The organism is Paenibacillus jamilae (genome assembly GCF_050482105.1).
GTDB lineage: Bacteria > Bacillota > Bacilli > Paenibacillales > Paenibacillaceae > Paenibacillus > Paenibacillus jamilae_B.
In genome coordinates, this window is the sequence record NZ_JBCNHI010000020.1 from 518265 (window position 1) to 575935 (window position 57671).

The 57671-nt window shown below is 46.2% G+C and carries 59 protein-coding genes (2 of these 59 cut by a window edge); 56 read left to right on the top strand and 3 right to left on the bottom strand.

Annotated features, from left to right (window positions below; translation table 11 throughout):
• The 8 genes from ABEW32_RS21300 to coaD form a co-directional block, all read left to right on the top strand.
• Positions 1-501, top strand: the 3' portion of a protein-coding gene (locus ABEW32_RS21300; RefSeq protein WP_430191540.1) for an AraC family ligand binding domain-containing protein. 336 nt of this gene lie to the left of the window's left edge; only the last 501 of its 837 coding nucleotides appear in the window; its start codon lies off the left edge, out of view; it ends in the stop codon at positions 499-501.
• 193 nt (positions 502-694) lie between these two features.
• Positions 695-2512, top strand: coding sequence for an APC family permease (locus tag ABEW32_RS21305; protein WP_430191542.1), 1818 nt, complete (start codon positions 695-697; stop codon positions 2510-2512).
• Positions 2513-2721: 209 nt separating this feature from the next.
• Positions 2722-3840: an acyltransferase family protein gene (locus ABEW32_RS21310; protein ID WP_430192018.1), complete on the top strand. Its 1119-nt coding sequence runs from the start codon at positions 2722-2724 to the stop codon at positions 3838-3840.
• Positions 3841-4010: 170 nt separating this feature from the next.
• The gene (locus tag ABEW32_RS21315; RefSeq protein WP_430191544.1) at positions 4011-4643 is read left to right on the top strand and encodes a hypothetical protein; all 633 of its coding nucleotides are present in this window, start codon (positions 4011-4013) and stop codon (positions 4641-4643) included.
• Positions 4636-5151 carry an accessory gene regulator ArgB-like protein gene (locus ABEW32_RS21320; RefSeq protein ID WP_430191546.1) on the top strand — a complete coding sequence of 172 codons (516 nt, stop codon included), beginning with the start codon at positions 4636-4638 and terminating at the stop codon, positions 5149-5151. The genes ABEW32_RS21315 and ABEW32_RS21320 overlap by 8 nt, the downstream gene beginning before the upstream one ends.
• A 5-nt stretch (positions 5152-5156) precedes the next feature.
• On the top strand, positions 5157-5279 hold the full coding sequence (locus ABEW32_RS21325) for a cyclic lactone autoinducer peptide (protein WP_430191548.1): 123 nt from the start codon (positions 5157-5159) through the stop codon (positions 5277-5279).
• A 315-nt stretch (positions 5280-5594) separates the two neighbouring features.
• Positions 5595-6236 carry a 16S rRNA (guanine(966)-N(2))-methyltransferase RsmD gene (rsmD, locus tag ABEW32_RS21330; protein ID WP_430191550.1) on the top strand — a complete coding sequence of 214 codons (642 nt, stop codon included), beginning with the start codon at positions 5595-5597 and terminating at the stop codon, positions 6234-6236.
• The gene (coaD, locus tag ABEW32_RS21335; protein WP_016819264.1) at positions 6229-6750 is read left to right on the top strand and encodes a pantetheine-phosphate adenylyltransferase; all 522 of its coding nucleotides are present in this window, start codon (positions 6229-6231) and stop codon (positions 6748-6750) included. The genes rsmD and coaD overlap by 8 nt, the downstream gene beginning before the upstream one ends.
• On the opposite strand, the gene ABEW32_RS21340 is transcribed toward coaD, so the two are convergent.
• A complete protein-coding gene (locus tag ABEW32_RS21340; RefSeq protein WP_430191552.1) occupies positions 6713-7996 on the bottom strand; it encodes a nucleoside recognition domain-containing protein in 1284 nt (427 codons plus the stop codon). The two genes, coaD and ABEW32_RS21340, sit on opposite strands and share 38 nt — an antisense overlap.
• A gap of 196 nt (positions 7997-8192) precedes the next feature.
• On the opposite strand from ABEW32_RS21340, the gene ABEW32_RS21345 reads away from it, so the two are divergent.
• The gene (locus tag ABEW32_RS21345) at positions 8193-9224 is read left to right on the top strand and encodes a SepM family pheromone-processing serine protease (protein WP_430191554.1); all 1032 of its coding nucleotides are present in this window, start codon (positions 8193-8195) and stop codon (positions 9222-9224) included.
• On the opposite strand, the gene ABEW32_RS21350 is transcribed toward ABEW32_RS21345, so the two are convergent.
• Positions 9214-10449 carry a nucleotidyltransferase gene (locus tag ABEW32_RS21350; protein ID WP_430191556.1) on the bottom strand — a complete coding sequence of 412 codons (1236 nt, stop codon included), beginning with the start codon at positions 10447-10449 and terminating at the stop codon, positions 9214-9216. The two genes, ABEW32_RS21345 and ABEW32_RS21350, sit on opposite strands and share 11 nt — an antisense overlap.
• Positions 10450-10808: 359 nt before the next feature.
• Here ABEW32_RS21350 and ABEW32_RS21355 point away from each other — a divergent pair, with 359 nt between their 5' ends.
• The 29 genes from ABEW32_RS21355 (at position 10809) to ABEW32_RS21495 (ending at position 37682) form a co-directional block, all read left to right on the top strand.
• Entirely contained in the window at positions 10809-11330 is a 522-nt protein-coding gene (locus ABEW32_RS21355) for a YceD family protein (protein WP_430191558.1), read from the top strand.
• Positions 11331-11519: 189 nt separating this feature from the next.
• On the top strand, positions 11520-11693 hold the full coding sequence (gene rpmF / locus ABEW32_RS21360; RefSeq protein ID WP_013370634.1) for a 50S ribosomal protein L32: 174 nt from the start codon (positions 11520-11522) through the stop codon (positions 11691-11693).
• A 277-nt stretch (positions 11694-11970) separates the two neighbouring features.
• Positions 11971-12567, top strand: coding sequence for a transcription factor FapR (gene fapR, locus ABEW32_RS21365; RefSeq protein WP_014599659.1), 597 nt, complete (start codon positions 11971-11973; stop codon positions 12565-12567).
• A complete protein-coding gene (gene plsX / locus ABEW32_RS21370) occupies positions 12551-13543 on the top strand; it encodes a phosphate acyltransferase PlsX (RefSeq protein WP_430191561.1) in 993 nt (330 codons plus the stop codon). The genes fapR and plsX overlap by 17 nt, the downstream gene beginning before the upstream one ends.
• Before the next feature lie 8 nt (positions 13544-13551).
• Positions 13552-14541 carry a beta-ketoacyl-ACP synthase III gene (locus tag ABEW32_RS21375; protein ID WP_430191563.1) on the top strand — a complete coding sequence of 330 codons (990 nt, stop codon included), beginning with the start codon at positions 13552-13554 and terminating at the stop codon, positions 14539-14541.
• 81 nt (positions 14542-14622) lie between these two features.
• Positions 14623-15564 carry an ACP S-malonyltransferase gene (fabD, locus tag ABEW32_RS21380; RefSeq protein WP_430191565.1) on the top strand — a complete coding sequence of 314 codons (942 nt, stop codon included), beginning with the start codon at positions 14623-14625 and terminating at the stop codon, positions 15562-15564.
• A gap of 51 nt (positions 15565-15615) precedes the next feature.
• Positions 15616-16365, top strand: coding sequence for a 3-oxoacyl-[acyl-carrier-protein] reductase (fabG, locus tag ABEW32_RS21385; RefSeq protein WP_430191567.1), 750 nt, complete (start codon positions 15616-15618; stop codon positions 16363-16365).
• Positions 16366-16473: 108 nt separating this feature from the next.
• Entirely contained in the window at positions 16474-16707 is a 234-nt protein-coding gene (locus ABEW32_RS21390; RefSeq protein ID WP_007429985.1) for an acyl carrier protein, read from the top strand.
• Positions 16708-16943: 236 nt separating this feature from the next.
• The gene (gene fabF / locus ABEW32_RS21395) at positions 16944-18182 is read left to right on the top strand and encodes a beta-ketoacyl-ACP synthase II (protein WP_430191569.1); all 1239 of its coding nucleotides are present in this window, start codon (positions 16944-16946) and stop codon (positions 18180-18182) included.
• 12 nt (positions 18183-18194) lie between these two features.
• Positions 18195-18893: a ribonuclease III gene (gene rnc / locus ABEW32_RS21400; protein ID WP_013309856.1), complete on the top strand. Its 699-nt coding sequence runs from the start codon at positions 18195-18197 to the stop codon at positions 18891-18893.
• Between the two features lie 255 nt (positions 18894-19148).
• Positions 19149-22718, top strand: coding sequence for a chromosome segregation protein SMC (smc, locus tag ABEW32_RS21405; protein WP_430191571.1), 3570 nt, complete (start codon positions 19149-19151; stop codon positions 22716-22718).
• Between the two features lie 38 nt (positions 22719-22756).
• Positions 22757-23773, top strand: a complete 1017-nt coding sequence (gene ftsY / locus ABEW32_RS21410; RefSeq protein WP_430191573.1) for a signal recognition particle-docking protein FtsY — start codon at positions 22757-22759, stop codon at positions 23771-23773.
• 156 nt (positions 23774-23929) lie between these two features.
• Complete coding sequence (gene trhA, locus ABEW32_RS21415; protein ID WP_430191575.1) at positions 23930-24580, top strand: PAQR family membrane homeostasis protein TrhA; 651 nt, start codon at positions 23930-23932, stop codon at positions 24578-24580.
• A gap of 165 nt (positions 24581-24745) precedes the next feature.
• Positions 24746-25114 carry a YlxM family DNA-binding protein gene (gene ylxM / locus ABEW32_RS21420; RefSeq protein WP_430191577.1) on the top strand — a complete coding sequence of 123 codons (369 nt, stop codon included), beginning with the start codon at positions 24746-24748 and terminating at the stop codon, positions 25112-25114.
• 51 nt (positions 25115-25165) lie between these two features.
• The gene (gene ffh / locus ABEW32_RS21425) at positions 25166-26542 is read left to right on the top strand and encodes a signal recognition particle protein (RefSeq protein WP_430191579.1); all 1377 of its coding nucleotides are present in this window, start codon (positions 25166-25168) and stop codon (positions 26540-26542) included.
• Between the two features lie 67 nt (positions 26543-26609).
• A complete protein-coding gene (gene rpsP / locus ABEW32_RS21430; protein WP_007429994.1) occupies positions 26610-26882 on the top strand; it encodes a 30S ribosomal protein S16 in 273 nt (90 codons plus the stop codon).
• Positions 26883-26905: 23 nt separating this feature from the next.
• Positions 26906-27136 (top strand): KH domain-containing protein, encoded by a 231-nt coding sequence (locus ABEW32_RS21435; protein WP_013309863.1) that lies wholly within the window; start codon positions 26906-26908, stop codon positions 27134-27136.
• A 97-nt stretch (positions 27137-27233) separates the two neighbouring features.
• Positions 27234-27749: a ribosome maturation factor RimM gene (gene rimM, locus ABEW32_RS21440; RefSeq protein ID WP_430191581.1), complete on the top strand. Its 516-nt coding sequence runs from the start codon at positions 27234-27236 to the stop codon at positions 27747-27749.
• Positions 27749-28567 carry a tRNA (guanosine(37)-N1)-methyltransferase TrmD gene (gene trmD, locus ABEW32_RS21445; protein WP_430191583.1) on the top strand — a complete coding sequence of 273 codons (819 nt, stop codon included), beginning with the start codon at positions 27749-27751 and terminating at the stop codon, positions 28565-28567. The genes rimM and trmD overlap by 1 nt, the downstream gene beginning before the upstream one ends.
• Positions 28568-28791: 224 nt before the next feature.
• Entirely contained in the window at positions 28792-29136 is a 345-nt protein-coding gene (gene rplS, locus ABEW32_RS21450; protein WP_007429998.1) for a 50S ribosomal protein L19, read from the top strand.
• Between the two features lie 101 nt (positions 29137-29237).
• A complete protein-coding gene (gene lepB, locus ABEW32_RS21455) occupies positions 29238-29864 on the top strand; it encodes a signal peptidase I (RefSeq protein WP_430191585.1) in 627 nt (208 codons plus the stop codon).
• Between the two features lie 87 nt (positions 29865-29951).
• A complete protein-coding gene (gene ylqF, locus ABEW32_RS21460) occupies positions 29952-30812 on the top strand; it encodes a ribosome biogenesis GTPase YlqF (protein ID WP_430192020.1) in 861 nt (286 codons plus the stop codon).
• 206 nt (positions 30813-31018) lie between these two features.
• Entirely contained in the window at positions 31019-31666 is a 648-nt protein-coding gene (gene rnhB, locus ABEW32_RS21465) for a ribonuclease HII (RefSeq protein WP_430191587.1), read from the top strand.
• A 90-nt stretch (positions 31667-31756) separates the two neighbouring features.
• Positions 31757-33889: a DNA ligase gene (locus ABEW32_RS21470; RefSeq protein WP_430191589.1), complete on the top strand. Its 2133-nt coding sequence runs from the start codon at positions 31757-31759 to the stop codon at positions 33887-33889.
• Positions 33886-34185 carry an EscU/YscU/HrcU family type III secretion system export apparatus switch protein gene (locus ABEW32_RS21475; RefSeq protein ID WP_430191591.1) on the top strand — a complete coding sequence of 100 codons (300 nt, stop codon included), beginning with the start codon at positions 33886-33888 and terminating at the stop codon, positions 34183-34185. Before ABEW32_RS21470 ends, ABEW32_RS21475 begins: the two co-directional genes overlap by 4 nt.
• The gene (locus tag ABEW32_RS21480; RefSeq protein WP_430191593.1) at positions 34185-34568 is read left to right on the top strand and encodes a YraN family protein; all 384 of its coding nucleotides are present in this window, start codon (positions 34185-34187) and stop codon (positions 34566-34568) included. The genes ABEW32_RS21475 and ABEW32_RS21480 overlap by 1 nt, the downstream gene beginning before the upstream one ends.
• 155 nt (positions 34569-34723) lie before the next feature.
• Positions 34724-35275, top strand: a complete 552-nt coding sequence (locus tag ABEW32_RS21485) for a nitroreductase family protein (protein ID WP_430191595.1) — start codon at positions 34724-34726, stop codon at positions 35273-35275.
• 160 nt (positions 35276-35435) lie between these two features.
• Positions 35436-37055, top strand: a complete 1620-nt coding sequence (locus ABEW32_RS21490) for a YifB family Mg chelatase-like AAA ATPase (RefSeq protein WP_430191597.1) — start codon at positions 35436-35438, stop codon at positions 37053-37055.
• A gap of 243 nt (positions 37056-37298) precedes the next feature.
• On the top strand, positions 37299-37682 hold the full coding sequence (locus tag ABEW32_RS21495) for a nuclear transport factor 2 family protein (RefSeq protein ID WP_430192022.1): 384 nt from the start codon (positions 37299-37301) through the stop codon (positions 37680-37682).
• A gap of 373 nt (positions 37683-38055) precedes the next feature.
• Here ABEW32_RS21495 and ABEW32_RS21500 read toward each other — a convergent pair whose 3' ends face one another.
• A complete protein-coding gene (locus ABEW32_RS21500; protein WP_430191599.1) occupies positions 38056-38484 on the bottom strand; it encodes an organic hydroperoxide resistance protein in 429 nt (142 codons plus the stop codon).
• Positions 38485-38631: 147 nt separating this feature from the next.
• On the opposite strand from ABEW32_RS21500, the gene ABEW32_RS21505 reads away from it, so the two are divergent.
• From ABEW32_RS21505 to ABEW32_RS21590, 18 genes are all read left to right on the top strand, one after another.
• Positions 38632-39102 carry a MarR family winged helix-turn-helix transcriptional regulator gene (locus ABEW32_RS21505; protein WP_430191601.1) on the top strand — a complete coding sequence of 157 codons (471 nt, stop codon included), beginning with the start codon at positions 38632-38634 and terminating at the stop codon, positions 39100-39102.
• A gap of 337 nt (positions 39103-39439) precedes the next feature.
• Positions 39440-40600, top strand: coding sequence for an ADP-forming succinate--CoA ligase subunit beta (sucC, locus tag ABEW32_RS21510; protein ID WP_430191603.1), 1161 nt, complete (start codon positions 39440-39442; stop codon positions 40598-40600).
• A 49-nt stretch (positions 40601-40649) separates the two neighbouring features.
• A complete protein-coding gene (gene sucD, locus ABEW32_RS21515) occupies positions 40650-41579 on the top strand; it encodes a succinate--CoA ligase subunit alpha (protein ID WP_013370665.1) in 930 nt (309 codons plus the stop codon).
• A gap of 187 nt (positions 41580-41766) precedes the next feature.
• Positions 41767-42801 (top strand): DNA-processing protein DprA, encoded by a 1035-nt coding sequence (dprA, locus tag ABEW32_RS21520; RefSeq protein WP_430191605.1) that lies wholly within the window; start codon positions 41767-41769, stop codon positions 42799-42801.
• Between the two features lie 88 nt (positions 42802-42889).
• A complete protein-coding gene (topA, locus tag ABEW32_RS21525) occupies positions 42890-44992 on the top strand; it encodes a type I DNA topoisomerase (RefSeq protein ID WP_430191607.1) in 2103 nt (700 codons plus the stop codon).
• A 27-nt stretch (positions 44993-45019) separates the two neighbouring features.
• A complete protein-coding gene (gene trmFO / locus ABEW32_RS21530; protein ID WP_430191609.1) occupies positions 45020-46360 on the top strand; it encodes an FADH(2)-oxidizing methylenetetrahydrofolate--tRNA-(uracil(54)-C(5))-methyltransferase TrmFO in 1341 nt (446 codons plus the stop codon).
• A 26-nt stretch (positions 46361-46386) separates the two neighbouring features.
• Positions 46387-46929 (top strand): ATP-dependent protease subunit HslV, encoded by a 543-nt coding sequence (gene hslV / locus ABEW32_RS21535; protein WP_430191611.1) that lies wholly within the window; start codon positions 46387-46389, stop codon positions 46927-46929.
• A 36-nt stretch (positions 46930-46965) separates the two neighbouring features.
• A complete protein-coding gene (gene hslU / locus ABEW32_RS21540; RefSeq protein ID WP_064963109.1) occupies positions 46966-48366 on the top strand; it encodes an ATP-dependent protease ATPase subunit HslU in 1401 nt (466 codons plus the stop codon).
• 407 nt (positions 48367-48773) lie between these two features.
• On the top strand, positions 48774-49181 hold the full coding sequence (gene flgB, locus ABEW32_RS21545) for a flagellar basal body rod protein FlgB (RefSeq protein WP_430191613.1): 408 nt from the start codon (positions 48774-48776) through the stop codon (positions 49179-49181).
• Between the two features lie 6 nt (positions 49182-49187).
• Positions 49188-49640: a flagellar basal body rod protein FlgC gene (gene flgC, locus ABEW32_RS21550; RefSeq protein WP_430191615.1), complete on the top strand. Its 453-nt coding sequence runs from the start codon at positions 49188-49190 to the stop codon at positions 49638-49640.
• Between the two features lie 39 nt (positions 49641-49679).
• On the top strand, positions 49680-49994 hold the full coding sequence (fliE, locus tag ABEW32_RS21555) for a flagellar hook-basal body complex protein FliE (protein WP_007430020.1): 315 nt from the start codon (positions 49680-49682) through the stop codon (positions 49992-49994).
• Between the two features lie 36 nt (positions 49995-50030).
• A complete protein-coding gene (gene fliF / locus ABEW32_RS21560) occupies positions 50031-51614 on the top strand; it encodes a flagellar basal-body MS-ring/collar protein FliF (RefSeq protein WP_430191617.1) in 1584 nt (527 codons plus the stop codon).
• An 11-nt stretch (positions 51615-51625) separates the two neighbouring features.
• A complete protein-coding gene (gene fliG, locus ABEW32_RS21565) occupies positions 51626-52642 on the top strand; it encodes a flagellar motor switch protein FliG (RefSeq protein WP_013370674.1) in 1017 nt (338 codons plus the stop codon).
• Positions 52635-53471, top strand: coding sequence for a FliH/SctL family protein (locus ABEW32_RS21570; RefSeq protein WP_430191619.1), 837 nt, complete (start codon positions 52635-52637; stop codon positions 53469-53471). Before fliG ends, ABEW32_RS21570 begins: the two co-directional genes overlap by 8 nt.
• The gene (fliI, locus tag ABEW32_RS21575) at positions 53458-54777 is read left to right on the top strand and encodes a flagellar protein export ATPase FliI (protein WP_430191621.1); all 1320 of its coding nucleotides are present in this window, start codon (positions 53458-53460) and stop codon (positions 54775-54777) included. The genes ABEW32_RS21570 and fliI overlap by 14 nt, the downstream gene beginning before the upstream one ends.
• Positions 54778-54787: 10 nt before the next feature.
• The gene (fliJ, locus tag ABEW32_RS21580) at positions 54788-55231 is read left to right on the top strand and encodes a flagellar export protein FliJ (protein WP_149032767.1); all 444 of its coding nucleotides are present in this window, start codon (positions 54788-54790) and stop codon (positions 55229-55231) included.
• Between the two features lie 47 nt (positions 55232-55278).
• On the top strand, positions 55279-56280 hold the full coding sequence (locus ABEW32_RS21585) for a MotE family protein (protein WP_430191623.1): 1002 nt from the start codon (positions 55279-55281) through the stop codon (positions 56278-56280).
• Between the two features lie 27 nt (positions 56281-56307).
• Positions 56308-57671 carry the 5' portion of a flagellar hook-length control protein FliK gene (locus ABEW32_RS21590; RefSeq protein ID WP_430191625.1) on the top strand. It continues 91 nt past the right edge of the window, so only the first 1364 of its 1455 coding nucleotides appear in the window; its start codon is at positions 56308-56310; its stop codon lies off the right edge, out of view.

A 57671-nucleotide genomic window follows, 5' to 3' on the forward strand; every position in this document is an offset into this window, starting at 1 on the left:
CGAGGGTATCATTGGGACCCGGATAACGAGCTGCACAGCTTTGGTGAAAACATGTTACACTCCATGGTTAGTGAACGTGATTTGTCTGGATTAGATGCTTCGGCCAATATGTACCGTTTTCTGACTCTGCTGCGTAAACATGGACAACATAGCTCGATGCCTTCCCTATCTCATAATGTCGAACGATTAACTCCTGTACTGACCTTTATGGAGCAAAATTATGCCAGTCCAGATGTGGGCTTAAGGGACATGGCCGTGATGATGAATGTCAGCGCTCGTCATCTAAATACATTGTTTAAGCAAGCGTTCGGTGTGACTTCTTATGCTTATCTGATTGTAATTCGGTTGCGGAAGGCGAAGGAAATGATGACGGAATACCCGCAGTTAACGGTGAAAGAGATTTCAGAGCGTGTAGGCTTCCGAGATGTCAGCCATTTTGTGGCAACTTTCCGCCGTGCAGAAGGAATTACGCCTGAAAGGTTCAAAATACTGTATACATAAGGGTATTTTATCGAAATACTCTTTCTTACTCGGGAATGCTCTTTTTAGGGAGCATTCCTTATTGTTTTTTTCTGGATGAGGGAGTATAAAATAATAGTTCATTTGTTTCATCAATCTGGTGTGCAGGTGACATAATAAATAAACGATTCATAGTTCTTTTGCAAAACCCTCATCCAAAGAAGGAGTCAACGAAATGCTAAGTAAAGTCAAAAGGTTATTAATCGGTCGTCCGCGAAAATCGACGGCACTTGAAGATGAGAAACTGAATAAGCTCAAGGCACTGGCCATTCTGTCCTCAGATGCATTGTCCTCTGTAGCTTACGGAACGGAGCAAATTCTGCTGGTATTAATTACAGCGGGCTTCGCTGCTCTATGGTATTCCATCCCTATATCCATTGCGGTATTGGGTTTGCTAATTATTCTGATCCTGTCGTATAGACAGACCATTTTTTCTTATCCCGGTGGTGGGGGAGCGTACATTGTCGCGCAGGACAATTTAGGAAAAAGTTCGAGTCTGATTGCAGGCGGCTCTCTGCTGGTCGATTATATTCTAACGGTAGCTGTTAGCTCATCGGCAGGTACAGATGCCATTACCTCAGCGTTCCCTTCGTTACATGATCATCGGATCGCAATTGCTTTGGTCATGATTATCTTTTTGACTATTATGAACTTGCGCGGAGTGACGGAATCTGCCTCGGTGCTGGCTATACCGATTTACTTATTTGTTGTTGCCATTTTTGTCTTGATTATTAGTGGTGTCATTCATTATTTGGCAGGAGGGGCCCACGCAGCCGCGCCGCAATTTGGAGCTACGGTATCCAACGTCAGTCTGTTTCTCTTATTGAAAGCATTCAGCTCGGGCTGTTCAGCGCTAACCGGTGTGGAAGCTGTTTCGAATGCCATTCCGAATTTCCGCAAGCCTGCTGCCAAAAATGCGGCAACTACATTGATGATGATGGGCTTGATTCTTGGCTGTATGTTTATCGGAATTAGTTTGCTGGCTTATTGGTACGGGGTTCGTCCTAATCCGCAAGAAACAGTTATTTCGCAAATTGCAAATGCCACCTTTGGGCGCGGTATCATATATTACATCATTCAAGGCGTGACGGCGCTTATCTTGTTTTTGGCGGCCAACACAGCCTACTCAGCCTTTCCGTTGCTCGCTTTTATGCTCGCAAAGGACAAATACATGCCGCATATGTTCATGGTTCGTGGAGATCGACTCGGCTATTCTAACGGTATCCTGTTTCTGAGTGTCTTCTCGGCATTGTTGGTTATCGTTTTTGGTGGCAACACAGAAAATCTCATTCCGCTTTATGCCGTAGGGGTATTTATCCCGTTTACCCTGTCGCAGCTCGGGATGATGATTCGATGGATTCGGCTCAAACCTGCTGGTTGGGTTGTCAAATTGGCTATTAATACAATTGGGATGCTAACGACGCTGTCGATTACGCTTATCTTTATTTTTACAAAGTTTAGCCAGGTGTGGGTAGTCTTTATCTTCCTGCCTTTGGTATTGTATTTCTTTATGAAGATCAACAGACATTACAAAAATACGGCAGAACAACTGCGCATTGATATCACGAAGGACAAACCTATGGTGAAAGGCAACACGATTATTATACCGGTGGCAGGCATTACTCGAGTCGTTATGAATACTATCAGCTATGCCAAAACCTTGTCGGACAATGTGGTTGCCGTATATGTGGGTGTGGATGATGAAGCGATTCAAAAAATGGAACAGAAGTGGGAAGAGTGGGATGTGGGCATACGTTTAGTAGTGCTGAGATCCCGTTATCGCAGCATCATCAATCCGCTCCGCAAATTCATTGATACCGTAGAGTGGAAAAAAGCAGATGAGGATCATATTACAGTTCTCATTCCGCAATTTATCACTAAACATTGGTGGGAAAATATTCTGCACAATCAGACGAGTTTGCTGATGAGAGCTTATTTAATTAATTACAAAGACGTCATCGTAACGACTGTACCTTTTCATCTGAACAAATAAAGCCAAATGCATACTACTGGTATTATCTTCAGTTTGTTTTTTGGTATACGTAAGGGAATAGGGATAGCTGAATTATAGTGTGACAAACTCAACACTTTTTGACCGTATCTCTGTGCGGTCAAAAAGTGTTTTTTTACATCCGTAGAGATATTTACTTGGACGATACATTTTGTGTATTATAGATACAAAATGTATCGTGGAGGAAAATGATGCCCGAAGACATGGGGAATAGGGACCAAGACAAGTTGCAATTTGTAGATACGTTAAGGGCGCTGGCGATTATCGGGGTATTGCTTGTGCATGTCAGCCAGCATGTGGACGGATTAAACGGCTGGTTGCAAAAAGGCTTAAGTCTAGGAGCCAAAGGAGTCGCTTTATTTTATATGGCGAGCGCTTTTACGCTGTTTCTATCCCTGAGCAGGCGTTCGAGTGACAAGAGAGAAGGAATAACGACTTACCTGTTGCGTCGGTTTTTCCGAATTGCACCTTTGTATTACGTGATGTTAGGAATCTATTTAATGGTGAATGGGACAGGTCCGCGATTTTGGCTTGGAGATCAGGAGGGAGTAACTGCCACTAATATTGCAGCCCATGTTCTGTTTGTGAACGGCCTCAATCCGTATTGGATCAACAGCATTATCGGTGTGGAATGGTCCATCGCAGTGGAATGCATGTTTTATCTATGTATTCCGCTCTTATTTAGGTTGATTCGGTCTGTCCGCCATGCGACTTGGGTTGTCGTCATAATGCTTGTCGCAAGCTCCGGGCTAAATACGGTGTTTGCTCAATATCCATTGATTAGTGATCATTCTTTATGGGGGCATTATCTGTATCTATGGTTTCCGAATCAACTGCCTGTCTTTGGACTGGGGATATTGTTATTCTTCATTTGGAAAGACGAGCGTCATTGGAAAAGCGTAGACCCGCTCAGTGGAGGCTTGTTGCTTGCTACTGTATTGTTTGCGTTTTTTGGAGGTATGACGGATTATCTCATAGGTGTCGGAATGCTGCTGGGGGCGTACGCTCTATATCATTGGCAGCCGATGTGGCTGCTTAATCAGGTGTGGTCATGGATCGGACGCCTCAGTTACAGTATGTATTTGACGCATATGCTGGTCCTAGGGCTAATCGTGCAGATTAGGTTACCCTTTGCTCCCCTAGTCAGCCTCATCCTTATGTTCGTCATGACGCTGCTATTCACCGCCGGACTTTCCTGGATTACCTACACTTGGATTGAACAGCCTGGCATCCGATTGGGGAAAAAGCTTATATCACGTATAAAATCTGTGCGCAAGCAGGAAGATTCGGTCAAAGAAAGTGTTGCCTAGTTGCAACTTGAAGCAGCATCAGATAACATTTGGTTGAAGTGCTTGAATAAATCTACGAAATTATAGAAAAGACCTCTTGAAAAGTAGCTCCCAGCCCTTTATATTCGATGTACATCCAAGTTTTTGAATACACCGATGAGGTTTGTTGGAATTGTAAAGGAGATGCACGTATGCTTTTGGAGCCACTCGGCTTTTTACTTTTTTCTACACTGGAAGGAGTCGCTATTTTTGCACTGATTTTAAGTATCTTTAAAGTTAGAATAACTCCCTATCTATGGCAGGCTATTTTTGTAAATCTGATTATGAACTTGCAAAGCTATCTGCTCCGAGAGGAATTTTCACTCGCATATTTGGTACCTGTCATTAATATGCTGCTGTTTATTTTTTTACTTGCTACGGTGGTGAAGATCCCGATTGTTTGGTCAGGTATTATGACAGTTACAGGTTATTTTGCCTACGCCGTTATTCAGTCGGTATTTCTGAAAGCTATGTTCGGCAACCTGCCGGTTTCAGAGCTACAGGATGGGTCCTTGAAGGGCTATCTGCTACAAGTGGTTAGCGCAGCGGCAGGACTCCTTATTTCATTTATATTGTATCGAAAAGACATCGGATTTTCCCCAAACTTCAAAAAGCTTAAGTTCAAAGAGGAATATGGCATTGTTATCACGCTCATCATTCTGTCTCTCATTTCAACATCTATTGTGCTTTATTATAGCGAGGTATGGTTGAGTATGATATTTTTTGCACTAGTATCGGGATTTTTTATCTACTATGCAGTCGGAAAGGAATACCGAGATGATTGAAACGATGGCTCTTAAACTTGCTAACCAGATTAAACGTACTGTGCCTGATCATCCGGCCTCCATCCCTGTACTTAAATACGCACTTGCTCTCATTTTGAATGCATCGATGATCATTGTGTTGACACTGTTCGCCTCTTTTTTCACGGGGCGGATGGTAGAAGCTGTAACGATTCTCGTCGCTTTTGCCTTGCTGCGCCAAATCTCTGGTGGCATTCACTTGAAAACGGGTATGGCTTGTGTGCTGGTGACGTCTGTAGCTTTTACATACATATCTTGTATTTCCTTAAATAATGGGTGGACAAACCTGTTTACCGGAATCGCTCTCATTCTTGTTTTATGCTTTGCCCCGTCCAGAATTGAAAAGCAGTCGCGCATTCCAGTCCGGTTTTATCCCCTCTTGCGATTGTTATCCTCCCTGCTTGTATGTACTAATTTTGTTATTGGCTCTTCTGTAGTAGCTGTTGCTTTCTTGGTTCAAAGCCTAACATTGATTCGGGGAAGGAGGTGAGTAAAATGATGAAAAAAATGGTATACGGGTTAGCCACATCGTTGTCTGTGTTTGCGACATTTGCTGTATCGGTGGCAAGTTATGTGTATGTCTATCAAGGGGATACACCCGAGGAACTGCTGAAATAGGCAAAATGCAGAATAGCAAAAATAATACATAGAGCTGCTATGAAGCAGCTTCTTTTTATGTAAAAAAACAGGCGCTCCACGAAAGAGCGCCCGAATGGGAGAGGAGAAACCGGACGAAGAGCTTATGGGGAAACGTAAGTCTTCTCCGCGGTTGTCTACGACATTGGTTGAATGCCGATATTTTAAGGATGCCCAGGAGATGGTTTTTTATACCTGCTGTATCACTAAGTTTTTCAAACGGCGGTGCATGTGGTACGATAACGACATAATCTTTATATGGTTATGAACACATATAGAAAATAGGTGAGTTTCAGCGTGAGAGTGGTATCGGGTAGTGCCAAAGGAAGGCCGTTAAAGGCAGTTCCCGGCACCGGGACGCGACCGACCACGGATAAGGTCAAGGAAGCGCTATTTAGCATGATCGGTCCTTATTTTGATGGGGGAGTTGCGCTTGATTTGTTTGCTGGCAGTGGCGGCCTGGGTATAGAGGCGCTTAGTCGGGGAATGGACAAGGCAGTTTTTATTGATATGGAATCCAAAAGCATTGATGTCATTAAAGAAAATTTGCGAAAAACAGGATTGGAAGGAAAGGCAGAAGTGTTCCGCAATGATGCCGGACGAGCGCTCAAGGCGCTGGCAAAACGTGGAGCTCTTTTTGATGCTGTTTTTCTGGACCCGCCTTATCGTCTCAAGCATGGAGATGAGTTGATGAGCCGCATGGCTGAGTTGGACTTGCTTCGTTCAGGTGCTGTCATCGTGCTGGAGTATGAATCAGGACATGAGTATCCGGCAAGTTTCGGGCCGTTTGAACAGGTTAGAAAAGCGGTCTATGGTGAAACAGCATTATCCATTTATCATTTTGCAGATGATGCTTTGACGGACGCCGAAGAACATACAGAAGCCGAAGCGATCAAATTCGGCATCACCGAATCAGACGGGGAGGACCATCATGATTGAGCACAAACCACGTATTGCCGTATATCCGGGAACCTTTGATCCCGTGACGATGGGGCATCAGGATATTATTCAAAGAGCGGCCCGGCAGTTTGATCTACTGATTGTCGCGGTTCTTAACAATATTAGTAAAAATCCGCTGTTTTCACTTGAAGAGCGAATGGAACTGCTGCGGACGGTAACTCGTGACATTCCGAACGTTGAAGTGGACAGCTTCCGTGATCTGACAGCCAATTATGTACGCCAAAAAGGGGCTCAAGTTATTGTCAGGGGAATCCGGTCAGTGACCGATTTTGAATATGAGTTGCAATTAGCCTCGACAAATCATAAGCTGAACCCGGATGCGGAAACGATCTTTATGATGACCAATCCGGCTTACTCATATCTAAGTTCCAGTATGGTGAAGGAAATTGCACATTTTGATGGCAAGGTTGTAGATCTGGTGTCACCAGAGGTGGAGGACGCACTGCGTGCCAAAGTTAGTGCAAATCGCGGTGGCTCCACCATGAAGTCATAAAGGAAACGGCGAGCAGAGCAAGTATAATCGTACTTAGAAGTACAACAGACAGTACGGTTAGTTGCCAAGGGTACATGGTTGTTCCTTCTATTTGTGTTAATAAACTGCTGGCTTCGGCCATGACAGCCTGTGAACCGGAATCATTTACACTTTCGGTCAAAGAAGATACAGAACTGCGGCTGACGTAAGCGGGAATTGTATTACTGACAATGCGGTCAAGTGGAGTCCATACCGCCAAGGTAAGCGCAAAAGCAATGATCCCATGAAGCACACGTGATAAGGTGAAGGTGATGCCCTTGTCGGAAGGTCTGGTGACGGCGGTAATTTGAAGCCAGCCGCACAGTCCGCCCCAGCCCAACACAGCACTGATCAACGCTGCTTGTGTACGGAGATCGTCGGGCAGACGGCTGATTTCATAGGAACCAAGATGGATTTCCATCCAGGCAGGCCATACGATAGAAAGAGTACCTTGGCCTGAGTATAGGGTCAGCAGCCGAATCAGTACGGAAAAGAAAATAATGAATCCACCTGTCACCATCAGCGTCTGTACAGCATGGGATACGGTTTCACCTAACAGTTTTCCAAAGCTGCGGCCGTCCCGTTCTCTGGCAGAGCGGGTAGCTTCCCATGCGGATCGGATCAGAGAGGTGGTAGTGCGGGAAGCAGAAGCGTGCCGGAGGGCAGCTGGCGTTTCCCGTTTTTTCGATTTACTGGACGATTCAGGTATTCTGGCTGTGATCCAGCCTGCCAGCAGTCCGGAAATCCAGTGAACGGCAAGTAACATCCCGCCTGCAGCAGCATTGTGCAGCAGTCCTGTGCCAATGACGAGCAGGATCGTAATCGGATTGCAGAAATGAGCGATAGCGGTCAGACGTCGAAGCTGAAGCGTGGTCATATCCTCCTGCTGTGCCCATTGGCGTACTGCTTCCGCAGCAGCCGGGAATCCTGCAGTTAGGCCGAGGGCCAACACCCAGCCGCTTCGTCCCGGTAGCCGGAACCAGGAACGCATGAACGGCTCCAGCAGAACACCTAGACCGTGTACGAGACCAAAGGCGATAAGCATTTCGGACAGCATCAAAAAAGGCAGCATGGCCGGAAAAATAATGCTCCACCATAACTTAAGCCCCCGGGTAGAGGCTTGAAATACTTCTTCTGGTGAGGCGACGATAGCCACTACAAGCAAAATGGCTCCAAGGCCAAGCAGCAAGGTTGTCCAATAAGGAGCAGGGCGGGCTTCCTTTTGCATCAAAGAGTTCACCTCTCATAAATATACTAAGGAGAGTCGGATGCTGTCTCCAGCGTTTATTCACGTTCATTTCTTGGTATAGGCTGCTCGTACATGTTGTCGTAAACAATGTATGCTTTTTGGAAAGGCTTGAGAACAGATAGTGCAGAGGCACTTGGGTAAGATAGGAGAAGTTAGGCTGCAAGGGGGAGAAGCAATGATGCAAATTAACCGGAAAAGAGCTTTGTTTACAACCGGTTATGTCTTAATGCTGGTTGCAATGGTTTATGTGCTGGTCTATATGCCAACCCCTTATCTGATCTATGGACCAGGTGGGGCAAACGAGATCAAACCGATGGTTAAAGTACAGGAAGGGGATAGCAGCGAACGGGGGAGCTTTATGATGACGACAGTATCGGCGCGCTATGCCAATGTCATCATGTTAGCTATGTCCAAGCTGGACAGCAATTCGGAAATTCAGCGTAAAGAGGATCGTCTGCATGGCAGAAGTGAGGATGAATATGCAGCAGAGCAGGTATGGTATATGGGGGATTCCCAATCTTCAGCGATGGAAGCTGCCTACACTCGCGCTCATATCTCCTATCGGATTGTGCCGGATTATGTATATATATTTAAGGTTCCGGGATCGAACAGCGTGTTTAAGCCCGGAGATGAAATATTAGAGTTGAACGGTACGAGGGTAACTGATAACCGTTCCATTCGGAAGGCTTTGGAGAATGAAAAACCAGGAGCGATAGCTAAAGTGAAGCTAAAGCGGGATGGAAACTTTGTAGTTGTGAAAGCTCCATTAACGACCATCATGGACAGTGAGACGGGAAAACAACGCTCCGGGTTTGGTGTCAGTATTGCCACGGTACAGAAAGTGGAGCCGAAGGATGGAAGTAAAAAGATTCATTTTACATCCACGGATGTCGGAGGTCCTTCGGCAGGTTTAATGTTTACTATGGAAATCTATAACCAGCTGACACCAGGTGATTTAAGTAAGGGATATCGTGTAGCTGGTACGGGTACCATTGATAAGGACGGTCAGGTTGGAGCAATTGGTGGTGCCAAGTATAAAATCGTCGCTGCCGACCGTCAGGGCGCGGAATTGTTTTTCGTTCCGGCCGATAATTATAAAGAGGCCAAAGCCAAAGCAGAGCAAATCGGAACCCGGATGAAGCTTGTTCCGGTTCGCAAGCTTGGCGATGCGCTGAATTATATGGAAAAGCTGCCTACTAAACCATAAGGGGCGGTCGCAAGTAATCAGCATACATGTCACGGATGACAGGGCGCGGCATCCCGGCTGCATGTATGGCGGCGGCGGCAGTATCCCAGTCCAGATGGGAATGTGATCCGGCAGACGGCTTGACCCATACTGGCAGGGTGGCGGTGTCCTTCATTCGCGCCAGCAGCTCGCGTCCAGCTCTGTTAAAGCCAAGCACGCGAATATAGCCGGGGCCTTTCGCCAGCTCAGCGGGAGTCATATCTGCTTTGGCATGATTCAGCAAAATATGCGTACACATCCGCTGAAGCTTCGTACGAGTATAGCGTTTTGTCTTGACAGCGGCGAGCAGGGCCTCTACAGAGGGCCGGGGCAGCGTGTACAGCGATTGCTGCAGGCGATGCTCCAGCCCTTCGGTGACCTCGTGCAGCTCCGCCAGCTGCTGTGGGCTGCGCGTGATCAGAGCGTTCAGCAGCGGCTGACAGAACGCTTCCCAATGCAGCGGGGCACGTTCTTCTTGCCACTCGCGCTGCAAAATCACCAAGGTCGCTGCCGGTACGTACGGCGACGCGGCCTCCGGCCCGCCGTCCAGCAACAGACGGCGGATGGCGGTGGCGCTGGCGATATTTCCGTCCGCAGGCGTCCCCGCCTCATGGTAGCCCGATCCCGTGCGGGCTACCGTGAAGGGCTTGATTGTGCTGCCCAGCCGCTCCAGCGCAATCAAGTAATGCAGCCCAAGCGTATTGTTGGGCTGCTGCATGAGAGCGGCGAGCGCAGCGCCGTTCGCTCCTTCGGCCGCCAGCGCGGCTGCGGCTCCCGCATAGGCGGCGGGATAGCTTGCGCCCTTGCTCAGGCGCTGGGCGATGCCGGCCTTGAGTTCGGCCGGCTCTGTCGCCAGCACGCGGGCCAGCGTGTGCAGCGGGGCGATGTCTCCGCTCTCGCTGCCAAAGCAGAGCGCGTCGACGATGCCCGTCGCGCAGAGCAGGGTCACCGCGCCGCGGGCAAACCATTCTGCGGGCTGGACAGCATAGGCCACAGGTAGCTCAAGAACTAGGTCTACGCCCATGGCGAGTGCCATTTCGGTGCGCGACCATTTGTCTGTAATCGCGGGTTCGCCCCGTTGAAGGAAGGGACCACTCATCACAGCCACTGTGCGCTGTGCACCAGTGATACGAAGAGACTCCTTCCAGTGATGGACATGTCCGTTATGTAAGGGATTGTACTCAACAATTATACCGAGTGTTTTCAAGACTGTATGTCGGCTCCTTTCTTTTTAAGCAGCTTTTTTGATAACTATTGTGAAATTAGTGGTTCACGATCAGCGAATGAATGTTTTTTAGGGCAGCTATACTGATATTTCATCATGCACAAGAACGAGACCATTGAGACCTGGACCAAAAAGCTTTATACTCGCATTATTGTACACGAAGAGTAGCGGGGGTACGAATACTCAAAGGTACATGATAAACGCAACACATTTTTGCATCTGCATAGATCTTACTAAACCATTGGAAAACCGATGGATTTGTAAGTGGTGTAAAGTGAAAGGTGTTGACAAACGACTCAATCAGTCGGTATAATAATTTTTGTTTGTTTGGAGTGATAGTGATGCAACTATTTTTTCGCAAAGTAGCAACAAGTGACGGTCCATTTCCTATCCGTGAATCTCTTAATGTGAGCGAACTGGTGGATGATCGTGCTGATGTTACAGCCGTTTCCCCGCTGGAGACCGACTTGGTCGCCGTTAGTCTGGGTCAAGGTTCGATGAGCGTGGAAGGCACGTTGACCGCAGGTCTGGACATGCTTTGCTCACGCTGTTTGAGCCCGATGCACGAGGATTTGAAGATTGAATTCCGTGAACGGTTCAAGCAAACCTCGTCTTCAAGTATTGAGGAAGAGGATGAAGATGGCGATTTTATCGCAGTGGCGGAGGATTCCTTCGATACTGCACCGTATTGTGAAGAACTGTTTGTACTGCATGTGCCGTTTGCGCCTGTATGCAGTGAGGGTTGTCAGGGGATCGCACCAGCGGCCGGACAAAACTGGAGCATGGGCTCCGACGACAGTAACGATGGTGATACGGAAAAGATTGATCCGCGTCTGGCAGGGCTTAAGGATTTTTTTAAATGAGAATTGAGTTCAATTCTAAAAGAAATCATCATCCGCTTGTGCCGGGAAGTTCTTGAACCGATACGTGGATGTTGTAGACTTGATTCACCGGCTGTAAGATCATTGCCTTCTGGCATTTTCTTTCAGTCTTGAATGAGATAGAAGTCATACCCGTCATGCGGGGTTGATCTGTTTAAGGAGGTGGGAATAATGGCAGTACCTCAACGGAGAACATCCAAAACTCGTCGCGACAAACGTCGTACTCACTTTAAACTGGAAGTACCAGGTATGGTGAAATGCTCCGAATGCGGCGAATTGAAACTTGCTCACCATGTGTGCAAAGTTTGCGGAACGTACAAAGCTAGAGAGATCATCTCTCAATAATGTCCGATAAGCGGATTCTTTGGAATCTTCGCAGGAAAAGTAGCGCTTCACTTCAGTGAGGCGCTACTTTTTTTTGTCAGCATGCTTTCTTTTTGTGTCAGCATGCTATATACTGTTTTAGTACCAGGTTCTAAGAAAGAAGGGCCAAAGGGGTTCCTTTATACATACAAGAAGACAAACCGGCTTGAAGTTTAGCCGCTAGAACGTAGAGTAACCTGAACTGTCGGCTGAACGGCAGTTTACCGTAGGGAAAGGAGGCGTCACTGATATCGAACGTTTGCCGAAGAGACAGAGGCAGCAACGGCTGACTCAATTAATTGATGATAATCCGTTCGTGACGGATCAGGAACTGACTAGACAGTTGAAGGTAAGCATTCAGACCATTCGGCTGGATCGGATGGAATTAGGGATCCCTGAATTGCGGGAACGGCTAAAGCTGATGGCTGAGCGCTCCTACGATCAGGTTCGTTCCTTGCCTTTACATGAAGTGATAGGGGACATCGTTGATCTCCAGTTGGATCGAAGCGGTATTTCGATTTTTGAAATTAAAGAGGAACATACTTTTTCTCGTACAGGCATTGCGCGGGGACATTATGTGTTTGCACAAGCCAATTCATTGGCTGTTGCCGTAATTAATGATGAGATAGCATTGACCGCTTCAGCAGATATTCGCTTTGTTCGTCCGGTTCATTTGGGTGAAAAATGCATTGCCAAGGCGTATGTGCGCTCAAATCCGGAACAAAAAGGGAAGGCTAAAGTGGAAGTGTTTGCTTACGTAGGAGAAGAAATGGTATTCCAAGGCAACTTTGTCATTTATCGCTCCACGGAAGAAGAGTATAGCGAAGGAGGAAGTCAGCATGCGGATCGCCATTGATGCCATGGGGGGAGACAATGCTCCTGAGGCGACAGTAGAGGGCGCGCTATCTGCGGCGGCGGAATGGAAGGATACAGACATTACGCTGGTTGGTGACCGGGAACGGATTGAATCGGTTCTGAGCGGTAGGGCGCTGCCAACGAACCTCAACATTCGCCATGCGTCCGAAACGATAGATGCGCAGGACGAGCCTGTAAAGGCAGTGCGGCGTAAGAAGGATGCCTCCATGGTCGTAGCAGGCCGAATGGTTAGAGAAGGCGAAGCGGATGCCATGATATCGGCAGGTAATACAGGTGCTCTAATGACTACAGGATTGCTAGTGGTGGGAAGAATGGAGGGCATTGAGCGTCCGGCTCTCGCACCAATGATACCGACGATTGATGATCAAGGTATTCTGGCGCTGGATTTGGGAGCCAATATGGATGCCAAGCCTGAACATCTTGCCCAGTATGCACTGATGGGGAGCTTGTACCGTCAGAAAGTTCACGGTGTGGCTTCTCCAAGGGTGGGGCTGCTGAATGTCGGGACTGAGGCTGGAAAGGGCAATGAACTGACAAAGTTGGCATTTCCTCTTATTGAGCAGCTGCCTGTCAATTTTGTGGGAAATGTTGAATCCAGAGATGTGTTAACCGGAAATTGTGATGTACTGGTGTGTGACGGATTCGCCGGGAACATCATGCTAAAATCGCTGGAGGGAACAGCCGGAGCAATATTCTCTCTCCTAAAAGAGCAGTTCACCAAGTCCTTAAAGACCAAACTTGCGGCAGCCTTGATTATGCCTGAACTTCGGAGCCTGAAGGGTAAACTGGATTATAAAGAGCACGGCGGGGCTCCTTTGTTGGGGTTGAGCGGACTCGTCTTAAAAAGTCATGGTTCGTCTGATGGCATTGCCGTCAAAAATGCGGTTAGACAGGCTCGTACAGCCTTACAAAACCGGTTGGTGGAAAGTATATCCAAGGAAATCAGCAGGAAGTGAGTGACGATATGAATAAATTACGGCCGGTTGGTGTTATCGGAACAGGGAAATATGTACCTGAGAAAATTCTGACCAATAAAGACCTCGAAGAAATCGTTGAAACAAGTGATGAATGGATTGTCAGCCGCACAGGGATTCAGGAGCGCCATATTGCTGCTCCAGAGCAGGCTACATCCGATTTGGCTTATGAAGCAGCAGTCAAGGCATTGGAGTCCGCGGGTATGACGGCACAAGATCTGGACCTCATTATAGTAGCTACGGTTACACCGGATACGGCATTCCCGTCAACTGCCTGCATTCTTCAGGACAAGTTGGGAGCCAAAGGTGCAGCAGCGTTCGATTTGTCTGCTGCATGCTCGGGTTTTGTGTACGGGCTGGCTACGGCAACGAGCTTCATCAAGACAGGTATTTATAATAATGCGTTAATTATTGGTGCAGATTGTCTTTCCCGGATTACAGATTATACTGACCGCAATACCTGCGTTCTTTTTGGAGATGGAGCAGGAGCTGTAGTGATTGGTGAAGTACCAGAGGGCAGAGGGTTTCAATCCTTTGATCTGGGAGCTGAAGGCGCCGGAGGCAGTTTACTCAAGTTGGAAGCTGGGGGCTCGCGTTTGCCTGCGAGTGCGGACACACTGGAAAATAAACAGCACTATATTTATATGAATGGACGCGAAGTCTTCAAGTTTGCAGTACGTGTTATGGGAACAGCAACGGTCGATGTGTTGGAAAAAGCTGGTCTGTCCAAAGACGACATTGATTTGTTCGTTCCGCATCAAGCCAATATTCGGATCATCCAATCAGCAATGCAGCGTTTAGATCTGCCAGAGGAAAAGGTAGTTATTAATGTTGATAAATATGCAAACACATCCGCAGCATCAATTCCCCTCGCTCTTGTGGAAGCAGCTGAGGAAGGCCGCATGAAGGAAGGCGACCGTATACTAATGGTTGGCTTTGGTGGCGGTTTAACTTGGGGTGCGTCAGTTCTTATCTGGTAATTAAGTGGCAGTTTTGATATAATATTGAATTTGTCTGGTGTTTTACAGAAGAAGCATTGGATACAGAGAGGTGCATGCACGATGGGCAAAACGGCATTTATATTTCCCGGTCAGGGTTCACAAGCTGTAGGTATGGCTAAAGATGCTTATGAAGCAGTTCCGGCTGCAACAGAAGTATTCCGTAAAGCGGACGAACGTTTGGGTTTCGCGCTAAGCACACTGATATTTGAAGGGCCAGACACAGCCTTGAAGCAAACATCCAATACGCAGCCTGCATTGTTAACGGCAAGCATTGCGTTATATGAAGCATTCAAGGAAAAGGGCATTTGCCCTGATTATGTGGCTGGGCACAGTCTAGGAGAGTACAGTGCGCTAGTGGCTTCCGGTGTCCTCACATTTGAAGATGCGGTTGAGACTGTTCGTGCACGTGGTCAGTTTATGGAGCAGGCCATTCCTGATGGACAAGGCGGGATGGCTGCTGTGCTAGGAGCTGATCGTGAAGCATTGGCAACATTGTGCCGTGATATTACGGAATCTGGTCAACTGGTTGAACTGGCCAATATCAACTGTCCTGGACAGATTGTTGTATCCGGTACAAAGGCGGGCGTAGCTGCTGTCGCTGAACGTGTAAAGGAAGCAGGCGGCAAGCGTGCTATTACTTTGGAGGTCAGTGGTCCTTTTCACTCGTCATTGATGAAGGAAGCAGCGGACAAGCTCTCCACTAAATTGGAGACTGTGAAATTCGCCGAAGCTCAGATTCCAATTGTGACCAATGTAACAGCAAAACCAGTACGTGAGGGGAATGAAATTCGCCAACTACTGGTGGAGCAGGTCTATTCCCCGGTACTATGGGAAGACAGCGTAGCATGGTTGCTGGAACAAGGTGTGGACACCTTTGTTGAGTTTGGACCGGGAAGTGTTTTGACTGGGCTGGTTAAAAAGATTGACAAAACGGTTAAGCTGTATAGCATGAGTAGCCTGGAGTCGTTCGCTTCTATAACAGAAGCCCTCGAAGCCCGCTAAAAGTATTGATTATTGTCTTTACGGGTTAAATACTTGCAAGGGAGGACAATGATGTCTAAGCCATTAAGTGGAAAAACAGCGCTGGTTACGGGAGCGTCGCGCGGAATTGGCCGTAGTATCGCACTGGCGCTGGCTGAAGCAGGCGCTAATGTCGCAGTAAATTACGCTGGGAGTGAAGCGGCTGCGACTGAGGTAGCAGAGCTGATTCGTGCCAAAGGCGTGGAAGCTATTACAGTTCAGGCTAATGTGGGGCGTGCTGAAGAAGCTGATCAGTTGATCAAGGATGTGATTGGCGCTTGGGGCAAGATTGACATCCTGGTGAATAATGCTGGCATAACAAGAGATAATTTAATCATGCGTATGAAGGAAGAGGAATTCGATCAGGTGATCGAAACGAATCTCAAGGGTGTGTTTAATTGTCTTAAGGCGGCCACACGCCCCATGATGAAGCAGCGTGCCGGCCGAATCATCAATATCTCTTCCGTTGTAGGTGTACTTGGCAACGCAGGACAAGCCAACTATGTTGCTGCTAAAGCGGGAGTGATTGGTCTTACTAAATCCTCTGCTAGAGAGCTGGCCTCAAGAGGGATTACAGTGAACTGTGTGGCTCCTGGCTTCATTGATACTGAAATGACGCAGGTGCTGGCTGATGATGTGCGTGACAATATGCTTAGCGGTATTCCGCTGGCCCGTCTTGGACGGCCTGAGGAAATTGCTGATGTGGTGCTGTTCTTGGCCTCGGATGCTTCCTCATATATGACGGGCCAGACTTTGCATGTGGATGGCGGCATGTACATGTAATTCATGTTGCCAATCCGCATGCCCCGATGGAGAGAAGCTATGAAAACTCTCTTCTATGGCATTTTAATTGTAATTTTCGTATAATACCATAAGGAGGAGGTGAGCCGGATGTCCGATGTATTGGAGCGCGTAAAACGCATTGTCGTTGACCGTTTGGGAGCCGACGAAGCCGAAGTTACACTTGAAGCATCTTTTAAAGATGATTTAGGCGCTGATTCTCTCGATGTAGTTGAATTGGTTATGGAATTGGAAGATGAGTTTGATATGGAAATCTCTGATGAAGATGCAGAGAAAATTACAACTGTAGGTGAAGTTGTAAAGTACATACAATCTCATACCTAATTCATGTCATTGTCATCAAAAGTCCCGTTCTGTTACAGGCGGGACTTTCTCCTAATTATACAGATTGAACTAAAGACGGAATTGCCGCATGTTTTTGAGTTTGACTCAGCTTCATTTCGTCAAAGAATGAGCATAATGTGGCATTACTAACTTTAGTTGATTCTATATTATTTTCGTACACACAAGCGTGTGCGATCTAAAAATACAATTTGCAGTAGACATAGAGGTGATTATCTTTGAAACAACGTGTTGTCATAACAGGAATGGGTGTAATCACTTCGCTGGGACAGGATTTGAACACACTATGGGATAATCTGATGGCTGGAAAATCTGGTATCAGTAAAATCGAAGCTTTCGATACAAGTGATTACACTACGAAAATTGCGGCTTCCATTAAAGATTTTAATCCGGAGGATTACATCGATCGTAAGGATGCCCGCAAAATGGACCGCTTTGTGCAGTTTGCGGTTGCAGCTAGCAAATTGGCGCTTGAGGACAGCAAACTCGTAATTGGAGAAAATGTAGATGCCGAGCGTGTTGGTGTATCTGTCGGCTCTGGTATTGGCGGATTGGGTACTTGGGAAGATCAGCATAATGCATTGATCGAGAAGGGACCTAAACGCGTAAGCCCTTTCTTCATCCCGATGATGATTGCTAATATGGGTTCTGGTCAAGTTTCGATTTCACTCGGTGCTAAGGGTCCCAATACATCGCCAGTTACGGCTTGTGCCACAGGCAGTCATGCCATTGGCGATTCCTTCCGCATGATTCAGCGCGGTGACGCTGACGCTATGATTTGCGGTGGTGCTGAAGCAACGATTCGCCCGATTGGTATTGCTGGATTTTGCTCCATGCGAGCGATGTCCACACGTAACGATGAGCCGGAAAAGGCAAGTCGTCCATTTGATACCGAACGAGACGGATTTGTTATGGGCGAAGGCTCTGGTGTTCTGATTCTGGAATCGTTGGAACATGCTTTGAAGCGTGGTGCACATATTTACGGCGAAGTGATTGGCTATGGTCTTTCTGGCGATGCCCATCATATGACAGAGCCTGATCCAGAAGGAGCGGCACGCTGTATTAGAATGGCGATCCGTGATGCTGGATTGAATCCTGAAGATATCGATTATATTAATGCACACGGTACATCTACACCGGTTGGTGACAAATCGGAGACGGAAGCAGTCAAGAAAACGCTTGGAGAGCATGCCTATAAGGTGGCGATCAGCTCAACCAAGTCGATGACAGGGCATTTACTGGGTGCAGCGGGTGGCGTTGAAGCCGTAATCTGTGGTCTTGCGCTTCAACATCAGACCATTCCGCCAACAATTAATTTGGATAATCAAGACCCGGCTTGTGATCTTGATTATGTACCTAATAAGCCGAGAAAAGCGGAACTGAATGTGGTAATGTCCAATTCCTTTGGTTTTGGCGGCCACAATGCTACGGTTATTCTAAAAAAATATGAAGCGTAAGGGGTCAGTTCGTTGAGTGGAGACTTGAAGCAATTACAGCAGAAACTTCATATTCAATTCAACAATCGGCAGCTTCTGAAGCAGGCCTTTACGCACGCTTCCTACGTAAACGAACATCGGTTCAGTCAGCATGCAGATAATGAGCGTCTGGAATTTCTGGGTGACGCTGTTCTGGAACTGACAGTGTCCGAGCAATTGTACAATCAATACCCTAACCGGCCCGAAGGCGAACTAACTAAGTTGCGTGCAGCTATTGTCTGTGAGCCTTCTCTGGTGAAGTTTGCTGTCGGGCTTGAGTTCGGGCAGTATGTACTGCTTGGAAAAGGTGAAGAGCTGACAGGTGGACGTACTCGTCCAGCTCTGTTGGCTGATGTGTTCGAGGCGTTCGTAGGCGCGCTTTATTTGGATCAGGGTCTGGAAGCCGTCCGGTCGTTTCTAGAACGTTATATTTTTCCTCAGATTGTATTAAACGGTAAGCTTCAGATGAGTGATTTCAAAACAGAGCTTCAGGAACTGACGCAGCATCATAACATGGGGATGCTTGAATACAAAATTGTCGAGGAACGCGGACCTGCCCATGAGCGCGAGTTTGTAGCCGAGGTATATATGGACAGTGAACGGTTGGGAGCAGGTACAGGACGCTCTAAAAAAGAAGCTGAGCAGCAAGCGGCGGCAGTTGCTTTAAACCGTTTGAAGCTGGCGGAATCGTAATCGGTACCTGAGCGGCCCGAACGGGGGACGCAAGCAGAGGACACAAAGTAAGAGCAAAGGGCAGTCCGCGGGGAGTCCCGGCCCATAATGGCGAATGGACTGCGTTTTGCTCTTTTTTCGTGGCTTTACTGCTATAACGTGAGCATCGATACTGAGCTTTTTTCAAATTAGTCTTATGCTACAATAGGGATAATTCAATCAATCAGGTCAATGGAGTTGTACAAGCATATTTGAATGTTAGAGGTGAGATTGAGCATGTTTTTAAAGCGCATTGAGCTGGCGGGCTTCAAATCGTTTGCAGATAAAACGGAAATGGAATTTGTCCGTGGCATTACAGCAGTCGTCGGACCCAATGGAAGTGGGAAAAGTAATATTTCCGACGGAATTCGTTGGGTGCTGGGCGAACAGAGTGCCAAATCACTGCGTGGCGGCAAAATGGAGGACATTATTTTTGCAGGTAGTGATGCTCGTAAGGCTGTTAATTACGGTGAAGTATCGCTTACGCTGGATAATGAAGATCAGGCGTTGCCTCTAGATTTTGGTGAAGTGACGGTAACGCGACGTGTGCATCGGAGTGGGGATAGTGAATATTTCATTAATCGTCAATCATGCAGACTTCGAGATATTACAGAGCTGTTTATGGATACAGGGATTGGTAAAGAAGCTTATTCGATAATTGGGCAAGGACGTATTGAAGAAATTCTGAGTACCCGATCTGAGGATCGACGGGGTATTTTTGAGGAAGCCTCGGGTATCGTAAAATATAAATCACGTAAAAAAGACGCGGTTCGCAAGCTGGATGAAACAGAGCAGAATTTACTGCGTATTCACGATTTGGTTAGTGAACTGGAGGATCAGATTGGACCTCTTAAGGAGCAGTCTGAAAAGGCGATTCATTTTAAAGAGCTGCGCAGCGAATTAAAATCTAAAGAAATTTCCATGTACGTCCACCAAATAGAACAAATTCATACTTCGTGGAGCGACGCGACTTCCAAACTAGCTTTGTTGCAGCAGGAGCAGCTTCAATTGTCTACAGTGGTATCACGCCATGATGCAATGCTGGAAAACGACCGCAATGAATTACGGCAGCTGGAAGAGCAAGTAGAGCGTCTGCAAAGAGATCTGCTGCAATACAGTGAAGCTACGGAAAAAAGTGAAGGCTACGGTGAATTGCTCAAGGAGCGCACACGCAATTTGGAGGCTAATCGGGAACAATTGATCTTATCCCTCAGCACAAGCGAATCACGGCATTCCGAGCGCAAAAATGAACTGGATCAGTTGAATGAAAAGCTGTCAGCGTTGAATGTAGAGCTGGACGAGCTGCGTGCACGATTGTCTGACGAAGAGGCCAAACTGATTGGCGTCACAGGTGGAATCAGCCAGGAGCAGGAAGAAAGCCTGAAGGGCGGCCTGCTGGAGCTGATGAATCAGATGGCGCAAGCGCGTAACGAAATTCGTTATACCGACCAACAGAAGGAAGCGCTAGAACGGCGAGTAACTCGTGTGAGTGATGAATCTGGCAAATGGGAAGCACAGAAAGCAGAACTTGAACAGCGCAAAAAAGGATTGGAAGCAACGATTCAAAAGCTGGGACAGGAAATTAGCAGTTTGCGTAGCGGCTATATTCAGGGAAGTGAACAGTACCAGGCTCTGCAAAAACTACTGGAGGAAAATCAAGGCACGGTTCGTAAATGGGAACAAAAACGTGAGGCTCAAATTTCACGGCGAGATACGATGAAAGAAATGCAGGATGACTTTGATGGCTTTATGCTTGGAGTTAAAGAGGTGCTAAAGGCTGCACGCAAAGGAACCTTGCAGGGGGTGCATGGGGCAGTAGCAGAGCTGATTCGGGTACCTGAACATTTAGAGCAGGCGATGGAAACCGCTTTGGGTGCTTCAGTTCAGCATATTGTGATGGAAAATGAATCAGTATCCAGACAAGCGATCAGTTTTCTAAAGCAACGTCAACTGGGCAGAGCGACATTTTTGCCTATGGACGTTATCCGTCCGCGTCAGATCGGTGCCGGGGAACGCCAAATTGTGGAGAGCGCTGATGGCTTTGTCGGGATCGGTGCAGATCTTATTCAGTATGATGATCGGTATGCCGGAATTGTAGGCAGTCTCTTGGGAAATGTGGTCATTGCTCGTACGTTGGAGGATGCCAATCGTATTGCGGCCCGTTGCCAATACAGATATCGTGTTGTCACGCTGGAAGGCGATGTTGTCAATGCAGGCGGTTCTATGACTGGGGGGAGCCAGTTTAAGAAAAATGCAAATCTGCTAGGTCGCAAACGTCAGCTGGATCAGTTGGATCAAGACATTCTGGATACGGAACAGCAAATTGCAAGACTGCGTCAGAGTGCAATAGATACCAAACGACAGCTGGAGGAGACACAGACCCGTCTGGACGAACTGCGCCAGGGCGGCGATGTGAAGCGAACCGAAGAGCAGCAGATGGCAATGGAACTCAAACAACTTGAGCATGAACTTCGTCATGTGCTAGAGCAGGTAGCTACGTCTGGTCAGGAGAAAAAGGGCTTTGATCAGGAAATCAAGGAGCTGGAGGCTTCCCGTGCAGAAGCGCTGGTAAAGTTGGCTGCGCTGGAGGAAGAAGAGAAGAAAACGCATCAGGCCATTCACGCTGCCGAATTTGCACGTAAAGCAAATGAATCAGCCAAGGAGCAGCTGCAGGGAGAACTCACGAATCTCAAGGTCAGAGAAGGCAAGCTGGACCAAGAGCGCTTTTCACTGGAAGAGCAGCTTCGCAGATTGCGTGGGGATTATGATACGCTTGGGAAGGATTCAAGACAAAACAAGACCTTACTGGCTTCCATCGAAGCGGATTTACTCACCAATGAGCAGGAGACTGTGAAGCAGATTGAGAATCTCAATCAATACCGTTTGAAAAAGGAAGAAGCTGCACAGCAATTGGAATTCAAACGGGCTGCACGCAGCAGCTTGTCCAAAAAGCTGGAAATGGCTGAGAATGATACGAAAGAACAGCGAATTCAGCTTAAGTCGGTGGAGGAATTACTTCGTCAAACAGAAATTGGAGTAAATCGACTTGATGTAGAACTGGAAAATGTTTTGAAAAAGTTAAGTGATGATTATGAACTTAGTTATGAGCTGGCCAAACAGCGCTACCCTATACCGGAAGATATTGAAGGTACACAGAGTGAGGTGGAAAGGCTCAAACGTGGGATCTCTGCGCTCGGTGAAGTGAATCTGGGTGCCATTGAGGAGTACCAGCGTGTACATGAGCGTTATACGTTTCTTGATGAGCAAAAGTCTGATTTGATAGAGGCCAAGACTACGCTCTATCAGGTTATTCGTGAGATGGATGATGAAATGTCCAAGCGCTTCAAGACCACGTTCGATGCGATTCGTCGCGAATTTGGGACGGTTTTCTCTAAACTGTTTGGAGGTGGACGTGCGGACCTTGTATTGCTTGACCCGGAACGCTTGCTGGAGACTGGAATTGACATTGTAGCTCAGCCTCCAGGTAAAAAACTTCAAAACTTGCAGTTGTTGTCTGGTGGTGAACGGGCTTTAACAGCAATGGCTTTATTGTTTGCCATTTTACATGTTAAACCTGTTCCATTCTGTGTGCTCGATGAAGTAGAAGCAGCACTAGACGAAGCAAATGTGGTGCGTTTTGCTCAGTATTTACGGGAATTCTCAGAGCAGACACAGTTTATCGTAGTTACACACCGTAAAGGCACCATGGAAGAATCCGATGTGCTGTACGGGGTTACGATGGAAGAGGGCGGGGTTTCTAAACTCGTATCTGTCAAGCTGGACAACGATGAAGCTGAGATTGCCTGACATCAAATAACATACTTTCAGATCAACGGAGGGAATCCATGAGTTTCTTTAGAAAATTGAAGGAAAGCATCGCAAGCAAAACGGAATCGGTCACAAAGCAGTTCAAAGACGGATTGGAAAAAACACGTAAAGGTTTTGTGGAAAAAGTAACGGATCTGATGATTCGCCGTAAAAAAATTGATGAGGAATTTTATGAGGAACTGGAAGAAATTCTGATCGGAGCGGACGTAGGCGTCAATACGGTTATGAACCTTATTGAAGACTTGCGGGTAGAAGTGAAAAAACGCAAAATCGAGGATGCAGCCGAGCTACAGCCTGTACTGTCGGAAAAGCTATCCGAACTGCTGCGAGGCAATGACAATAGTCAGCTCAAAATGAACCCTGACGGGATTACGGTTATTCTATTCGTAGGCGTCAATGGAGTCGGCAAAACAACGACCATTGGCAAGTTGGCTCACCGTTTTAAACAAGAGGGCAAAAAAGTATTGTTGGCTGCTGGAGATACGTTCCGGGCGGGCGCGATTGAACAGTTGGAGGTTTGGGGCCAGCGGGCAGGTGTAGAGGTTATCAAACAACAATCTGGTTCTGATCCGGCTGCGGTTATGTTTGATGCCGTACAGGCTGCTAAGCAGCGTCAAGTAGATGTTTTGTTATGTGATACAGCAGGACGTCTTCAGAATAAAAGCAATCTGATGGAGGAATTGAACAAAATATTCCGCGTTATCCAACGTGAAATTCCAGACGCTCCTCATGAAGTGTTGTTGGTACTTGATGCAACGACTGGACAAAATGCACTTAACCAAGCCAAGCTGTTTGGGGAGAAGAGCGGCGTAACCGGTCTGGTATTGACAAAATTGGATGGTACAGCAAAGGGTGGGATTGTTGTTGCTATCCGTCAGGAATTGAATTTGCCTGTTAAGCTGGTAGGCTTAGGTGAAAAGGTGGATGATCTTCAACCGTTTGATTCAGAGCAATTTGTTCATGCATTGTTCGCTGGTTTGATCCAAGAAGAGGTTGTCGAAGCAACTACTGCTGACGAGGACGAGCAGAACTAATCCGGCTTGATTAGGCTTGCTTATAAGTCTGGGACTAAGCAGTGTTCTTGTTGCTGTTTAAGTCCGCCCAACTGTATAATAAAAGCAAAAGGTTTGACGATGCCGGATAAATTTCTTGTATAAAAAATATTACTCAGGAAGCCGGGTGAAAAAACGATGGCAAACACCTATACTTATTCCCGACGGGAAGAAGTAGCTAACGCGATTACACATGGTATTGGGGCTGTTTTAAGTGTGGCGGCGCTTGTGCTACTCATTGTTTTTGCTAGCATGAAAGGAACGGCTTGGCATGTCGTAAGCTTTACAATTTACGGGATTACGATGTTGCTGCTGTATACCAATTCCACGTTGCTTCATAGCCTGCGTGAAGGGAAATTGAAGGATTTGTTCGAAATATTCGATCATTCTTGTATTTACCTGTTCATTGCGGGGAGCTATACCCCTTTTATGCTCGTTGCATTGCGAGGTACGCTGGGATGGACGCTATTTGGAGTGATTTGGGGGATCGCTTTGTTTGGTGTATTGTTCAAGGCGTTCTTCACCAAACGCTTCCTGTTTATGTCTACAGTGTTCTACATTATAATGGGCTGGCTCATTACCATTGCCTGGAATCCCTTGACGACCATTGTTCCTGCTGGGGGAATGACACTATTGTTCGTAGGGGGGATTATGTATACATTGGGCACGATTTTTTATGTATGGCGAGCATTTCCATATCACCATGCGATCTGGCATCTGTTTGTTTTAGCAGGCAGCATACTTCATTTTCTGGCTATTCTGCTGTATCTTACTCCAGTGAGGATTTAAGTGACAGGAGGAAAAAGCTGATCCATACACCCATTTAAGGGTAGTAGATCAGCTTTTTTTTGTATGACAAGGGATAACGCTTGACATCTTCTTTTCTTTTATGTATGATAAGGAACGTTGAAAAGAACTGTAAAGTGTTTTTCCTTGACGATGGAGGTATACACGATGAGTCAGGAGAATCGGCTGGAAAAGACAAACCGGATAAACCGACTGTTTGACTTCTATGAACCTCTACTTACAGAGAAGCAACAGATGTTTCTAAAATATTACTTCCATGATGATTTTTCTTTAGGGGAAATTGCATCGGAATTCCAAATCAGCCGTCAGGCAGTCTACGAACATATTAAACGTGCTGAACAGGTTTTGGAAATGTATGAGGAAAAGTTAGGATTGTTAAGTAAGCATGAACGTAGAATCCAAGATCTGGACGAACTAAATGCGACATTATATGATGCATTCGGTAAAGTTGGCAAGCCCGATGAGGGCACTCTGCAACATGTCCAACAAATTGTAAATCGCCTGCAGGAATTGTAGGTTATATAAATGAAGAACTAACAACCCTGGTTGACAAGGAGGTGCGAAATTATGGCATTTGAAGGATTATCGACTCGCTTGCAAAATGTATTCAGTAAACTGCGCGGCAAAGGAAAAGTGTCTGAGGATGATGTGGCTCAGGCGATGCGTGAAGTGCGGTTGGCTTTGCTTGAAGCGGACGTTAACTTCAAGGTTGTAAAGGACTTTATTGCCAAGGTAAAGGAAAAATCCGTTGGTAAGGAAGTAATGGACAGCTTTACGCCAGGTATGGTCATCATCGACATCGTGAATAAGGAATTAACCGAGTTGATGGGTGGCAGTCAGGCCAAGCTTGCAAAAGCAAACAAACCGCCTACAGTCATTATGATGGTGGGTCTCCAGGGTGCAGGTAAGACGACGACTTCGGGTAAACTAGCGAAGTTGCTGCAAAAGCAAAACCATCGTCCATTGCTTGTAGCTGGTGATATTTACAGACCTGCTGCGATCAAGCAGCTTCAGATTCTTGGCGAGCAGATTAATGCACCTGTATTTACAATGGGAGATCAGACAAGCCCGGTGGAAATCGCAAAACAGGGCTTGCAGCATGCTAAGGATAACGGTAATGACTACGTTATTATAGATACTGCCGGTCGTCTCCATGTTGATGAAGAACTCATGGAAGAGTTGCGCCAGATTCATACTAACGTCAACCCTGATGAAGTTCTGCTGGTTGTAGACAGCATGACTGGACAGGATGCAGTTAACGTTGCAGAGCACTTTAACAATAGCCTTGAGTTAACAGGGGTTGTATTGACAAAGCTGGACGGCGACACCCGTGGGGGCGCGGCCTTGTCGGTTAAAGCTGTGACGGGATGCCCGATCAAGTTTGCTACATTAGGTGAAAAGCTTGATGCAATGGAGCCTTTTCACCCCGAACGGATGGCTTCACGGATCTTAGGTATGGGTGATATGTTGTCTCTGATTGAAAAAGCGCAATCCAATATCGACGCCGATAAGGCGAAGGAAATGGAACGGAAAATGCGCAATGCCGAGTTTACGTTCGAAGATTTTCTGGAGCAAATGGATCAGGTTAAGAAGCTTGGCCCAATTGACCAGATTCTCGACATGATTCCCGGTATGGGCAACATGAAGCAAATGAAAGACATCAAAGTGGATGACAAGCAGATGGGCCGGATTGAGGCTATCGTTCATTCGATGACTACACAGGAAAAACAAAACCCGGACATGATTAATCATAGTCGCCGCAAACGGATTGCTGTAGGCAGTGGAACATCGCTGGCTGAAGTAAATCGTCTCATTAAGCAGTTTGACGAGATGCGCCGTATGATGAAGCAGTTCTCAGATATGATGGGACCTAAGGGCGGCAAGAACAAGGCTCTGAAGCAACTGAAGAGCATGGGCAAAGGCATGAAGTTTCCTTTCCGTTAAAAGGTCAGTAGGCCTTTAGAGTTGGGATAGCAATATACAGTCTACTTTTTGAAGGAGGTGAATTTTCGTGGCAGTTCGTATTCGTCTGAAACGTATGGGTGCACATAAAGCTCCTTTCTATCGCGTCGTGGTATCTGATTCCCGTTCCCCGCGTGACGGTCGTTTTATCGAAGAAATCGGTTACTACAACCCTATTACAGTACCAGCGGTTGTAAAAATTGATGAAGATAAAGCGCTGAAATGGTTGCAAGATGGTGCACAAGCATCCGACACTGTTCGCAACTTGCTTAGCAAAGCGGGCGTGATGAAAAAGTTTCATGAGCTTAAAACACAGAAATAAGGTGCTGATACGGAGGGTCAACCATGGAAGAATTAGTAATAATCATTGCTAAGGCTTTAGTCGATCATCCGGAAGATGTGACCGTGAAGACCTTGGAGAAGGATCGGCTTGTAGTATATGAGCTTAGTGTACATCCTGAGGATGTAGGCAAAATCATTGGCAAGCAGGGTCGTATCGCCAAGGCGCTTCGCACTGTGGTTGCATCAGCAGCCGTTAAGATGGATAAACGGGTTACCGTAGACATCATATCTTAAAGATATACGAAAGTGGGTTAGGATGTATGTCCTAACCCTTTTTCGTACATGATGAAGATGATATGGAGCGGAACCGATTACGTGCAGGAGGAACACGATGCAGCAAATGTTTAATGTCGGAAAAATTGTGAATACACATGGAATTCGCGGCGAGCTAAAAATACTAACGACAAGTGATTTTCTTGAGGATCGTTTTGCCAAGGGCAGCGAGCTATTGATTGTTCCTGCTGATGGTAAAGCACCGGTTCCTGTAACTGTCGAAACAGCGCGTTTTCAAAAAAATATGGTTGTTGTAAAATTTGAAGAATATAACAATATCAATGATGTTGAGAAATATAAAGGTACTTTGTTGAAGGTCTCTGCTGAACGGCTAGGCGAATTGGAGGAAAACGAATTCTACTTTCATGAAGTAATCGGTATGGAAGTAGTAACGGAAGACGGAACTGAGCTCGGCACGGTAAAAGAAATTTTGACACCAGGAGCCAATGATGTATGGGTCGTCCAAATGCCTAAAGGCAAGGAACTACTATTGCCGTATATTGAAGATGTTATTTTGGATGTAAACGTGCGCGAAAAACGGGTTACAGTGCGGCTAATGGAAGGTTTGCTATAATGCGAGTGGATGTACTAACCTTGTTTCCAGAGATGTTTGATGGAGTTTTTAATGCAAGCATTCTAGGAAAAGCAAGGGATAAGGGGATTGTATCACTGCAAGCGGTTAATTTTCGCCAGTATGCTGGCAACAAGCATGGGCAAGTGGATGATACGCCCTATGGCGGTGGGGGCGGCATGGTGTTGAAGCCTGACCCTATTTTTGCTGCAGTGGAAGCGTTGTTGAATAAATCAGAACGACCAACATTTGAAACTGCTGATGAAACTATCCAACATGCAGATGTTAAACCTAACGCAGACATAAAAACACCGCGTATCATTTTGATGTGTCCACAAGGCGAGACTTTTACGCAAAAGAAGGCGGAAGAGCTGGCCAAAGAGGACCATCTTATTTTTATATGTGGACATTATGAGGGGTATGATGAGCGTATTCGGGAACATCTGGTGACAGATGAGCTTTCAATCGGCGATTATGTTTTAACTGGTGGCGAGCTGCCAGCTATGGTCGTCATCGATAGTGTGACACGCTTGTTACCAGGGGTGTTGGGGAATGAAACGAGTGCGGTAACAGATTCGTTTAGTACAGGGCTGCTGGAATACCCCCATTATACCCGGCCTGCTGAGTTTCGAGGCTGGAAAGTGCCTGATGTACTTCTGTCAGGGCATCATGTCAATATAGACTCTTGGAGACGACAAGAGGCGTTACGTCGCACAATGGAACGTCGGCCGGATCTGCTGGAGCAGGCTGAGCTGACAGGCAAGGAGCGCGCATGGATTGAGGAGCAGCGTCAATCGGGCTGTTCGGGAGACAAGCGATAAAGAGCAATACACATGAGTGGATTTGAAAGCAGGCGGCAACCTGTTTTATAATAAAGTCAATTAAATAATGTTTGGTCAAATCCCTTTTTGTTGTTGCAATGCGGTAACCTCCATGATACAATACATCTGTTGTGTGTAATACGGTGGTCCTCTGTGGATGATGAAGGAAGCAAATGTGTTTCCAGAAGAAACATGAACACCTGTACGGAAGGAGGGAGTCATAGATGAATATCGTCCAAGCGATTACTGAAGAACAACTGCGTAAGGATCTGCCTAACTTTCGTCCTGGTGACACTTTGAAAGTGCACGTGAAAGTTATCGAGGGAACTCGTGAGCGTATCCAGTTGTTTGAAGGTGTAGTAATTAAACGCCGTGGTGGTGGAATCAGTGAGACTTTTACAGTTCGTAAAATTTCTTACGGTGTAGGTGTGGAAAGAACTTTCCCACTTCATTCCCCAAAAATCGATAAAATCGAAGTGGCTCGCCGTGGTAAAGTGCGTCGTGCGAAGCTTTATTATCTTCGTGAACTGCGCGGTAAAGCAGCGAGAATTAAAGAAATTCGTCGTTAATACAACGAATAACGAAAGGGGCTTGGTTACAAGCTCCTTTCGTTTTTTCTACGTACATAGGGAACTGTGGATAATTGACCGTAAAGAGAGGACAGTGAGCTATGGAGCAAGAAGTAGGACAAGGAGCTGTACAGCAGCCAACTGATCAGGATGGTACGCCCAAGCGTAAACCAAAAAATGAGATTTTTGAGTGGCTCAAGGCCATCATTATTGCGTTAGTGCTTGTCTTTTTAATCCGCTGGCTTCTCTTTAAGCCTTTTATTGTGGATGGCCCGTCGATGCAGCCTAACTTTCATACCGGAGAACGCGTCATTGTAAATGAGATTTTGTATGATTTTCGTGCTCCTAAACCGGGTGAAGTGATTGTGTTCCATGTCCCGGAAGAAAAGAGAGACTTCATCAAGCGCGTCATTGCCGTTGCGGGTGATACGGTCAAGGTAGAAGGTGACACGATTACAGTAAATGGTAAGCCGATTCAAGAACCTTATCTGAAGGCTCCTTTGGAAGAAGCACATCAAAATGGCGAGCTTTACAATAAGTTTACCAATTTTCCAAATGAGAAATTTAAGGATGGAAAAGTTCCAGAAGGGCATATTTTTGTTATGGGCGATAACCGTTCCAATAGTACAGATAGCCGGATGATTGGATATGTTGATTTGAAGGAAGTCGTGGGCCGGGCTGATGTCATTTTCTGGCCAGTGAAGGATATGCAGTGGATTAACCACTAGAAATAACTAATAAGCAGCATAGCTGCCGTAATTCTAACGATAAGCCTGAGGGTGAAAATAGGAGTTACGCTCAATGGGGTGATGACGGTGACGATTCAATGGTTTCCTGGTCATATGACCAGAGCGCGCCGCCAAATTGAAGCAAAATTAAAGCTGATTGATTTGGTTATTGAGCTGATTGATGCTCGATTGCCGCTTTCCAGCCGAAATCCAATGATTGATGATATTTTGCAAGGCAAGCCGCGAATGATTATTTTGAACAAGGCAGATTTGGCGGACCCTGTAGTATCACAGCAATGGATTGCCTACTTTAAGGAACAGGGGCATGTAGCCTTTCCGGTGGATGCCACGACAGGGACCGGGCTTAAAGAAATTCCGGTTCAGGCCAAGCTGTTGCTTAAGGAAAAAATAGACCGGCAGATTTCGAAGGGAATGAATCCGCGACCTATACGTGCTTTGATTGTTGGAATTCCAAATGTCGGAAAATCGACATTGATCAACCGAATGGCAGGACGTAATATTGCAGCTACGGGCGATCGCCCTGGAGTAACGAAGGCACAACAGTGGATCAAGACTGGTGAAATTGAGTTGCTGGATACACCAGGTATTTTGTGGCCTAAATTTGAAGATCAGAACGTCGGCTATCGTCTGGCAGTGACAGGAGCGATCAAGGAAGAAATTCTAAATGTAGAGGACATTGCCTTTTTCGCAACAAAATATTTTGTCCAATATTATTGGGATGCCATGGCAGAGCGTTTTGAGCTTACCGAACGTCCTGAGGATACAGAAAATCCAGATGATGTTGTGAGCGTTATGGAGGCTATCGGACGTAAACGTGGCTGTATTGTTAGTGGCGGGCGTGTAGATCTCGAAAAAGCGTCAAAAATTATTTTGCGTGAGCTACGTGCAGGAAAACTGGGGCGTTTCAGTCTAGAAGCTCCATACTGATCGTATTGGTAACTGATATAAAACATTGCATTTTGTGGCAAGGAAGAACCTTCCTCATCTCTCCGGAGAGGAGGAAGGTTTTTTGGTATGTAAAGGAAGATAGAAAAGGGTTTTGAACGTTAAAGGTCTGTGGTAAGCTGAATTCAATCGCTAGAGCTACGGCATGAGTAAAGCTTAAACTACGTAAAGATGGGCAGGTTTTAAATATGGAAGCTAAAGAGAACGCAGTAAAGGACATGTTACACTATGAAAAAAAATGCTGGGAGCAATCTTGTGAGCGGATTGCAGGTATTGATGAGGTAGGTCGTGGATGTCTGTTTGGAGATGTTGTGGCGGCAGCAGTCATTTTACCAGTAGGTGAGTTATTGGAAGGTGTGGACGATTCCAAAAAATTGACAGACAAGAAAAGAGAAGCCTATTACGAGCTGATTATGGAGAAGGCAATTGCTGTAGGAATTGGTCATGTAGACGCGCGGATAATTGATGATATTAATATTAAACAAGCAGCTCGTTTAGCTATGAAAAAGGCTGTTGAGGCTTTGCATGTGTCTCCCGATTATTTACTTGTGGATGCAGAAAAGGTAGATGTGCCTATTCCTCAGCTATCTATCATTAAGGGAGATGCGAACAGTCAGTCTATTGCAGCGGCTTCTATCATCGCCAAGGTGACCCGTGATCGGCTATGCAAGGGCGAATGGGATGCAAAATATCCGGAATATGGCATCGGTATACATAAAGGTTACGCTACGAAGCTGCATAGAGAACAAATTTTGGCGCTAGGGCCTACAGAAATGCATAGACGCAGCTTTTTAGGCAATTTGTTGACAGAACAACCGACATTGTTTGATCTGTAGATACTTATTATGAATCAGCACAATACCGATATATAGTATATCTAATATTACAGGCCCCTTGGAATAGGGGAGAGTGAGAGGAGGGGCGAAATGAACATCGGATCTGTATTCCGTGGATTACTTGGTGATGTGAAGGCGGGAGAGGCTAAAAAACTTGACATGCAGCCAGGCCAGGTCGTAAGAGGAGTTGTGTTAAAGGTGTCTGAGGACGGCGATGAGGCTGTGTTGCAAATACAGGGTTCTCAAGTCAGGGCAAAGCTGGAGACCCCTCTTCAACCTGGACAGACTGCAACGTTTCAGGTACAACCGGCTTCTTCCAGCGGAATGACTGTACTTAAGCCTTTGAACGATGCTGCCAATACGCCACAGCAAACCGTAGCCCTGGCAGACGTATTGGAATCGGTAGGACTGTCGGATACAGCTCAGAACAGGGAGCTTATACAGGCAATGCAGAAAAATGGTGTGCCGTTGACATCGGAAAACGCAGCTTCTTTGCGAGAGGCCTTGTCGAAGCAAGGCGGCAATGTACAATTAGGAACGTTTGTGCAGGCAGCGGCAGTTGCCTTTCAGCGTGGACTTCCATTAACGGCTGAAAGCATAAATGGATTGCGCCAAACGATGTTTGGGCCTCCTTTAAATGACCTGTTGTCATCGCTGGAGCAAGAACTTGAAGCGGTACTAAAGCACCAAGGACAGGGAACGCTTGCTGATCGTTCGGTAGGGGAAGCAACAATAAAAGTTGCTGACCGAACACCAGTGAGTTCAACAGGCACTCCTTCTGTGATGATTGCAGATGGACAGGAAGGCCAAACTCTTACATTGTCCAAGGAGCCCTCTGGTACTGCCGCTGCAAAGCAGGCAGAAACCGGACAACAAGCCACAGGCGGCAAGGATTTGTTAAAAGGAACTCAAGCAGCCAAGCTTGCTACTGCAGTAAGCGAAGCAAATGTTTTGGTTACAGATTCTGATACTCCGGCAGGAACGGCTACATCTGCAGCCAACGGGACTACTTCAAGAGAACCGGAGGCAGTTGTTGGGCGTGGAGCGACAGTGGGATTGGATGCGGGTGCAAATACGCCTGAAGCAGGTGCAGCCGATGCAATAAACGGCTCACGCGTCAAAGCGGAGCAACCTCAGCAAGCTACTGCCGCAGGTACGCAGCTTAAGGATGCCAATGGTGCTCCAGCATCTCCAGCATCGACCACGGCAGAGCCAACGGGGACGAAGTCTGCCTTAAACGCAGTCACGGCGGACCGTTCCTCCGCACAGCCAGCGGCCGGTTCTGCGCCCACATCTGCGGCGGGCAACACGGCTGCACCAGAGGCACCGCTCCAGCGGCTACGTCTCCTCTTGCAAGAACTGCGTGCAGCAGTGCCGCCAGAGCTGAGCACAGCTGCGCCAGAGCAGTCCGCAGCAGAGGTAGCGCCTCCAGCGGCTGGTGCTTCGCGAACGACAGACGCCGTAGCTTCACAGTCTGCGGCGCCGAACACGCAGCTCAGCCCCACGGAGGACCCGTGGGTAGGGCGTGTGCTGAAGCTGCTCGGTGCAGAGCACGAGCAGCAGGTACACCGCTCGACTGCGCAGCTCGCGCAAGGGGCGGCGGCACGTACGGAGCCGTCCGAGGGCGTACCGCAGACGCTGCCAGGATTAGCGGCAACGGCAGATGACTCTGTGTCAGCGGCTGCAGACACCATAAAAGGAGCGCTGCTCCAGCTAATGAGCAGCGACGACCTGCCGCCCGCTTTGAAAGAGGCGGCTCAGCAGGTTGTACAGCACCTGACAGGCCAGCAGTTGCTGCTTAATACAGACCGAACGGCGCCTTTTGCACAAGTGCACATGTTTATACCGTTCATTGGACCGGATGGCCGTGAAACAGCTACAATCCAGATTCAGTCCCGTCGCGGCAAACGCGGAGAACTGGATGCCTCCAACTGTCGTCTTTGGTTTGATTTGGACATGAAGGGACTTGGTCCGACATTGGTGGATGTGCAGGTTGTTGATCGGATTGTAAGTCTCAAGCTCCATAACGATCAGGAATGGGCGGCTTCGCTGCTAAACAGTGGACGTGAGTCCATTCGCACCGCGCTGGAGTCGCTGGGCTACCAACTTTTAACACTGCGAACCGAGCCCATGCCCATAAGGACTGAACAGAGCAGCTCCGCCTCTTCCGAGGTACAAAGCTATGTGCCTCAGCCGTATAAAGGAGTCGATCTTAAAATATGAAAGAGCCCTTGGAACCTCCTTCTCCTTCCATGAAGAAGGCGGTCGCCCTTAAATATACGCCCGGTGAGAGCGAAGCACCGATTGTCGTTGCCAAGGGAAGTGGCCGCATTGCGGACAGTATTTTAGAAAAAGCCAAAGAGCATGGTGTTCCTGTTCAGGAGGATGCCGCGCTGGTTGAAGTACTGTCCAAGCTTGATTTGGACGAACAAATCCCTGCTGAGCTCTATCAGTTGGTAGCAGAGGTGCTAACCTATATATATCAAATGGATCGACTCGCTCCAAAGGATGATTGGTGATGGGGAATGAAATGAAGACCAAAGACAAGGATCAGCGGAAAGCCAAAGGAACGATGGGCGAAGAAGCTGCGGCTTCATTTTTAGAACACCTGGGTTATCGTATCTTGGAGCGCAATTGGCGATGCCGTAGTGGGGAAATAGATCTGATTGCCAAGCAGGAGCACATACTTGTGTTTATTGAAGTACGTAGCCGAAGTAGCTCTAAATATGGAACACCAGCCGAATCAGTTACCGCACGTAAAATAACCCAGGTTCGCCAAACAGCCGCAGTATACTTGCATATGAACGGAATTGGAGATGCTCCAGTCCGTTTTGATATGATTTCTGTACGATTATCTGCTGAAACGGCTGTTGTTACGGACCACTTTAAAGATGCATTTTAAAAGAGTAAGAGCTTTTTCGAAGGTTGGCGCGCAGGGCTGAATTCATATGTACAGGTTGACAGAAAGGAATGCTACAGGTATATTTTAGTGAGAATAGTTATCATTTTCATTCTACAATGAATATCTAGTCGTTGTACCTGTGAAGGAGGATTTACGTGACAAAGCATACCTTTAGTGAACATGTCATAGATGTAATTCAGGAACGCCGGACGATTAAACGCTTCAAACCCGACTCTATCCCGGTAGATACGATAAAAGAACTGCTGGACATCGCTGTATGGGCTCCTAATCATAAAATGCGTGAGCCATGGCGCTTTCTGTTGTTTGCCGGGGATGGACGGAAGAAGCTTGCAGAAGCCATTGCAGCCGATATCGGTAAGGATAATAAGTTTGAGAGTGGGATTTTGCATAACCCGATTCAGCTTTTAGTAGTGATGGAAGAAGATCCGCGTCAAGCGGTTTGGGATGAGGATTTTGCAGCAGTCAGCGCGCTTGTGCAAAACTTTATGCTTGCTGCTTGGAGCAAAGGAATCGGAACGTTTTGGGTGACAAAACCATTTCTGTATTCGCCTAAGTTCCGTGATTGCTTGGGAATTAAACCAGGTGAGAAGGTAATTGGAATGATATATGCAGGCTATCCTGACGTTGTCCCGGAATCTAGACCACGTACTCCAGTAGCCGATAAGTTGACCTTGATTGACAAATGATCTGTCGTCAGATAAGCTTAATTTAGGGTTTTAAATTAGGGCTGAGAGCTTAAATAAAGATCATATATATGCAATAAATGAAAATTTGGAAGCACCTTTTTTCATATAGGCAATGATTCCCGAGAGGGACATTTCAATATGAGGAGAGGTGCTTTTTGGTATGTATGGAAAATTGCATGGAGCGTGTCTATATGGAATAGATGGTGTTCTGATCGAAGTTGAGACTGATTTATCCAATGGTTTGCCTCAAACTGCGATAATTGGATTGCCGGATTCAGCGATTCGAGAGGCAGTAGAGCGTGTGAGAGCAGCAATCAAAAACTGCGGATTCAAATATCCGTCTCAGCGTGTCACGATCAACCTAGCTCCTGCTGATTTGCGTAAGGAAGGCTCATCTTTTGATCTTGCCATCGCTTTAGGCTTGCTGACAACCAGTGAACAGATTGTTTTACCAGTGGGAATACGGACGCTGTTTATTGGCGAGCTGGCGCTGGATGGCAGCATTCGTCCTGTAAATGGGGTGTTATCCATGGTTGATTTGGCCAAGCGAGAGGGATTTGATGCTGTGCTGCTCCCCCAGGAAAACGCAAGCGAGGCTCGTCTAATAACGGATATACGTATTTACGCTATACGCCATCTGAAGGATCTTATCCCGGTTAATGATCAAGCACAAAGCATCCCAGACGGCCAAGTGACCGATCAAAATTGTACTGCCAGTAAACAAGTTATAATCCATTCCTATGACCATTTACCTCAAGCAGAGCATATACCGTTGTGCGAGCAAGAAGAACTAGCCAGTAATACGGAGGATTACAGCGATGTGCTGGGTCAGCTACACGCCAAACGTGCGTTGGTTATCGCTGCAGCAGGAATGCACAATATTCTTCTTATGGGGCCACCGGGGGCTGGAAAAACGATGCTTATTCGCAGGTTGCCGTCCATCCTGCCTCCTTTAAGTGAAAAGGAGTCGCTAGAAGTGACCAAGGTATATAGTGCAGCAGGAAAGTGGAAGGAGTCCTCGCCCCATCTCATGCATGTTCGTCCCTTCCGTTCGCCTCATCATACGATTTCTGCTGCTGGTTTGGTGGGCGGAGGTGGTATACCTAAGCCAGGGGAAATCAGTCTTGCACACCGAGGGATTTTATTTCTGGATGAGTTGCCTGAGTTTAGCCGACATGTGCTAGAGGTGCTGCGGCAGCCTTTGGAAGACCATCATGTGACAATCAGTCGTTCACGCGCAGTGTTTAAGTATCCAGCGCATTTTTTACTTGCAGCATCTTTGAATCCGTGTCACTGTGGCTTTTTCGGGAATGACACGGAACATCAGCGCTGTACCTGTTCACCTACAGCCGTTTCTCGATACCGTTCACGTATTTCCGGTCCATTGCTGGATCGAATTGATCTTCAGCTTGAAGTATCACAACCCAAGGATTGGCGGGAGGAAAAAGAATCACTGTCGTCTGCTGACATGAGAAGACAGGTGTTGGCTGCTCGAGCGATACAAATTCACAGATACAGCAAGCTTCCTTTTTCATGGAATAGTGAGTTGTCCGGTCAGATGCTGCGTAAATATGCGGTATTAGAACAAAATGCAGCAGAGCTGCTTGATCAAACGATGGAAGCACTCGGTTTAAGCATGCGTGCGTATGATCGAATTCTCAAGCTATCCCGCACCATTGCAGACTTACACGAGTCAGCGAAAATTATGACTTCACATGTGGCTGAAGCTATTCAATACCGTCATATGGATAGAGCAAATGCCAATTTTCCTGAAATGTAGAAGACAATAAAATTAGAAGTTACAGCGCGATCATTTCATGGAAAAGCATTTCTTTTTCAAAGAAAATAAAGTGTTAGACTCGGAAAAAAAGTTGTAGACTGAGAAAATAAAGTATGAGATTGCTAACGCACCATTAAGCTAATAGGCAGGTAAATTGAAATATATGGAAATAATATATTGAGAATAAGTTGCCTAGGTTAAACTAGAGTATCATCTTTTATGTTAAGGAGAGGGAGCATGGCTATGGTTAGTAAAGAAATAAGGGACATAATTAAAAATTATCTTGAAGCATACAATTCATTTGAAATTGAAATAATGGTCGAACTCTTGCATAAGGACATAATATTCAGGAATATTTCCAATGGAGAAACCACAACGGAGACCAGAGGAATACGAGCATTTAGGGAACTGGCAGAACAGTCGTCAACGATGTTCTCCAGCCGTTGCCAGACAATTACCGATTACAGCATTATAAATGACAAAGTAGAGGTCGGAATCGATTATGAAGGTACTCTTGCCGTGGATTTTCCTAATGGATTAAAGAGTGGAGATAAGCTGCAATTAAAAGGAAAGTCAATATTCGAGATTAAGGAAGGAAAAATCTCATCGATTGAAGATTACAGTTGAGTACACCACGCGTATTTTAGCTAACGGAGAACGTTAGTTCATTGAAACAGCGATAGTCTAGGACTTTATTTTCTCGTCCTTGGCTATCGCTATTTCAATTTGTAGGTTCAGTCTAATATATTTTTTTTGCTGCTGACATTCCTAAGAAAAGTATGCGAGAGAAGAAGGAAAAACGGAAAAAATAACAAAAAAAGCTCCAGGCAAAAAGACCTGGAGAAGAAAAAAAGATTATGACAATAGTGATTATACTATGAGTATATCATTTTCGTATATACGATTATGCATCATCTCCCATGTTACTTGATGGAAATACAACAAGCCCCTCGACCATAATAGTTGAGGGGCTTGTTGTGAAATTCATTCTAATTTTAAGTTACAGAACGTTCAGCTTCACTTCAATATTACCGCGGGTAGCGCGGGAGTATGGGCATTGTTCATGCGCACCCTCCACCAATTTTACCGCAGTTTCATGATCAACGCCTTTAACCAGAACGTCGAGGTTTACAGCAATTCCGAAGCCGCCGTCTTCGACCTTGCCAAAATGAACCGTAGCAGTGACTTCGGTACCTTCATGTTTAACACGTTGCATACGAGCAACCATATTTAAAGCACTGTCAAAGCAAGCGGAATAGCCTGCTGCGAACAGCTGCTCTGGATTCGTACCTGCGCCGCCTGTGCCACCCATTTCTTTAGGAGTATCAATATCTAAACGAAGTTCAGGGGAAGAAGACTCGATATATCCGTTACGTCCACCAACTGCTTTTACTGTTGTTTCATACATTTTTTGTTGAATGGTCATCATAATCCAATCACTGCCTCTCGCTCAATTTATATTTTACACAATTTAATTTATCAAAATAATTATTTATTGTAAAGTATTTTATGCAATTAGAATGTACTTTGTTATATAATGTGCTAAAATAATGACGAAAGTAGGTGACTAGACAGCATGGAAAACAATCCTAATAAAGATGCAGCGTTGAAACTTGATAATCAGTTATGCTTTGCCATATATGCATGCTCCCGAGAGATAACAAAGCTGTACCAGCCTTATCTGGAAAAGCTCGGTGTAACGTACTCGCAATATTTGGTGCTTATCGTTCTCTGGGAACGTGAAGAATGTACAGTAAAGGAATTGGGTGAGGCGTTATACTTGGATTCTGGCACACTAACTCCACTGTTAAAGAGATTGCAGAACGCTGGGCTGATTGATCGAAAGCGCTCCACTCAAGATGAGCGTAAGGTGCTGATTTCATTGACAACAGAGGGCAGAGCATTGCGGGATAAGGCTCTATCTGTACCAGGATGTATTCAGGAAAAAACAAGTATGACTCATGATCAATTTGGGTCGCTTTTGCTTCAGTTCAATGATCTGCTCGATCGTGTTCATCAAGCGAATGTACAAATTGAAAAAGCATAGCAGATACTTTCAGTTGTTCTTGTGAATTTTCCGGTATGGCTGTACTTAACTGAAAGAAAAAATGTTTTAAAGGCTAATGAAATGAAGTGCCTCTCGTTGCGGATTAGGTAATCCCATTTTGCAGAGGTGCTTTTTTGTGTGAATTTGTATTAAAAAATATTATCCAATAATATCCAAACATTCGATTTTGGGAATGATAATGATATCAAAATACTGTAATTCATAAGGTTAAATTATAAGGAAAGCGTTTTAAAAACATGTTACAATGATGTAGGTTTAGTATAGATTTCCTTGTGAACCGCCCTTGTTGCAGTCATGTTGATAGGAGGATTCCAGAATGAATATCCATGAATATCAGGGTAAAGAAGTATTAAAGCAGTACGGAGTGGCTGTACCGAACGGTAAGGTTGCCTATACGGTGGAAGAAGCCGTTGCCGCGGCAGAGTCGCTTGGAAGCGCTGTTACGGTTGTAAAAGCACAAATTCATGCTGGTGGACGCGGTAAAGCGGGGGGCGTGAAAGTTGCCAAAGGCCTGGATGAGGTGCGGACTTTTGCTTCTGAAATATTGGGTAAGGTGCTAGTGACACATCAGACCGGACCTGAAGGTAAAGAGGTCAAACGCCTTTTGATTGAGGAAGGCTGTGATATTCGTAAAGAATATTACGTAGGCGTTGTCGTGGATCGCGCGACTGGACGCATCGTATTGATGGCCTCCGAAGAAGGCGGTACGGAAATCGAAGAGGTGGCTGCGGCTACTCCGGAGAAGATTTTTAAAGCAGTTGTTGATCCATCAATTGGGCTTCAGGTGTATCAAGCTCGTAAGCTGGCGTATGAGATTAATATTCCCAATGAGCTGGTAAATAAAGCGGTCAAGTTTATGCTGGCGCTTTACGAAGCATTTGTGGACAAGGACTGTTCGATTGCAGAAATTAATCCCCTAGTTGTTACGGGTGATGGGAATGTAATGGCGCTGGATGCCAAATTGAATTTTGATTCCAATGCGTTGTTCCGTCATAAGGATATTTTGGAATTGCGTGATTTGGATGAAGAGGATGAGAAGGAAATTGAGGCATCTAAATATGATCTAAGCTACATCGCTCTGGACGGAAATATTGGCTGTATGGTCAATGGTGCCGGTTTGGCGATGGCCACGATGGATATTATCAAATATTACGGTGGCGATCCGGCTAATTTCCTGGACGTTGGTGGCGGTGCAACGACGGAAAAGGTAACCGAAGCGTTCAAAATTATTTTGTCCGATCCAAAGGTAGAAGGTATTTTCGTCAACATTTTCGGCGGAATTATGCAGTGTGATATCATTGCGAACGGTGTCGTGGAGGCTGCCAAGCAGTTGGGGCTGACTCGCCCGCTGGTTGTCCGCCTTGAAGGAACGAATGTTGAGCTCGGCAAACAGATCTTAGCGGAATCCGGTTTAAATATTGTGGCAGCTGATTCCATGGCGGATGGTGCCCAAAAGATCGTTGAACTTGTTCAATAACTTGTTTGCATTCCAATATGCCGAATAAACGATAGGGGATGTGAAGATCGTGAGTATTTTGGTCGATAAGCATACAAAGGTGATTACACAGGGGATTACGGGAAAAACGGCGTTATTCCATGCCAAAGGCGCACTGGATTACGGTACACAGATGGTAGGCGGCACCTCTCCGGGTAAGGGAGGCACTGAGGTAGAAATTACACTGGAAAACGGGCAACAGGTCAAACTGCCAGTGTTTAATACAGTAAGCGAAGCCAAGGAAGCTACAGGCGCAACTGCTAGTGTCATTTACGTGCCGCCAGCCTTCGCAGCGGATTCCATTTTGGAGGCTGTGGATGCGGAGCTGGACCTCGTGATTTGTATTACAGAGGGGATTCCGGTACTTGATATGATCAAGGTCAAACGCTTCATGGAAGGCAAAAAGACCGTTCTGATTGGCCCTAACTGTCCGGGTGTTATTACGCCAGGAGAGTGTAAGATTGGTATTATGCCCGGTTACATTCATCTGCCAGGTCATGTAGGTGTTGTGTCACGTAGTGGTACTTTGACCTATGAGGCAGTGCATCAGTTAACTACTCGAGGCATAGGGCAATCTTCCGCGGTTGGTATTGGCGGTGACCCTGTTAAAGGTTCAGAATTTATTGATATTTTACATCGCTTCAATGAGGACCCCAACACTCATGCTGTCATTATGATCGGAGAAATCGGTGGAACAGCTGAGGAAGAGGCTGCCGAGTGGATCAGAGATAATATGACGAAGCCGGTGGTTGGTTTTATCGGTGGTGTGACTGCGCCTCCAGGCAAACGGATGGGGCATGCAGGCGCTATTATTTCTGGTGGAAAAGGAACGGCAAAAGAGAAGATTGCTACGCTTGAAGCCTGCGGGATCAAGGTGGCACCGACTCCTTCCGAAATGGGTTCGACACTGGTAAGTGTGCTTGAAGCACGCGGTATTTTAAATTTGTGTACGACACATTAAATCGTGTTTCTTCATTAATATACAGGCTGTAAATCAGCATCGAAATTTGCTGCTGGTTAGTGTATAATGAAAGAAAGGTTGCTTTTTTTGCGTTGAGACAGGCTTATCAGGGAAACGCTTGCAAAATGATTCGTTGTGCCACAAAATAAGGAAGGGTTCACTCTTCCATGAATGGGGGAACCGTAGTTTGGAAGAAAGATGGCTTTTATTAGGTCTACATGAGTTAGAGGGAATCGGAAGAAAAACGATTCAGCGTATTTGGGCGAGTGATTATCGATTACATGAGCTATTGCATTTTAACGAACGAAAGTGGATTGAGGTAGGCTTAACTCCCGCTCAGGCACGGATTGCGGCACAGTGTTACGATGAAGAATGGGTACATGAACGATATCAGCGAATTCAAACCGGTGATATTGGCACGGTAACTTATGTGGACGAAGATTACCCCCTATTAATGAAGGAAACAGTCGATCCACCTTGGGTAATGTATACAAAAGGGGATAAATCACTTTTGCACACATGTTCTGTAGCTGTGGTAGGAACCCGCGTTCCGACTGCGTATGGTCGTAGAGCAACGGAGATATTAACAGAAGAATTATGTAATGCGGGGATTACAGTAGTTAGTGGATTGGCGAAAGGGATTGACAGTATTTGTCACGAAACTGCCCTGCGCCGAGGAGGCAACACCATTGGTGTACTTGGAACAGCGATTGACCAAATTTATCCACCTCAAAATGCTTCTTTATTTGCAGAGATGGCTAGTAGAGGCCTAATCGTATCGGAATATCCTCCAGGTACAAGGTCGCATCCGGGAATGTTTCCACAACGCAATCGCATTATTGCCGGTTTAACGAAGGGGACGCTTGTTGTCGAAGCAGATGCTAGAAGCGGTTCCTTGATCACAGCTGATGCTGCATTGGAGGCAAATCGAGATGTGTTTGCTGTTCCTGGATCTATTACGTCACCGAAGAGTAAAGGCACGCTGAACTTAATTAAGCAGGGGGCCAAAACGGTCACTGAAGCTTCGGATATTATTGAGGAGTATGAAGCAGATTTGCGTATAAGGGAGGTTTCTTCTTACAATAGAGAACAGAGTCTTAATCTTAAGAAGCTCTCCAAAACCTCAGAAAGTGAGACTTTTGAAGAAAAGCGTGTCGTGCTGTTGCTGGAACAAGGAACCATGACACTGGATGAACTGCTTGATGCTACGGCGATGTGTTGAGTTTATAGCTCGTACTAACGAACTATAGCTCACCACATTTCAGGAAGTCTATCATATTCATGTGTGTAATAGAGAGGAGGAAGAGCCTATGGCGGATTCACTCGTCATCGTGGAATCGCCTTCCAAGGCGAAAACGATCGGCAAATACTTAGGCAGCAAATATATCGTCAAGGCTTCCATGGGTCATATCAGGGATTTACCTAAGAGCCAGATCGGCGTAGAGGTCGAAAATGATTTTAATCCCAAATATATTACCATTCGAGGTAAGGGCTCCATTCTAAAAGAATTAAAGGATGCCCGCAAAAAAGTGAAAAAAGTATATCTGGCGGCTGACCCGGATCGCGAAGGTGAGGCTATTGCCTGGCATCTGGCGCATGCGCTGGAGCTGGATGATACGGCGGATTGTCGTGTTGTATTTAATGAAATTACAAAGCAGGCTGTCAAAGACGCTTTTAAAACGCCACGCAAGATCAACATGGATTTGGTCAATGCGCAGCAAGCGCGACGGATATTGGATCGACTTGTCGGCTACAAAATTAGTCCATTGCTCTGGAAAAAGGTGAAAAAAGGTCTGTCAGCGGGGCGTGTGCAGTCGGTTGCAGTGAAAATTATTTTGGACCGGGAAAACGAGATCAATGAGTTTGTACCGGAAGAATATTGGACGATTACAGCTAAACTAGCTATTAGAGACAGTACTTTTGATGCGAAATTCCATAAGCTACGTGGCGAAAAGAAAGAGCTCTCCAGCGAAGCAGATGTACAAGAAGTGTTAGAAGCTATCGGGAAATCGTCTTACAAGGTGCGCGATGTAAAAGAGAAGGAGCGTTTACGCAATCCGTCTCCTCCATTCACAACAAGTTCCTTGCAGCAAGAGGCGGCTCGAAAGCTCAACTTCCGTGCATCTAAAACGATGTCTGTAGCGCAGCAGCTGTATGAGGGTGTGGACCTAGGTAAAGAAGGGACTGTGGGTCTAATCACGTATATGCGTACGGATTCCACACGGATCGCCGCTTCGGCTCAAGAGGAAGCGAAGGAGATCATCATCCAAAAATATGGCGAAGATTTTGTGCCTGAAAGTCCTCGTCAATATTCAAAAAAATCGGCCAACGCTCAGGATGCGCATGAGGCGATTCGTCCAACCTCTGCTTTGCGTGATCCAGAAACCGTTAAGCCTTTTATGAGTAGAGACCAGTTCCGGTTGTACAAACTGATATGGGAACGTTTTATGGCGAGTCAGATGGCTTCCGCTATTATGGATACTTTGTCCGTTGATATTGAAGCAGGCGAGACAATATTCCGTGCAGCTGGTTCGAAGGTTCGTTTTCCAGGTTTCATGAAAGTGTATGTGGAGGGGAATGACGACGGTAAAACCGAAGAGGATAAGCTGTTGCCGCCACTTCAACCGGGCGATAAGCTGAAAAAGGAATCGGTTGAACCCAAGCAGCATTTTACACAACCGCCTCCTCGTTATACAGAAGCAAGACTGGTTAAAACGTTAGAAGAATTGGGTATAGGGCGTCCGAGTACGTATGCTCCGACTTTGGAAACCATTCAGAAGCGGGGTTACGTCGCTATTGAGGAAAAGAAATTCTTCCCTACGGAGCTGGGAGAATTGGTCATCGAGCAAATGGAGGAATTTTTCCCAGAGATTCTGAATGTAGAATTTACAGCCAATATGGAAGATGATCTTGACCACGTCGAAGAGGGTGAAGGCGATTGGGTCAAGGTGCTGAGTGATTTTTACGAGTCATTCGAGAAGCGTCTGGAAGTGGCTGAAGAAGAAATGAAAGAAATTGAAATCAAGGATGAAGTATCCGACGTCATCTGCGACAAGTGTGGCAGCCCCATGGTGTATAAGCTGGGCCGCTTTGGTAAATTTCTGGCCTGCTCTGCCTTCCCGGATTGCCGTAATACCAAGCCAATTGTCAAGGATATCGGGATGAATTGTCCTTCTTGTGGTGAGGGGCATGTCGTGGAACGTCGAAGTAAAAAAGGACGTGTCTTTTACGGATGTGACCGCTACCCGGAATGTGATTTTGTATCCTGGGATAAACCGTCCATTAAGCCTTGTCCAAGTTGCAGTGGCCTAATGGTCGAAAAACGTACAAAACAGGGAACGAAGCTCAACTGTACCGTCTGCGATCACAGCGAAATGCTGGAAGAGAGCGATGAGAGTGTAGAGACTTCTTAAGAACAAAGATAGCAGGGGGATTTTAAAGTGAGTGAACTACAAAAGGTAACGGTCATTGGAGCAGGTTTGGCGGGCAGCGAAGCTGCCTGGCAAATTGCAAGCCGTGGAGTGCCAGTTAAGTTATACGAAATGAGACCGGTTGTAAAAACACCCGCACATCATACAGATAAATTTGCCGAGCTAGTATGTAGTAATTCCTTGCGTGCGAATGGCCTGACGAATGCAGTAGGCGTTCTGAAGGAAGAGATGAGAATACTGAACTCTTTGGTTCTGAGCGCGGCAGATCGCCATGCTGTTCCGGCTGGTGGAGCATTGGCAGTGGATCGTGACGGATTTTCCGGTCATATTACAGATACGCTTCATCAACATCCTTTGATTGAGGTCGTTAATGAAGAACTCCAGGAACTCCCACAGGACGGTATCGTGGTCGTTGCAACGGGACCTTTAACTTCTCCAGCTTTGTCAGAACAAATCAAAACGCTGATGGGAGAGGAGTACTTTTACTTCTACGATGCGGCGGCTCCGATTGTAGAAAAGGACTCCATCGATATGAGTAAGGTCTATCTGGCTTCCCGTTATGATAAAGGAGAAGCAGCTTACTTGAATTGTCCAATGAACGAAGCGGAATTTGATGCTTTTTATGAGGCCTTGATTACTGCAGAGGTGGCACAAGTAAAGGAGTTTGAAAAAGAAATTTACTTCGAAGGGTGTATGCCGATCGAAGTGATGATGCAGCGTGGTAAACAAACAGCATTGTTCGGACCGATGAAACCTGTTGGTCTTGTGAATCCACATACGGGAGAATTGCCCTATGCAGTTGTTCAGCTTCGACAAGATAACGCTGCAGGTACGTTATATAATCTGGTCGGTTTCCAGACTCACCTCAAATGGGGGGAGCAAAAGCGTGTGTTTTCAATGATTCCGGGTCTCGAAGAGGCAGAGTTTGTTCGTTATGGCGTGATGCATCGCAATACTTTTATTAATTCTCCACAGCAGCTACACCCTACTTATCAGTTCAAGGGAAGAAGCAATCTGTTCTTTGCCGGACAAATGACAGGTGTAGAGGGTTATGTAGAGTCGGCGGCTTCAGGCCTGCTGGCTGGTATAAATGCGGCACGAGCAGCACGCGAGCAGGAAATGTTTGTATTTCCTGCGGAAACAACACTTGGCAGCATGGCACGATATATTACAACTGCTGATTTCAAACATTTCCAACCGATGAATGCAAACTTTGGTCTTCTTCCAAAGCTGGAGACGCGCATTCGTAACAAAAAGGAAAAAAATGAAGCTCTAGCTAATCGCTCGTTGGAAAGTTTGCGTGCTTATATCGACCAAACGGGAGTTATGTCAACAGAAGTACAGGCATAAGGATGAAGGAAAAGGAGGAGCGCGTTATGGATATGTCCTTTCATGCTACCACCATCTGTGCTGTACGCCATAATGGCAAGGGAGCTATTGCGGGTGATGGACAGGTAACGTTCGGCAACAGTGTTGTGATGAAGCAGACGGCTAAAAAAGTACGCAGATTGTATCGTGGTCAGGTTGTAGCGGGATTTGCGGGTTCAGTGGCCGATGCTATCACATTGTTTGAAAAGTTTGAAAATAAGCTGGAGGAACATCATGGCAATCTTCAACGGGCTGCTGTAGAATTGGCCAAGGACTGGCGGCAGGATCGTGTCTTGCGCAAGCTAGAAGCGCTGATGATTGTAATGGACACATCCGGGATGCTGCTCATCTCTGGAGGCGGGGAAATTATTGAACCAGACGATGATGTGCTGGCCATTGGTTCTGGCGGTAATTTTGCATTGGCAGCTGCCCGGGCGTTCAAACGTCATGGCGATGGTATGGAAGCAAAGGACATGGCACGGGAAGCGTTAGAAGTTGCTTCGGAAATATGCGTGTATACGAACAGTCAGATTATCGTGGAAGAATTGTAAGTCGGCTCTGAGTATTCAAGGGTGGAGGAATGCAAAATGAATAATCAATCGTTGACGCCCAGACAAGTGGTATCCGAGCTGGATAAGTATATTGTCGGACAAAAGGAAGCTAAAAAATCTGTTGCCGTTGCCTTGCGCAACCGTTATCGTCGTAGTAAACTGCCGGATGATATCCGGGATGAAATTGTGCCTAAAAATATTTTGATGATCGGACCGACGGGTGTGGGTAAAACTGAAATTGCCCGTAGACTTGCACGGCTCGTGGGGGCTCCTTTTGTCAAAGTAGAGGCGACCAAATTTACAGAAGTGGGATACGTCGGCCGTGATGTGGAATCCATGGTGCGTGATCTGATGGAAACCTCCATCCGTATCGTCAAGTCGGAACGAACAGAAAATGTGAAAGACAAAGCGGAGGATATGGCAAATGAACGGATTGTCAATATCCTTGTACCTGCAGAAAAGTCAAATAAATCGCAACGCAATCCCTTTGAAATGCTGTTTGGCAATAACACAGGAACTTCGGTAGAAGAAGAACCACCACAACAGGACGGAACCTTAGCAGAGAAGCGGCGCAAGGTCAAATTTGATCTGTTATCCGGTAAGCTTGAGGATGATGTCATAGAGATTGATGTGGAGGATACCGCACCCAATATGCTCGATATGTTTGCTGGGCAAGGGAATGAACAAATGGGTATGAATATGCAGGAAATGTTCGGGAGTTTCCTGCCTAAGCGGACGAAGAAGCGCAAGCTGCCAGTCAAGGAAGCTCGCAAGGTACTGATTCAAGATGAAGCAGCCAAGTTGATCGATATGGATGATGTGATTCAGGAGTCTGTGAAGCGTGCTGAGCAATCTGGTATTATTTTTATTGATGAAATAGATAAGATTGCCAGCCAAGGCAAGGGAAGTGGCCCTGACGTATCGAGAGAAGGGGTCCAGCGCGATATTTTGCCAATTGTCGAGGGCTCTACTATTATGACTAAATACGGCCCGGTAAGAACAGATTACATTCTGTTTATTGCTGCAGGGGCTTTTCATGTGGCTAAGCCATCAGACCTGATCCCTGAGCTTCAAGGCCGTTTCCCCATCCGGGTGGAGCTAAGTAGTCTGACCTTGGATGAGTTTGTGTCGATATTGACTGAGCCTAAAAATGCGCTGACCAAGCAATACACCGAATTGCTACGTACCGAGGAAATAGAAGTCGAATTTTCTGCGGAAGCGATCCGTGAGATTGCTAGCATTGCCGAGTCCGTTAATCGCAACACCGAAAATATCGGCGCACGGCGTTTGCATACCATCTTAGAAAAGCTGCTGGAGGATCTGTCATTTGAAGCTCCAGAGCTTACACTGGATCGTATGATCATCACACCGGAATATGTGCGTGAGAAGCTGGGAGATATTGCCCAAAACAGGGACCTTAGTCAGTATATTTTATGAACTGAGCGTCTAAAAATAGGGTGTGAGGTCCAGAATAACACTATCTTGCACCGTCGTTTAGTCCTAGATACAGGTTAAGTTGATGATTTTTCTGTCTATTCCAAAAGTAGGACGTATAATCTTTTACAGGTGTAAAGTGCTAAGAAAACATTCATTTTCTTGAAAAAAACCTGAAAAATTTAACATTTTATGCATCTAAAGCCCTCTTTTTTAAAAAAGATAGGGCTTTTTTCTTATTGTAATTAGGTCCCAACTCTACGAAACTTAGAATATATGACAGAAAGTTATGATTTTCTACTTAAGACCTAAAAGAAATGTATAATTATGAAATTTTATTGTCGAAAAAAAGTGAAAAATCTTGTTTTATTGAATCTTACTTTGGAGTAGACGCTGGAGGGAGGAGCTAAATGAATCTGCTGGGTGATGTAAGCTTTCAAAAGCTTCAGGCAGGTGTACAGGCGGCCAATACAAGACAACGTGTGATGGCCGATAATATTTCCAATGCGGATACCCCGTATTTTAAGCGTTCAGAGGTTTCATTTGAAGAACTGCTTCAGCAGCAAATGGATGGTGATGTCACACCACTGCGTGGAAAAGTAACCAATTCAAGACATTTTCAAATAGGACCTGTGAACTCTATTCCTGATGCCACGGTCACCAAAGATGGGTACTCAGTCATGAATAACAATATGAACAACGTAGATATAGACAGAGAAATGAGTCTTATGGCTGAAAATCAACTAAGATATAATACCTACATCCAAGAAATTAGTGATCGAATCAAAATGATGAGAACAGCGGTAGAAGGGAGATAGGACGAGGTGAAGATCAACAACGGTTTTGATATAAGTGCATCTGCTCTTACGGCCCAACGGTTGCGGATGGACGTTATATCGAGCAATATCGCCAACGCAGAGACAACGCGGGCGAAGGTGGAGAATGGACAAGCAATTCCATATCGAAGAAAAACGGTTGTTTTGGAGCCGAACCAATCTGGCTTTGCCGATGTTTTGAAGGCTCAAATGGAAGGAAGCGGTACGAGCGCCGCTGGTGTTAAAGTTTCGCAAATTCAGGAAGATCAGTCACCTTTGAAGCCAGTGTACAATCCGGGTCATCCGGACGCTGATAAGGATGGCTATGTATATATGCCTAATGTAGACATTATGAAAGAAATGGTCGACATGATTTCCGCAACACGCTCATACGAAGCCAATGTAACAGCTCTGAATGCTTCAAAGGCGATGGTTTCCAAAGCGCTTGAAATCGGCCGCTAAGTTCCAGGACTACTAACTACTTAATAGGGAGAGTAAAACATGATTCAAAACGCCATGTTTAATGTACAGACACCGGTAATACAGCAGATTCAATCGCCTAACAATGAGTTGACGAAAGCGACGCCTTCCGAATCCTTGAAGGATTTTGGTTCCTTTTTAAAGGATGCTCTCAATGAAGTAGGGCAGCAGGAAGCGGCTACACACCAGATGTCCGACCAATTCATGGCAGGCAAAGTTGATGTGGATCAGGTTATGATCACTTCACAACAAGCGCTGCTTTCCCTGCAGCTTACTACACAGGTCCGAAACAAAGCGATCGAAGCCTATCAGGAGATCATGCGTACACAGATGTAAGTGAGGGTTTAGCAAAGTTTCGGATGGGGTGACGGAGTGAACGAGAGAATCGCCCAATACCGGGATAAGATTTCCGGGTATTGGAATAATTTCAGTAAAAAACAGAAGATATTACTTGTTTCGACATTAGCATTCATCATTATCGCCATTGTAGTGCTAACGATGCAGTTTACCAAAACCGAGTATGAAGTGGCCTTCCGGGACTTAAATGCAAATGATGCCGCGGGAGTCATTAAATATCTCGATTCTGCGGGGATACCGTATCAGCTTAATGCTGGTGGGACACAAATTTCGGTTCCAACCGCAAATGCAGACAAGGCGAAGGTAGATGTTGGGTCTCAAGGCCTGATTCAGAAGGGGTCAATCGGCATGAGTGCCTTTGACCAGTCCTCATCAGCCATTGGCATGACGGAGAACGAGTTCAATGTCAAGTACAATAACGCATTGAATGGCGAAGTACAGCAACTGTTGGAACGGATGGATGGTGTCCAAAGCTCCAAAGTTGTCATTAATATGCCAAAGGAAAATATTTTTGCCGGACTTGAAGAAAAGGACAAAGCCTCTGCTTCGGTTCAAATGGAATTCGAACCCGGCTTTACTCCCAATCAACAAGCGATCGACGGATATTTCAACTTGGTAAAAACGGCTGTACCGAATTTGCCAGTAGAAAACATTACGATCACCAATAAGGAATATGAGTTAATTCCAACGGCCAAGGGCGGCCAAGGTGGACTCACGAGTGGTGTTCAGGAAAACATGGCTCTACAGAAGAAGTTTGAGAGCGATGTAAGGAATAATGTTCAACAATTTTTGTCGAAAATTGTTGGAGATGACAAAGTAAACGTGCTCGTTATGTCCCAGTTGAATTTCGACAAAGTAACATCTAAGGAACAAATGGTCACACCTGTTGACCAAACGAAAATGAAGGGTATTGAAATCAGTGCCCAACAAATTCAGGAAAGTTATACAGGTAGCAGTGGACAGACCGGAGGAGTTGCAGGGACAGGAACGCAGGACGTCCCGGGTTACCCTGGAGGAGCCAATTCTGGCAATACCAGCTCGGATAAAAGCTCAAGTACGATTAACTACGAAGTTAACCGAATTGCAAGGGATATTATCCAAAGTCCGTACACTGTAAAAGATTTAACCATTAATGTAGCAGTTGAACCACCAACAGGTCAGCAAACGTTGGATACTGCAACTCAGACAGCAATTCAAAATATTTTGGTTAATATTGTAAGAGCATCGCTGGCGAATTCCGGTACTACTTTTACAGACGCTGATTTGGCTAAAAAGGTTTCAGTGTTCTCTCAAGCTGCTCCGGCGCCTACGAGCACCAATACATTCTTCTCAGCTTCCAACCCTTGGATGTGGGGCATCGGAGCTGCAGTTCTGGCACTGTTGGCGGGTGTAATCTTCTTCATCGTACGTAGTCGTCGTAACCAGGAAGAAGAGTTGGACGAAGAATTGCAACTTATGCCAACGCCGACGGAATTCCCATCCATTACTATGGAAAGTGTGACAAATGAAAGTCAAGTGCGTAAACAGCTTGAAAGTCTGGCGAAAAAGAAACCCGACGAATTCGTCAATCTGCTTCGTACATGGCTGGCTGACGAATAGAGGTGAGTTCATTGGCAAAGGCAAGCAGTCAAGGTTTAACGGGAAGACAGAAAGCAGCTATTCTTTTGATCACAATGGGGCCAGAAGTATCTGCTCAAATATTTAAGCATTTGCGTGATGAAGAAATCGAGCAACTTACATTGGAAATCGCTAATGTACGGAAGGTCGATGCCATTGAAAAGGACTCCATTATGGCCGAGTTTCATCAAATTTGTCTGGCACAGGAGTACATTTCTCAAGGTGGTATTAATTACGCCAAAGAAATATTGGAAAAAGCGCTCGGATCGCAAAAAGCAGTTGAGGTCATTAACCGTTTGACAGCGACATTGCAGGTGAGACCTTTCGATTTTGCTCGTAAGGCTGATCCGAACCAAATATTGAATTTTATACAGAATGAGAATCCACAAACTATTGCTCTCGTGCTTTCATACTTGCAGTTTGAGCAAGCAGCGGCAATTCTATCGTCCCTGCCACAGGAAAAGCAGGCAGATGTGGCCCGGCGTGTTGCTGTCATGGATAGTACATCTCCGGAAGTCATCTCACAAGTGGAACGAGTATTGGAGCAAAAGCTCTCGGCAACTGCGACGCAGGATTACACAAATGCAGGCGGTATCGAGTCTATCGTTCAGATTTTGAACGGTGTAGACCGTGGAACCGAGCGTACAATTCTCGACTCGCTTGAAATTCAGGACCCTGAACTGGCTGAGGAAATCAAGAAAAGAATGTTCGTATTCGAGGATATCGTCAATGTGGACAACCGCTCCATTCAACGCATTATCCGCGATATCGACAATGCAGATTTGCAATTGGCGCTTAAAGTGTCCAGTGAAGAAGTACGCGATGTAATTTTCCGAAATATGTCGAAACGTATGGCAGAAACCTTCAAAGAGGAAATGGAGTACATGGGACCGGTGCGGCTGCGTGATGTGGAAGAAGCACAAACACGTATCGTATCAACGATCCGCAGATTGGAAGAGGCCGGTGAGATTATAATCGCACGCGGCGGAGGAGATGACATCATTGTCTAACTTGATTAAATCTTTCCAATATGTGCCTGTAGAGGCTTTGAAAATGATTGATGTGGCACATACGTATGTGTCAGAGACGACGGATGAAGAAATTTCAACCGAATATATGGAGCCGGAGCCTCAGCGAGATTACGAGGCAGAACGGCTTCGAGATGAAATGCTGAATGATGCTAAGGATTTTGCCGAACGTCAGGTACGCGAGGCAGCGGAAGAAGCGGAACGAATGCTTCAGGAAGCACAACAGCAGATTGAAGATTGGTGGCAGGAACGACGCGAGCATGACGATCAGTTGATTCAGTCGATAAAAGCAGATGGATTTCAGCAAGGATATGAAGAAGGGCAAAAGCTGGCCGAAGCCGAGCTTCAGACGAAATCGGAGCAGATGATGGAAGAAGCACAAGATATTCTGCGCCAGGCCTATGAGATCAAGGAACAACTGATTCAGGAAGCCGAGCCTTTTCTGGTTGAACTGAGCAGTGCAATTGCCGAAAAGGTCATTGAAAAACAGCTTAGTCTTGAACCGGAATATACGATTGAATTAATTCGCAAAAATTTGGCTCGTAAGCGGGAAAAAGGAGTCATTACATTGTGTGTGTCGCCTCAGCATTTCGCATTTGTGCAAGGTGCACGGGAAGAATTGTCATTAACTGTCGATTCGCAGGCAGAACTGCAAATTATTCCTGATGGTACTGTAAAGGATCGCGGTTGCGTTATTCGTTCTTCCTTTGGAAGCGTGGACGCGCGAATCGATACGCAATTAGCTGAGATTAAAAAGGAACTACTGCGTCTGGCACATGAAAATGAGGAGCGAAGACATGAAGGGGCTTAATTCGCAGCGCTACATGGATCATTTGCGACAGCTGGACCCAGTTCGGGTGAATGGCAAGGTTACGCAGGTTATCGGCTTGATGGTTGAATCGGAGGGTCCAGACGCCAGTATCGGGGATGTTTGTTATATTTATCCCGGAAAAGCGGCAAAGCCATTGCAAGCAGAGGTTGTTGGCTTCAGAGACAATAAAGTGCTTCTGATGCCGCTTGGAGAACTACAATCCATCGGTCCTGGTTGTGATGTGGTAGGAACAGGGAAGCCGCTGAATGTACAGGTTGGATCGGAGCTGTTAGGCAAAGTGCTGGATGGTTTGGGTCAGCCTTTGGACGGTTCACTGATTCCCTCACGAATGGCGAGATATTCAACTTTCAATATACCATCCAATCCGCTGAATCGTCCGCGTGTGCAGGAACCCATTAGTATCGGAGTACGTGCAATTGACGGATTGCTTACGATTGGTAAAGGACAACGGGTTGGTATTTTTGCGGGTTCGGGTGTAGGTAAGAGTACTTTGATGGGCATGATTGCCCGTAATACGGAAGCAGATGTGAACGTCATTGCCTTGATTGGAGAACGTGGACGCGAGGTGCTAGACTTTATTGAACGGGATTTGGGTCCAGAGGGACTTGAACGCTCTGTAGTCATTGTGGCCACGTCCGACCAACCTGCGTTGATCCGCATCAAAGGTGCACTTATTGCAACGACAATAGCGGAATATTTCCGGGATCGCGGCTTGAATGTCATGCTGATGATGGATTCAGTTACACGGTATGCGATGGCCCAGCGTGAAGTCGGTCTAGCAGTGGGGGAACCACCAGCAATGAGAGGATACACTCCATCTGTGTTTGCCAGTCTACCAAAGTTGCTGGAACGCGCAGGGACAGGCCCTACTGGCTCCATAACAGCATTTTATACGGTGCTGGTTGATGGTGACGACATGAACGAGCCTATCGCGGATGCGGTGCGCGGGATATTGGATGGACACATTGTCTTGAACCGGGGAATTGCGAACAAAGGACATTTTCCTGCAATTGATGTGTTAGCGAGTATTAGCCGGGTCATGAAGGACATTGCACCACGAGATCAGATAGACGCTGCTGAAAACATTAAGCGCTTGATGGCCATTTACAAAGATTCAGAGGACCTGATCAACATTGGGGCTTATCAACAGGGTTCGAATGCAGAAATTGACGAATCCATGGAGCGCATACGGGATATATGGGATTTTACAAGACAAAGAACAGATGAAAAGGCCGAGCTGGACGAAGTACGGGAACGTTTGATTTCTGAATTTACGAGGAGATGAAGGTTGAACGATGAGATTTCAGTATTCCTTTCAAAAAGTTGTAGACTTGAAAACGAACGAAAAGTCACAGGCTGAATGGCTGCTTTCCAGTGCTGTTGGACAATTGCAGGCTGAAGAGCAGACACTAACACAGCTTATAGGCGAAAGGAATCGGGTCATATCAGCCATTCAAAAGGCTGCCGAAGATTGCGCGCCACTCTCTAGCATTCAGGAATTACAGGCTTATGTCAACCATCTGGACCAATGTATTACACGCAAGCATAGGGATGTTCAATATGCGCAGCAAAATGTGCAAAGCAAACAAACCGTTTTGACCGATAAAATGCTGGATGAACAAGTTTGGCTGAAAGCAAGAGAGAAGGCCAACGTGAAATTCCAACAGGAAATGCTCCTGCGCGAGCAGAATGAGCTGGATGAAATGGCTTCCGTGCGATTTGCCATGAAAGCCCGGTAAGCGGAACGTCATAGGATACGCATATCAGCTGCCTGAGGAGGAAGACGATGGCACAGAAGTTAGCAGAAAATGAACTGGATATGGATTTAGGGAAAGAATCAGGCGGTGGATTTGAGCGATTTATGTTTTTCCTGATTCCGATTGTTTTCACAATCGTTCTGGTGGGGGTCCTGCTTACACTGTTCAATATGGACTTCAGAAGCGAAATGATCTCAATAGGGAATAAAATACCAGTTGTTAAAAATTGGATACCCGAACCGAAAGATAAGGCTACCCAGACAAAAGAGGCGGATCAAAAGGCTCAGTCTGAAAGTTCTGAAGCAACCATTCAGCAGCTAAAAACAGATTTGGCCAAGCAGACGGAAGAACTCAAAAAGGCTGCCGATGCTAAGACGACACAGGATAAGAAGGTTACTGAACTTCAGAATCAGGTCAACACACTGCAAACGCAACAGGAACAACAGTCGCAGACCGGTCAACAGGGACAGGTCGGCCAGCAAGGACAGACAGGCACGCAAACTACAGACGGAACAACAAATGAAGATCCTTATGTAAAACAAACCAAAGAACTTGCCAGCATGTATGAAGGAATGACGGCAAGTAAAGCAGCACCGATCATGGAGAATCTGACTACCGAAGAGACCGTGCAGCTGCTAAGCTACATGGACCCCGCTAACAGTGCGAAGATTTTGCAAAAGATGGATGCTAAAAAAGCAGCGGATATTACGATGGCTCTGAAAAACGTAACCCCATCTACAGATTTATCGGTAGCTGCGTTGCAGTCCCGTCTGAAAAAGGATCAAGGTGCTACAGCCGGAACGACGAGTAAAAGTCTGCAAAGTACTCAAATCAGCAGCACATTTGCTTCCATGGACAAGAAAAGTGGTGCTGAACTTATTTTACAAACTTACAAAATCAGTCCAGAAAAGGCATTGAACATCTTAAATACAGTAGATGATTCGACACGTGCTTCTTTACTGCAAAATATGTCTGCCAAGGATGCAGGCCAGACCGCAAAGATTTTGAATAAACTAATGGGCAGTAAGTAGTTTGAATTGAAGGGAGGTGAAAAATATATGACCCTTATTTCTCAAAGTGTATCTCTTAGCTCTAGCCAAACAGCTAGTAGTACGACAGCGTCAACAACAAGTACAGCCACAACAGCTGGAGCAACCACAGGTGCCTTTAATCAAACACTGGCGCAAATGATGACAGGCGGGCAAACAGGCTCAGCAGGAACAGATGCAAATGGTTCTCCATTAGTTATGGTGCTACCGCTTATTACAAACGGAGAATCCACAGATGCTCCAACCGAGCCACTGGTTGAAACATTAGCTCCTTTACTGCAGAATCTCGAAAAGTTGGATGATCAGGTAGCTGCTGATCCTGCCCTGCTTGCAACTCTGCAAGCGTGGATTCAGCAAGTGCAACAGTTTTTGCAAGGCGATGGAACCAATCAACAGGCAGACGGTGGGGAAACGGCTGAGACTACAGGCTTAACAGCTTTGGCGGCTAATCCCGCAACACTTCGGTTTGCATTGCAGGACGCTTTGTCACAACTTGCAAATGTAGCAGAACAGGCTTCGGGGGACCAAAAGTCTAAAGTGACACAGTTACTACAATCGCTTCAAAGTGCAACAGCTGGGACGGGAGCTATCTCCGATGAGCAGTGGAATGGAGTAATGAAAGCTGTGGAACTTGCTGACGGTGGAGATTCACAAGCGGTTCAGCCTTCTGCACAACGGGCAAACGGTGCTCAGACATTAACTGCAGCTTCTACAAACAAACAAGATACTCCTCAGCAGCAAGCAAGTCAGGGTGAAACTAGTCAACAAGGCTCAGAAGGACAACGTTCATCCACTAATCTTCTCGTTCAGTCTGCAGTTAAAACGACTGCTACGGATGAAGCAGGTACGTTCGTAGATGCAGCAGATCAAGCAGATACGGCAACAACTGATAATCAGACTCCAGTGATTACGACTGCGGGACAGCTTTCAGTACAAACGCAGGGAACAACACCTTCGGCTCCGGCTCAACCAGTCGTACATGTACGGCAATTTGCCAAGGAAATGACTGAGTTTGTAGTGCAGAAACTTGATATTGTAAAGCACACGGGTTTGACAGAAGCGACCATCATGCTTCGTCCAGATCATCTGGGCCAGCTGGAGGTTAAGCTAACAATGCAAAATGGCCATCTGGTTGCCCAGTTCATGACTGAGCATAGCGGGGCGAAGGATTTGCTGGAACAGCAAATGTCGCAGTTGCGGACAAGCCTTCAGAGCCAAGGTATTCAGGTGGATAAAGTAGAAGTAACGCACAATGAATCGCTTTCCTCCCATATGTATCAGGATGGACGCGGATCTGGAGCTAATCAACAGCAGCAATCTAATCAACGTTCTAAGACTCGAGGTAGAGAAGAGAACGAGGATGCTTTAAAGGT

Coding starts and splice junctions, on each gene's coding strand:
- ABEW32_RS21305 (WP_430191542.1), top strand. CDS start 695: ATGCTAAGTAAAGTCAAAAGGTTATTAATCGGTCGTCCGCGAAAATCG.
- ABEW32_RS21310 (WP_430192018.1), top strand. CDS start 2,722: ATGCCCGAAGACATGGGGAATAGGGACCAAGACAAGTTGCAATTTGTA.
- ABEW32_RS21315 (WP_430191544.1), top strand. CDS start 4,011: ATGCTTTTGGAGCCACTCGGCTTTTTACTTTTTTCTACACTGGAAGGA.
- ABEW32_RS21320 (WP_430191546.1), top strand. CDS start 4,636: ATGATTGAAACGATGGCTCTTAAACTTGCTAACCAGATTAAACGTACT.
- ABEW32_RS21325 (WP_430191548.1), top strand. CDS start 5,157: ATGATGAAAAAAATGGTATACGGGTTAGCCACATCGTTGTCTGTGTTT.
- coaD (WP_016819264.1), top strand. CDS start 6,229: ATGATTGAGCACAAACCACGTATTGCCGTATATCCGGGAACCTTTGAT.
- ABEW32_RS21340 (WP_430191552.1), bottom strand. CDS start 7,996: ATGCAAAAGGAAGCCCGCCCTGCTCCTTATTGGACAACCTTGCTGCTT.
- ABEW32_RS21345 (WP_430191554.1), top strand. CDS start 8,193: ATGATGCAAATTAACCGGAAAAGAGCTTTGTTTACAACCGGTTATGTC.
- ABEW32_RS21355 (WP_430191558.1), top strand. CDS start 10,809: ATGCAACTATTTTTTCGCAAAGTAGCAACAAGTGACGGTCCATTTCCT.
- rpmF (WP_013370634.1), top strand. CDS start 11,520: ATGGCAGTACCTCAACGGAGAACATCCAAAACTCGTCGCGACAAACGT.
- plsX (WP_430191561.1), top strand. CDS start 12,551: ATGCGGATCGCCATTGATGCCATGGGGGGAGACAATGCTCCTGAGGCG.
- ABEW32_RS21375 (WP_430191563.1), top strand. CDS start 13,552: ATGAATAAATTACGGCCGGTTGGTGTTATCGGAACAGGGAAATATGTA.
- fabD (WP_430191565.1), top strand. CDS start 14,623: ATGGGCAAAACGGCATTTATATTTCCCGGTCAGGGTTCACAAGCTGTA.
- fabG (WP_430191567.1), top strand. CDS start 15,616: ATGTCTAAGCCATTAAGTGGAAAAACAGCGCTGGTTACGGGAGCGTCG.
- ABEW32_RS21390 (WP_007429985.1), top strand. CDS start 16,474: ATGTCCGATGTATTGGAGCGCGTAAAACGCATTGTCGTTGACCGTTTG.
- smc (WP_430191571.1), top strand. CDS start 19,149: ATGTTTTTAAAGCGCATTGAGCTGGCGGGCTTCAAATCGTTTGCAGAT.
- ftsY (WP_430191573.1), top strand. CDS start 22,757: ATGAGTTTCTTTAGAAAATTGAAGGAAAGCATCGCAAGCAAAACGGAA.
- trhA (WP_430191575.1), top strand. CDS start 23,930: ATGGCAAACACCTATACTTATTCCCGACGGGAAGAAGTAGCTAACGCG.
- ylxM (WP_430191577.1), top strand. CDS start 24,746: ATGAGTCAGGAGAATCGGCTGGAAAAGACAAACCGGATAAACCGACTG.
- ffh (WP_430191579.1), top strand. CDS start 25,166: ATGGCATTTGAAGGATTATCGACTCGCTTGCAAAATGTATTCAGTAAA.
- ABEW32_RS21435 (WP_013309863.1), top strand. CDS start 26,906: ATGGAAGAATTAGTAATAATCATTGCTAAGGCTTTAGTCGATCATCCG.
- rimM (WP_430191581.1), top strand. CDS start 27,234: ATGCAGCAAATGTTTAATGTCGGAAAAATTGTGAATACACATGGAATT.
- trmD (WP_430191583.1), top strand. CDS start 27,749: ATGCGAGTGGATGTACTAACCTTGTTTCCAGAGATGTTTGATGGAGTT.
- rplS (WP_007429998.1), top strand. CDS start 28,792: ATGAATATCGTCCAAGCGATTACTGAAGAACAACTGCGTAAGGATCTG.
- lepB (WP_430191585.1), top strand. CDS start 29,238: ATGGAGCAAGAAGTAGGACAAGGAGCTGTACAGCAGCCAACTGATCAG.
- rnhB (WP_430191587.1), top strand. CDS start 31,019: ATGGAAGCTAAAGAGAACGCAGTAAAGGACATGTTACACTATGAAAAA.
- ABEW32_RS21470 (WP_430191589.1), top strand. CDS start 31,757: ATGAACATCGGATCTGTATTCCGTGGATTACTTGGTGATGTGAAGGCG.
- ABEW32_RS21475 (WP_430191591.1), top strand. CDS start 33,886: ATGAAAGAGCCCTTGGAACCTCCTTCTCCTTCCATGAAGAAGGCGGTC.
- ABEW32_RS21480 (WP_430191593.1), top strand. CDS start 34,185: ATGGGGAATGAAATGAAGACCAAAGACAAGGATCAGCGGAAAGCCAAA.
- ABEW32_RS21490 (WP_430191597.1), top strand. CDS start 35,436: ATGTATGGAAAATTGCATGGAGCGTGTCTATATGGAATAGATGGTGTT.
- ABEW32_RS21495 (WP_430192022.1), top strand. CDS start 37,299: ATGGTTAGTAAAGAAATAAGGGACATAATTAAAAATTATCTTGAAGCA.
- ABEW32_RS21500 (WP_430191599.1), bottom strand. CDS start 38,484: ATGATGACCATTCAACAAAAAATGTATGAAACAACAGTAAAAGCAGTT.
- ABEW32_RS21505 (WP_430191601.1), top strand. CDS start 38,632: ATGGAAAACAATCCTAATAAAGATGCAGCGTTGAAACTTGATAATCAG.
- sucC (WP_430191603.1), top strand. CDS start 39,440: ATGAATATCCATGAATATCAGGGTAAAGAAGTATTAAAGCAGTACGGA.
- topA (WP_430191607.1), top strand. CDS start 42,890: ATGGCGGATTCACTCGTCATCGTGGAATCGCCTTCCAAGGCGAAAACG.
- hslV (WP_430191611.1), top strand. CDS start 46,387: ATGGATATGTCCTTTCATGCTACCACCATCTGTGCTGTACGCCATAAT.
- hslU (WP_064963109.1), top strand. CDS start 46,966: ATGAATAATCAATCGTTGACGCCCAGACAAGTGGTATCCGAGCTGGAT.
- flgB (WP_430191613.1), top strand. CDS start 48,774: ATGAATCTGCTGGGTGATGTAAGCTTTCAAAAGCTTCAGGCAGGTGTA.
- fliE (WP_007430020.1), top strand. CDS start 49,680: ATGATTCAAAACGCCATGTTTAATGTACAGACACCGGTAATACAGCAG.
- fliI (WP_430191621.1), top strand. CDS start 53,458: ATGAAGGGGCTTAATTCGCAGCGCTACATGGATCATTTGCGACAGCTG.
- fliJ (WP_149032767.1), top strand. CDS start 54,788: ATGAGATTTCAGTATTCCTTTCAAAAAGTTGTAGACTTGAAAACGAAC.
- ABEW32_RS21585 (WP_430191623.1), top strand. CDS start 55,279: ATGGCACAGAAGTTAGCAGAAAATGAACTGGATATGGATTTAGGGAAA.